Origin of the sequence: Roseomonas sp. CAU 1739 (assembly GCF_039839775.1) — a bacterium.
Taxonomy (GTDB): domain Bacteria; phylum Pseudomonadota; class Alphaproteobacteria; order Acetobacterales; family Acetobacteraceae; genus Neoroseomonas.
Genome location: NZ_JBDOQQ010000019.1, coordinates 1 through 55,853 on the forward strand (window position 1 = coordinate 1; position 55,853 = coordinate 55,853).

54 protein-coding genes and 1 pseudogene (1 of these 55 running past the window's edge) are annotated in these 55,853 nt (G+C 69.8%); 34 read left to right on the forward strand and 21 right to left on the reverse strand.

Annotation, left to right across the window (positions count from 1 at the left end; translation table 11 throughout):
- The 6 genes and pseudogenes from AAFN86_RS24260 to AAFN86_RS24285 form a co-directional block, all read left to right on the forward strand.
- Positions 1-196 (forward strand): annotated as a pseudogene (locus AAFN86_RS24260) (glucose-1-phosphate thymidylyltransferase); the annotation flags it as partial.
- Entirely contained in the window at positions 193-759 is a 567-nt protein-coding gene (gene rfbC, locus AAFN86_RS24265) for a dTDP-4-dehydrorhamnose 3,5-epimerase (RefSeq protein ID WP_347546158.1), read from the forward strand. The pseudogene AAFN86_RS24260 and the gene rfbC, both read left to right, overlap by 4 nt.
- On the forward strand, positions 753-1,634 hold the full coding sequence (rfbD, locus tag AAFN86_RS24270; RefSeq protein ID WP_347546159.1) for a dTDP-4-dehydrorhamnose reductase: 882 nt from the start codon (positions 753-755) through the stop codon (positions 1,632-1,634). Before rfbC ends, rfbD begins: the two co-directional genes overlap by 7 nt.
- 173 nt (positions 1,635-1,807) lie before the next feature.
- A complete protein-coding gene (locus AAFN86_RS24275) occupies positions 1,808-2,563 on the forward strand; it encodes a GDSL-type esterase/lipase family protein (RefSeq protein WP_347546160.1) in 756 nt (251 codons plus the stop codon).
- Between the two features lie 187 nt (positions 2,564-2,750).
- Positions 2,751-4,136, forward strand: a complete 1,386-nt coding sequence (locus AAFN86_RS24280; RefSeq protein ID WP_347546161.1) for a leucyl aminopeptidase family protein — start codon at positions 2,751-2,753, stop codon at positions 4,134-4,136.
- 79 nt (positions 4,137-4,215) lie between these two features.
- Positions 4,216-4,611, forward strand: coding sequence for a MarR family transcriptional regulator (locus AAFN86_RS24285; RefSeq protein WP_347546162.1), 396 nt, complete (start codon positions 4,216-4,218; stop codon positions 4,609-4,611).
- 402 nt (positions 4,612-5,013) lie between these two features.
- On the opposite strand, the gene AAFN86_RS24290 is transcribed toward AAFN86_RS24285, so the two are convergent.
- From AAFN86_RS24290 to AAFN86_RS24325, 8 genes are all read right to left on the reverse strand, one after another.
- The gene (locus AAFN86_RS24290; protein ID WP_347546164.1) at positions 5,014-5,946 is read right to left on the reverse strand and encodes a glyoxylate/hydroxypyruvate reductase A; all 933 of its coding nucleotides are present in this window, start codon (positions 5,944-5,946) and stop codon (positions 5,014-5,016) included.
- Entirely contained in the window at positions 5,946-6,413 is a 468-nt protein-coding gene (locus AAFN86_RS24295; RefSeq protein WP_347546165.1) for a hypothetical protein, read from the reverse strand. Before AAFN86_RS24295 ends, AAFN86_RS24290 begins: the two co-directional genes overlap by 1 nt.
- Positions 6,410-8,041 carry an ABC transporter ATP-binding protein gene (locus AAFN86_RS24300; protein ID WP_408906630.1) on the reverse strand — a complete coding sequence of 544 codons (1,632 nt, stop codon included), beginning with the start codon at positions 8,039-8,041 and terminating at the stop codon, positions 6,410-6,412. Before AAFN86_RS24300 ends, AAFN86_RS24295 begins: the two co-directional genes overlap by 4 nt.
- A gap of 38 nt (positions 8,042-8,079) precedes the next feature.
- Complete coding sequence (locus AAFN86_RS24305) at positions 8,080-9,114, reverse strand: ABC transporter permease (RefSeq protein ID WP_347546167.1); 1,035 nt, start codon at positions 9,112-9,114, stop codon at positions 8,080-8,082.
- 280 nt (positions 9,115-9,394) lie between these two features.
- Positions 9,395-10,519, reverse strand: coding sequence for a microcin C ABC transporter permease YejB (locus AAFN86_RS24310; protein WP_347546168.1), 1,125 nt, complete (start codon positions 10,517-10,519; stop codon positions 9,395-9,397).
- Between the two features lie 12 nt (positions 10,520-10,531).
- A complete protein-coding gene (locus AAFN86_RS24315) occupies positions 10,532-12,406 on the reverse strand; it encodes an extracellular solute-binding protein (protein WP_347546169.1) in 1,875 nt (624 codons plus the stop codon).
- Between the two features lie 46 nt (positions 12,407-12,452).
- Positions 12,453-13,235, reverse strand: a complete 783-nt coding sequence (hisN, locus tag AAFN86_RS24320; RefSeq protein WP_347546170.1) for a histidinol-phosphatase — start codon at positions 13,233-13,235, stop codon at positions 12,453-12,455.
- 274 nt (positions 13,236-13,509) lie between these two features.
- Positions 13,510-14,046 (reverse strand): cytochrome c family protein, encoded by a 537-nt coding sequence (locus tag AAFN86_RS24325; protein ID WP_347546171.1) that lies wholly within the window; start codon positions 14,044-14,046, stop codon positions 13,510-13,512.
- Between the two features lie 137 nt (positions 14,047-14,183).
- Between AAFN86_RS24325 and AAFN86_RS24330 the strand changes: the two genes are divergently transcribed.
- Together AAFN86_RS24330 and AAFN86_RS24335 are read left to right on the forward strand one after the other, a co-directional pair.
- Positions 14,184-14,915, forward strand: coding sequence for a 3-deoxy-manno-octulosonate cytidylyltransferase (locus AAFN86_RS24330; RefSeq protein ID WP_347546172.1), 732 nt, complete (start codon positions 14,184-14,186; stop codon positions 14,913-14,915).
- 14 nt (positions 14,916-14,929) lie between these two features.
- Positions 14,930-15,787 carry a prephenate dehydratase gene (locus tag AAFN86_RS24335; protein ID WP_347546173.1) on the forward strand — a complete coding sequence of 286 codons (858 nt, stop codon included), beginning with the start codon at positions 14,930-14,932 and terminating at the stop codon, positions 15,785-15,787.
- Between the two features lie 198 nt (positions 15,788-15,985).
- On the opposite strand, the gene AAFN86_RS24340 is transcribed toward AAFN86_RS24335, so the two are convergent.
- A complete protein-coding gene (locus tag AAFN86_RS24340; RefSeq protein WP_347546174.1) occupies positions 15,986-16,963 on the reverse strand; it encodes a tripartite tricarboxylate transporter substrate binding protein in 978 nt (325 codons plus the stop codon).
- Between the two features lie 132 nt (positions 16,964-17,095).
- Here AAFN86_RS24340 and AAFN86_RS24345 point away from each other — a divergent pair, with 132 nt between their 5' ends.
- Positions 17,096-18,136 carry an NAD/NADP octopine/nopaline dehydrogenase family protein gene (locus tag AAFN86_RS24345; protein ID WP_347546175.1) on the forward strand — a complete coding sequence of 347 codons (1,041 nt, stop codon included), beginning with the start codon at positions 17,096-17,098 and terminating at the stop codon, positions 18,134-18,136.
- A gap of 159 nt (positions 18,137-18,295) precedes the next feature.
- Here AAFN86_RS24345 and AAFN86_RS24350 read toward each other — a convergent pair whose 3' ends face one another.
- A complete protein-coding gene (locus AAFN86_RS24350; RefSeq protein ID WP_347546176.1) occupies positions 18,296-19,261 on the reverse strand; it encodes a tripartite tricarboxylate transporter substrate binding protein in 966 nt (321 codons plus the stop codon).
- 648 nt (positions 19,262-19,909) lie between these two features.
- On the opposite strand from AAFN86_RS24350, the gene AAFN86_RS24355 reads away from it, so the two are divergent.
- The 8 genes from AAFN86_RS24355 to AAFN86_RS24390 all read left to right on the forward strand — a co-directional run bounded on the left by AAFN86_RS24355 (position 19,910) and on the right by AAFN86_RS24390 (position 28,622).
- Positions 19,910-20,830 carry a lysophospholipid acyltransferase family protein gene (locus AAFN86_RS24355; protein ID WP_347546177.1) on the forward strand — a complete coding sequence of 307 codons (921 nt, stop codon included), beginning with the start codon at positions 19,910-19,912 and terminating at the stop codon, positions 20,828-20,830.
- A 109-nt stretch (positions 20,831-20,939) separates the two neighbouring features.
- Positions 20,940-21,767, forward strand: coding sequence for a DUF1796 family putative cysteine peptidase (locus tag AAFN86_RS24360; RefSeq protein WP_347546178.1), 828 nt, complete (start codon positions 20,940-20,942; stop codon positions 21,765-21,767).
- Positions 21,768-22,048: 281 nt separating this feature from the next.
- A complete protein-coding gene (gene miaB, locus AAFN86_RS24365; RefSeq protein ID WP_347546179.1) occupies positions 22,049-23,428 on the forward strand; it encodes a tRNA (N6-isopentenyl adenosine(37)-C2)-methylthiotransferase MiaB in 1,380 nt (459 codons plus the stop codon).
- Positions 23,425-24,471 carry a PhoH family protein gene (locus AAFN86_RS24370; protein ID WP_347546180.1) on the forward strand — a complete coding sequence of 349 codons (1,047 nt, stop codon included), beginning with the start codon at positions 23,425-23,427 and terminating at the stop codon, positions 24,469-24,471. Before miaB ends, AAFN86_RS24370 begins: the two co-directional genes overlap by 4 nt.
- Before the next feature lie 61 nt (positions 24,472-24,532).
- On the forward strand, positions 24,533-24,982 hold the full coding sequence (gene ybeY / locus AAFN86_RS24375; protein WP_347546181.1) for an rRNA maturation RNase YbeY: 450 nt from the start codon (positions 24,533-24,535) through the stop codon (positions 24,980-24,982).
- Positions 24,983-25,139: 157 nt separating this feature from the next.
- Positions 25,140-26,036, forward strand: coding sequence for a hemolysin family protein (locus tag AAFN86_RS24380; RefSeq protein ID WP_347546183.1), 897 nt, complete (start codon positions 25,140-25,142; stop codon positions 26,034-26,036).
- Between the two features lie 428 nt (positions 26,037-26,464).
- Complete coding sequence (gene lnt, locus AAFN86_RS24385) at positions 26,465-27,988, forward strand: apolipoprotein N-acyltransferase (protein WP_347546184.1); 1,524 nt, start codon at positions 26,465-26,467, stop codon at positions 27,986-27,988.
- 178 nt (positions 27,989-28,166) lie between these two features.
- Positions 28,167-28,622: a helix-turn-helix transcriptional regulator gene (locus AAFN86_RS24390; RefSeq protein ID WP_347546295.1), complete on the forward strand. Its 456-nt coding sequence runs from the start codon at positions 28,167-28,169 to the stop codon at positions 28,620-28,622.
- 341 nt (positions 28,623-28,963) lie between these two features.
- Here AAFN86_RS24390 and AAFN86_RS24395 read toward each other — a convergent pair whose 3' ends face one another.
- Positions 28,964-29,872 (reverse strand): PfkB family carbohydrate kinase, encoded by a 909-nt coding sequence (locus AAFN86_RS24395; RefSeq protein ID WP_347546185.1) that lies wholly within the window; start codon positions 29,870-29,872, stop codon positions 28,964-28,966.
- Between AAFN86_RS24395 and AAFN86_RS24400 the strand changes: the two genes are divergently transcribed.
- The gene (locus tag AAFN86_RS24400) at positions 29,871-30,587 is read left to right on the forward strand and encodes an RNA pseudouridine synthase (protein WP_347546186.1); all 717 of its coding nucleotides are present in this window, start codon (positions 29,871-29,873) and stop codon (positions 30,585-30,587) included. The two genes, AAFN86_RS24395 and AAFN86_RS24400, sit on opposite strands and share 2 nt — an antisense overlap.
- Positions 30,588-30,643: 56 nt before the next feature.
- Here the strand turns inward: AAFN86_RS24400 and AAFN86_RS24405 are convergent, their stop codons facing one another.
- Positions 30,644-31,570, reverse strand: a complete 927-nt coding sequence (locus AAFN86_RS24405; RefSeq protein WP_347546187.1) for a LysR family transcriptional regulator — start codon at positions 31,568-31,570, stop codon at positions 30,644-30,646.
- Between the two features lie 116 nt (positions 31,571-31,686).
- On the opposite strand from AAFN86_RS24405, the gene AAFN86_RS24410 reads away from it, so the two are divergent.
- Positions 31,687-32,232: a carboxymuconolactone decarboxylase family protein gene (locus AAFN86_RS24410; RefSeq protein WP_347546188.1), complete on the forward strand. Its 546-nt coding sequence runs from the start codon at positions 31,687-31,689 to the stop codon at positions 32,230-32,232.
- Between the two features lie 128 nt (positions 32,233-32,360).
- Complete coding sequence (locus tag AAFN86_RS24415) at positions 32,361-32,969, forward strand: pyridoxamine 5'-phosphate oxidase family protein (RefSeq protein ID WP_347546189.1); 609 nt, start codon at positions 32,361-32,363, stop codon at positions 32,967-32,969.
- 329 nt (positions 32,970-33,298) lie between these two features.
- Here the strand turns inward: AAFN86_RS24415 and AAFN86_RS24420 are convergent, their stop codons facing one another.
- Positions 33,299-35,731: a mechanosensitive ion channel domain-containing protein gene (locus AAFN86_RS24420; RefSeq protein WP_347546190.1), complete on the reverse strand. Its 2,433-nt coding sequence runs from the start codon at positions 35,729-35,731 to the stop codon at positions 33,299-33,301.
- A gap of 132 nt (positions 35,732-35,863) precedes the next feature.
- Between AAFN86_RS24420 and AAFN86_RS24425 the strand changes: the two genes are divergently transcribed.
- The 5 genes from AAFN86_RS24425 (at position 35,864) to AAFN86_RS24445 (ending at position 40,034) form a co-directional block, all read left to right on the forward strand.
- On the forward strand, positions 35,864-37,072 hold the full coding sequence (locus AAFN86_RS24425; RefSeq protein WP_347546191.1) for an MFS transporter: 1,209 nt from the start codon (positions 35,864-35,866) through the stop codon (positions 37,070-37,072).
- Positions 37,073-37,093: 21 nt separating this feature from the next.
- Positions 37,094-37,288, forward strand: a complete 195-nt coding sequence (locus tag AAFN86_RS24430; protein ID WP_347546192.1) for a twin transmembrane helix small protein — start codon at positions 37,094-37,096, stop codon at positions 37,286-37,288.
- A gap of 99 nt (positions 37,289-37,387) precedes the next feature.
- Positions 37,388-38,137, forward strand: coding sequence for an electron transfer flavoprotein subunit beta/FixA family protein (locus AAFN86_RS24435; RefSeq protein WP_347546193.1), 750 nt, complete (start codon positions 37,388-37,390; stop codon positions 38,135-38,137).
- Between the two features lie 2 nt (positions 38,138-38,139).
- Entirely contained in the window at positions 38,140-39,063 is a 924-nt protein-coding gene (locus AAFN86_RS24440; protein WP_347546195.1) for an FAD-binding protein, read from the forward strand.
- A gap of 92 nt (positions 39,064-39,155) precedes the next feature.
- Positions 39,156-40,034 (forward strand): 3-hydroxybutyryl-CoA dehydrogenase, encoded by an 879-nt coding sequence (locus AAFN86_RS24445; protein ID WP_347546197.1) that lies wholly within the window; start codon positions 39,156-39,158, stop codon positions 40,032-40,034.
- Positions 40,035-40,340: 306 nt separating this feature from the next.
- Here the strand turns inward: AAFN86_RS24445 and AAFN86_RS24450 are convergent, their stop codons facing one another.
- On the reverse strand, positions 40,341-40,841 hold the full coding sequence (locus AAFN86_RS24450) for a DUF992 domain-containing protein (protein WP_347546198.1): 501 nt from the start codon (positions 40,839-40,841) through the stop codon (positions 40,341-40,343).
- 105 nt (positions 40,842-40,946) lie between these two features.
- On the opposite strand from AAFN86_RS24450, the gene AAFN86_RS24455 reads away from it, so the two are divergent.
- Positions 40,947-41,846 carry an NAD(P)-dependent oxidoreductase gene (locus AAFN86_RS24455; RefSeq protein ID WP_347546199.1) on the forward strand — a complete coding sequence of 300 codons (900 nt, stop codon included), beginning with the start codon at positions 40,947-40,949 and terminating at the stop codon, positions 41,844-41,846.
- On the forward strand, positions 41,847-42,629 hold the full coding sequence (locus tag AAFN86_RS24460) for an ion channel (RefSeq protein WP_347546200.1): 783 nt from the start codon (positions 41,847-41,849) through the stop codon (positions 42,627-42,629). It abuts the gene before it with no gap.
- Here AAFN86_RS24460 and AAFN86_RS24465 read toward each other — a convergent pair whose 3' ends face one another.
- Entirely contained in the window at positions 42,630-43,415 is a 786-nt protein-coding gene (locus AAFN86_RS24465; protein WP_347546201.1) for a helix-turn-helix transcriptional regulator, read from the reverse strand.
- 112 nt (positions 43,416-43,527) lie between these two features.
- On the opposite strand from AAFN86_RS24465, the gene AAFN86_RS24470 reads away from it, so the two are divergent.
- Positions 43,528-43,926: a hypothetical protein gene (locus tag AAFN86_RS24470; protein WP_347546202.1), complete on the forward strand. Its 399-nt coding sequence runs from the start codon at positions 43,528-43,530 to the stop codon at positions 43,924-43,926.
- A gap of 156 nt (positions 43,927-44,082) precedes the next feature.
- Here AAFN86_RS24470 and AAFN86_RS24475 read toward each other — a convergent pair whose 3' ends face one another.
- Positions 44,083-44,847, reverse strand: coding sequence for a 3-ketoacyl-ACP reductase (locus AAFN86_RS24475; RefSeq protein ID WP_347546203.1), 765 nt, complete (start codon positions 44,845-44,847; stop codon positions 44,083-44,085).
- A 205-nt stretch (positions 44,848-45,052) separates the two neighbouring features.
- Between AAFN86_RS24475 and AAFN86_RS24480 the strand changes: the two genes are divergently transcribed.
- The 6 genes from AAFN86_RS24480 to AAFN86_RS24505 all read left to right on the forward strand — a co-directional run bounded on the left by AAFN86_RS24480 (position 45,053) and on the right by AAFN86_RS24505 (position 51,759).
- The gene (locus AAFN86_RS24480; protein ID WP_347546204.1) at positions 45,053-45,781 is read left to right on the forward strand and encodes an aspartate/glutamate racemase family protein; all 729 of its coding nucleotides are present in this window, start codon (positions 45,053-45,055) and stop codon (positions 45,779-45,781) included.
- 64 nt (positions 45,782-45,845) lie between these two features.
- Entirely contained in the window at positions 45,846-46,094 is a 249-nt protein-coding gene (locus AAFN86_RS24485; protein ID WP_347546205.1) for a DUF6111 family protein, read from the forward strand.
- A complete protein-coding gene (locus tag AAFN86_RS24490; protein ID WP_347546206.1) occupies positions 46,091-47,401 on the forward strand; it encodes a CCA tRNA nucleotidyltransferase in 1,311 nt (436 codons plus the stop codon). Before AAFN86_RS24485 ends, AAFN86_RS24490 begins: the two co-directional genes overlap by 4 nt.
- 321 nt (positions 47,402-47,722) lie before the next feature.
- Positions 47,723-49,471, forward strand: a complete 1,749-nt coding sequence (locus tag AAFN86_RS24495; protein ID WP_347546207.1) for an ABC transporter ATP-binding protein — start codon at positions 47,723-47,725, stop codon at positions 49,469-49,471.
- Positions 49,472-49,966: 495 nt separating this feature from the next.
- Positions 49,967-51,118 (forward strand): MFS transporter, encoded by a 1,152-nt coding sequence (locus AAFN86_RS24500; protein WP_347546208.1) that lies wholly within the window; start codon positions 49,967-49,969, stop codon positions 51,116-51,118.
- Positions 51,115-51,759, forward strand: a complete 645-nt coding sequence (locus tag AAFN86_RS24505; protein ID WP_347546209.1) for a CatB-related O-acetyltransferase — start codon at positions 51,115-51,117, stop codon at positions 51,757-51,759. Before AAFN86_RS24500 ends, AAFN86_RS24505 begins: the two co-directional genes overlap by 4 nt.
- On the opposite strand, the gene AAFN86_RS24510 is transcribed toward AAFN86_RS24505, so the two are convergent.
- From AAFN86_RS24510 to AAFN86_RS24530, 5 genes are all read right to left on the reverse strand, one after another.
- Positions 51,746-52,417, reverse strand: a complete 672-nt coding sequence (locus AAFN86_RS24510) for a tyrosine-protein phosphatase (protein WP_347546210.1) — start codon at positions 52,415-52,417, stop codon at positions 51,746-51,748. The two genes, AAFN86_RS24505 and AAFN86_RS24510, sit on opposite strands and share 14 nt — an antisense overlap.
- Positions 52,418-52,876: 459 nt before the next feature.
- On the reverse strand, positions 52,877-53,851 hold the full coding sequence (locus AAFN86_RS24515; RefSeq protein ID WP_347546212.1) for a tripartite tricarboxylate transporter substrate binding protein: 975 nt from the start codon (positions 53,849-53,851) through the stop codon (positions 52,877-52,879).
- 92 nt (positions 53,852-53,943) lie between these two features.
- A complete protein-coding gene (locus tag AAFN86_RS24520) occupies positions 53,944-54,594 on the reverse strand; it encodes a LysE family translocator (protein WP_347546213.1) in 651 nt (216 codons plus the stop codon).
- A 214-nt stretch (positions 54,595-54,808) separates the two neighbouring features.
- Positions 54,809-55,315 carry a hypothetical protein gene (locus AAFN86_RS24525; protein ID WP_347546214.1) on the reverse strand — a complete coding sequence of 169 codons (507 nt, stop codon included), beginning with the start codon at positions 55,313-55,315 and terminating at the stop codon, positions 54,809-54,811.
- A 152-nt stretch (positions 55,316-55,467) separates the two neighbouring features.
- Positions 55,468-55,853, reverse strand: partial view of a CoA pyrophosphatase gene (locus tag AAFN86_RS24530; RefSeq protein WP_347546215.1) — the 3' portion only. 235 nt of this gene lie beyond the right edge of the window; only the last 386 of its 621 coding nucleotides appear in the window; the start codon falls outside the window, past its right edge; the stop codon is at positions 55,468-55,470.

Here is a 55,853-nt window from a genome sequence, read left to right on the forward strand (position 1 = left end):
GGGGTCGCTGCTGCAGGCGGCACTGTTCGTCCAGACCGTGCAGGAACGACAGGGCCTGCAGGTCGGCTGCCCCGAGGAAATCGCATTCCGCATGGGCTTCATCAACGCCGAAGCCCTGGCGCGGCAGGCCGCAGCGCTCGGCAAGACGGCCTATGGCGTCTATCTGCGCGATTTGGCGGCGGGCAAGTTGGCGTGAGAGTCGAACGCCTTGCCATCCCGGACGTTCTGCTGATCGAGCCTGTCCGCCACGGCGATGCACGCGGCTTCTTCTCCGAAGTCTGGTCGTACCGTGTCCTGTCCGCCTACGGCATCGCGCAGGACTTCGTGCAGGACAACCATGCGTCCTCGGCCCCGCAATGGGTCTTGCGCGGCCTGCATTTCCAGCGCCCGCCCTCGGCGCAGGGCAAGCTGATCCGCGTCTCGCGCGGAGCCATCCTGGATGTCGCGGTCGATATCCGCGCTGGCTCCTCCACCTATGGCCGGCATGTAGCGGAGGTGCTGAGCGCCGAGAACTGGCGTCAGATGTGGGTGCCGCGCGGCTTCGCCCATGGCTATTGCACGCTCGAACCCGATACCGAGGTGCAATACAAGACCGACGCCTACTACGACCGCGCCGCCGATGCCGGCATTGCCTGGGACGACGCGGCGCTGGGCATCGCCTGGCCGGTCGATGCCGCGGCGGCCGTGCTGTCCGACAAGGATCGCAACGCGCCGCGCCTCGCAGACATCCCGCCGCCCTTCCCGCCGGGTTCATGGTGATGCGCCGGGTCCTGGTTACCGGCCGGGGCGGCCAGCTCGCAACGGCGCTGGCAACCGCGCTGCCGGCCCAGGGCTTCGAGGCGATCGCCATTGGCCGTCCCGACATCGATTTCGCGGCCCCGGCCAGCATCACCGACGCGTTGTCCGCCGCCCGGCCTGATGCGGTGGTCAACTGCGCCGCCTGGACCGCCGTTGACGCGGCGGAGGACAATGAGGCGGCCGCCTTCCGCGCCAATGCGACCGGACCGGCGCTGATCGCAGCCCGGTGCGCCGTCGCCGGTATCCCGCTGATCCAGGTGTCGACGGACTATGTCTTCGACGGGCGCAAGGGCGCGCCCTATGTCGAGACGGACCTGCCCAACCCGCTCGGTGCCTATGGACGGACCAAGTTGGCGGGGGAATGGGCGGCGCTGGCGAGCAATCCACGCACGGTGGTGCTGCGCACCGCCTGGGTCTTCGCCGCGACCGGCACCAACTTCCTGCGCACCATGCTGCGGCTGGGCGCGGAACGGCCCGCATTGCGCATCGTTGCCGACCAGCAGGGCAGCCCCACCGCCGCGCCAGACCTTGCTGACGCGATCGCGACCGTGCTGTCCTGTATCCGGGCCGATGGCTGGCGGGATGCGCATCGTGGCGTGTTCCACGCGACCGGCACCGGCTTCACGACCTGGCATGGCTTTGCCGAGGCGATCTTCGCCGCCGGCGGGCCCCGGCCGGTGGTGCAGGCCATCACGACGGCCGACTACCCGACCCGAGCCGCCCGCCCGGCGGATGGGCGGCTCGATTGTGGGCGGCTCGCCACGACGTTCGGCGCGCGTCTGCCCCCCTGGCAGGAGGGTCTGATGCGTGTGCTGCGGGACGTGAAGCCGGCATGACCAGCGCCCAGGCTGGAGGGGCCTTGCCCCTCCAGACCACCCCACCAAAGGCCCAAGGCCTTTGGAAACCGATCCTTGGCGCCATCGTCCCGACGCGCGTTCGGGGCACGGATGCGCCCGCCGGCCAGGCGCCAAGAACCCGCATTCCAAAGGCCCGTTGGCCTTTGGTGGGGGTGGCCCGGAAGGGGCAAGGCCCCCTCCGGTTCCTCCACGCCCTGGCCCTGGCCCTCACTCTGCCCCTCGCCCCCGCCTTCGCCGCCTCCTGCCCCACCCAGCCGCAGCCGCCCATCGTCTCGGCGGGCCTGGCCGATGCCCTGCTGCGCCCGGGCGGCGTGCGCATCGTCGCACTCGGCTCCTCCTCGACCGCCGGCTCGGGCGCTTCGGATGCCGCGCACGCCTATCCGGCGCTGCTCGAGGCGCGGCTGCGCGCAGCACTCGGTCCCGGCATCACGGTGTTCAATCGCGGCCAGGGCGGCGAGGATGCCGACAACATGCTCGAACGCATCGGCCGCGATGCGATCGCGGAGCGGCCGGACCTGGTGATCTGGCAGCTCGGCGCCAATGCCGCCATGCGGCAGATGGACCCCGACCGGTTCGCGCGCTTTGTACGCCAGGGTGTCGGCCAGCTCCGCCAGGCCGGAATCGATGTTGTCCTGATGGACAACCAGCGGGCCCCGAGGATCACCGCGCATCCCGGCAATCGCCGCTTCGATGCCATCCTGGCCGAGATCGCCACAAGCACACCCGGGGTGACACTGTTCTCCAGGGGGCGGCTGATGGATGGCTGGGCCGCCGCCGGCGTGCCGGCCGAGGCGCTGCTGGTCTCCGATGGGCTGCACCACAACGACCGCGGATATGCCTGCGTCGCGGACGCCCTGGCCGATGCCTTGCTGGCCGGATTGCCGATCCGTTCCGCGCGGATGCCCTGAAACGCCGGACACGGACCACGGCCTTATTGGTCGACATCCGCCGATAGCAAGCCTATTTGCGCTGCATCGCATGCATATCCCAGTTGCGCAGCAGCAACGTGGATTGCCTTCCCACTCCACTGTATGACCACTCTGTTACGTTGTCGTGATCACAAATCGGCGATCTGTCGCCGCCAGAGAGTGCACCATGCTTGAGGGCCTCACGGCCAGCACCACCGCGTCGTTGCAGCTGCACGCGGTGCGACCGGACGGACTCGCGGGCTTCCTCGCAGGTTTGCAGGATTCCGCCGGGGCGTTCGTGCGCGCCACGGGCTTTGCCGCGAAGGCCGGTGAATGGGCGCTGCTGCCAGGCCCTGATGGGCTTGCCGGGGCGGTGGTCGGCCTTGGCACCGAAACCAGCGCCTGGAGCTATGGCGGGCTTCCCCACGCCCTGCCGGCCGGCAGCGCTTGGCGGCTTGCGCCCGGGGCGGGCGATGCCGGGCTCGCCGCGCTCGGCTGGGCGCTCGGCGCCTATCGTCCCCGCCTGCACAAGGCGGGCGGACGTGCCCCGGCGCTACTGCACCCCCCTGCGGGAACGGCGGCCGCGGTGATGACCGCGGAAGCCATCTGCGCCGCGCGCGACTTGATCAATGCGCCCGCAGCCGATCTCGGGCCCGCGGAACTCGCCGCGGCCGCCGTCGCGCTCGCTGCCCGTCATGGCGGGACCTGCGAGGTGATCGCAGGCGCGGCGCTGGAGCAGGATTTCCCGGCCGTCGCAGCGGTTGGCCGCGGCAGCCCACGTGCGCCCCGCGTCGCCGTGCTGCGCTGGACCGGGGCGGCCGATGGGCCACTGGTCGCCCTGTGCGGCAAGGGCGTCTGCTTCGACACGGGTGGCCTCGACCTCAAGCCGCCATCGTCGATGCTGCGCATGAAGAAGGACATGGGTGGCGCCGCGGCGGTGCTGGCGGTTGCCGAGATGGTGATGCGCTCCGCCCTGCCGGTGCGACTGCTGGTTCTTGTCGGCGCCGTCGAAAACGCCATCTCTGGTGATGCCATGCGCCCGCTGGATGTGCTGCGCACACGCAAGGGGCTGAAGGTCGAGGTCGGTAACACCGACGCCGAAGGCCGGCTCGTGCTGTGCGATCTGCTGACCTATGCGGTGGAACAAGGCCCGGCGGCGCTTGTCGATTGCGCCACCTTGACCGGCGCGGCGCGAGTCGCGCTCGGCCCTGATCTGCCCGCCTTGTTCTGCAACAACGACGCCATGGCCACCCGGCTGCTATCGGCGGCGGATGCCGCGCAGGATCCCATGTGGCGGCTTCCGCTGCACGACGGTTACGAATCGTGGCTCGACAGCCCCTTCGCGGAATTGTCCAACGTGTCCCAGAAACCGATGGCGGGCGCGATCACCGCCGCCTTGTTCCTGCGGCGCTTCGTGCCGCCGGATGTCCCCTGGGCGCATCTGGATATGTATGCCTGGAACGATGCCAACCGACCTGGCCGGCCTGAAGGCGGCGAGGCCCAATGCGCCCGCGCCCTACACGCCATGATTGCAAACATGACTCAAGGCTTCCACCCTGCGACGAGTGCTTGAGATTCTCGTCGCTTTCCCTTGCCGCAAAGGCACCAGACGGACGGCGATGCCGCCCCAAGCGCATATTAAGGAATAAACCATGACCCTCCCTGGAAACCCCGACCAGAACATCGGCATCCTCCGCGAGACCATCGTCGCACTCGTTCGCAGCGACGGACCCGACCTGTCGGCCCGCCAGCTGGCGGTGCTGCTGACGGTCTATCTTGGGGAAGGCCCGCACACGGTGCGCGGCCTGGCCAATGACCTCAACGTCTCGAAGCCGGCCATCACCCGTGCGCTGGACCGCCTGGGCGAACTCGACCTCGCGCGGCGCAAGGTGGACCCGGCCGACCGCCGCAGCGTGCTGGTGCAGCGCACACCGAAGGGCACGACCTTCCTGCACGATCTGCGCAACGTGATGACCGAGGCTGCGAAAGGCACCACGGAGGCGAAGCTGCTGGCGGCGCCGGAACAGCCCGCGCTGCGCGCGGTCTGAGAGCGGGGTCCGGGGATGGGGCTGCCCCTCCCCGGCACCGCCGGGGCGCTGCGTGATCGGCGCCCATGCTGCGTGTTATGGGCTGCGGAGAGGCGCTTTGCCGCCCTCCGGACCCTGCCCCACCAAATGCACAATATCAGCGGCCCATTTCATGGACCGTTGGGCTTCTACCTTTGATGCCCTTGAACGCCGGGCGCAAACCTCCAGCATGCTGGGCTTTCGCTGGACTCCCGGCGTGCCGCATTGGCGGCCTCGTCCCGGGCACCTCGACCTGGCGCCGGGCGCCTCATCACGCTGCACATCCGCCAACCATGATGCGCAGCGCCGAGTCCCCGCGGTCCAGGGGCCCGCAGGCCCCTGGTGGGGTGGCTTGGAGGGGCAAGGCCACTCCATTCCGAATGCTCAATACCCCGCCGAGAAATCCACCAGATTGATCAGTGGCCGGCCGGCCCGCGCCCGGTGGATGTTCTCCACCACCTGCGGCGCGGCGCTGGACGGGATGGTGATGCTCGCCGCATGCGGCGTCAGGATCACCTTCGGATGCGTCCAGAAGGGGCTTTCCTCGGGCAGCGGCTCGGGCTCGAACACATCGAGCGCCGCACCGGCCAGATGGCCTGAATCGAGAGCCGCCAGCACATCCGCCGCGACCATGTGCCCGCCGCGCGCGGAATTCAGCAGATAGCCGCCCGGCTTCATCGCACCGAGCAGCCGCGCATCGATCACGCCACGGGTGTCGGGCGTCAGCGGCAACAGGCAAACCAGCATGTCGGCGCGCGCCGCCATGGCCATCAGCCCATCCGCGCCGTGGAACATCTCGACGCCATCGACCGCCTTCGGCCGGCGCGACCAGCCCATCACCGGGAAGCCGAGGGCGATCAGCGCGCGGGCCGAATCGCCGCCGAGTTCCCCAAGGCCAAGGATGCCGATCCGCCGTGCCGAGGTTTCCGGCGCCGGCAGCTCATGCCAGACCTTGCGCGCCTGCTGGTCGCGGTATTCCAGGTCCTGCCGGTGGAAACGAAGCACGTTCAGCAGCACCCACTCGGTCATGCCCTGGGTCAGCCGCGTATCCAGCAGCCGCGCCACCGGCACACCCGGCGGCGGCCCCGGCGGACGGAACAGATGGTCCACGCCAGCGCCCATGGACACGATCACGCGCAAATTCGGGTAGCGGCGCAGTTCCATCATGTCGTGCGCGGTCCAGACCACCGCGGCCTCGATGTCCTCGGCAGCGCCGATATCGGGGAACAGCCGGACATCGAGCGACGGATCGACGGCCAGCAGCGCGTCCTTCCAGTCCTGCATGGTGTGCGCCTTGGTCGACAGCAGGACGGCCATCAGCCTTGCCCTTTCAATTCGGCATCGATCGCGGTCACGAAATCCCGCCAGGAATCGCGCCGCGTCGCCGCGCGCTCCGTCCCGTCGGGCATCTTCGCGTAGAAACTCAATATGCCCTGCGTCCACAGCGCATCGAAATGCGCCGGCGATTGCAGGGCGAAGGCCGCGGTGCGGTCGAACACGCCGTCCTTCACCTTCGGCATGATCCTGGTGAACCACCACCAGCAGCCGAGGCCGAGCACGGCCGTGCCGGCCCAGGGGCCGCCCTGACGGATGCCGATCGGGTCGAGCAGCAGGCCGCCCCATTTCAGCGCGGCGACCGAGGCCAGCAGCACGAGCCCCGCCGGCCAGACATTCTCCCAGGACCGGTACACCGGCGATCCCGGCGAATTCATCCTGCGGATATGCACGCCGAGCTTGATATGCCCGGCATCCAGCAGCGCCTTCAGCGTCTCGAGTTCGTTCAATTCCGCAGCCCCGGGGCGGCCTCCGCACGCAAATCGAAGGCGGCGGCCATCAGCGCGCGGGTGTAGGCTTCCCGCGGCGCGGCGACAACCTGGGCGGCCTCGCCTTCCTCGACCACCTTGCCGTCCTTCAGCACGATGATGCGGTGGGCCATGGCGCGCACCACGCGCAGGTCGTGGGAGATGAACAGGTAGGCCAGGCGATGCTTCGCCTGCAGGTCGCGCAGCAATTCCACCACCTGCGCCTGCACGCTGACGTCGAGCGCGCTGGTCGGTTCGTCCAGCACCAGGAAGCGCGGCTTGAGCACGAGCGCGCGGGCGATGGCGATGCGCTGGCGCTGGCCACCGGAGAATTCATGCGGGTAGCGTTCGGCCATCTCCGGCGCCAGGCCGACTTCCTCCAGCGCGGTCGCCACCGTCTTCGCGCGCTGCACGCCGGTCAGGCCGGGTTCGTGGACGGCCAGGCCCTCGCCGACGATCTCGCCCACGCTCATGCGCGGGGACAGCGCGCCGAAGGGGTCCTGGAAAACGATCTGCATCCGCCGGCGCAGCGGCCGCAGCGCGCCGCGGTCCAGCGCCTGGATGTCGCGCCCCTCGAAGCGGATCGCGCCCGCGCTCTGTTCCAGCCTCAGCATCGCCAGGCCGAGCGTGGTCTTGCCCGATCCAGATTCACCGACGAGGCCGACCGTCTCGCCTTCGCGGACGCTCAGCGTGACGCCATCGACGGCGCGCACCTCGGCAACCACGCGCCGCATCAGGCCACGGCGGATCGGGAAGACGACCTTCACCTGGTCGCCGTGCATGATCTCCGCCGCGCCGTTCGCGACCGGGGCGGGCTGGCCGCGCGGCTCGGTGGCGATCAGCATGCGGGTGTAGTCGTGCCGCGGGGCGGCGAAGACGGTCGCGACATCGCCCTGCTCGACCGCATGTCCGTCCTTCATCACCACCACGCGGTCGGCATGCTTCTTCACGATGTTCAGATCATGGGTGATCAGCAGCAGCGCCATGCCGAGCTCGCGCTTGAGCTGTTCCAGCAATTCGAGGATCTGCGCCTGGATCGTCACGTCGAGTGCGGTTGTCGGTTCGTCCGCGATCAGCAGCTTCGGATCGTTGGCGAGTGCCGCGGCGATCATTACCCGCTGCCGCTGCCCACCGGAAAGCTGGTGCGGATAGGCGCCGAGCCGGTCCTCCGCCTTGGGGAAGCCGGCACGGCGCAGCAATTCGATGGCGCGAGCGCGCAGCGCCGCGCCGGACAGCGGCTGGTGCAGCGTGATCGCCTCGGCGACCTGGCGTTCCACGGTATGCAGCGGGTTCAGCGAGGTCATCGGTTCCTGGAACACCATCCCCGCGACACCACCGCGCAGGCGCCGCAGGTCGGCTTCGGGAGCGGTCAGCACCTCCGTGCCGTCCAGGATGATGCGCCCTTCCGGATTGGCACCGGCGATCGGCAACAGCCGCAGGCAGGACAGTGCCGTGACCGACTTGCCCGACCCGGATTCGCCGACCAGCGCGACCGTCTCGCCACGCTCGACGCTGAAGGAGACACCCTGAACCACGCGCTTGCCGCGGAAGGCGACCGAGAGGTTGTCCACTGTCAGCAGCGCCGCTTCAGCCTGGCGCGGCCGATCCAGCGCACCGCGCCCTTCGGCGCTCCGATCATCGGACACGCTCATCGCCCACCCCCCGGCAGCTTGCGGGGGTCGAAGGCGTCGCGCACGCCCTCACCCACGAAGATCAGCAGCGTCAGCATCCCGCCCAGCACCACGAAGCCCGTCATCGCCAGCCAGGGTGCAGTCAGGTTGTTCTTGCCCTGGTTCACCAGCTCCCCCAGCGACGGCGAACCCGGCGGCAGTCCGAAGCCGAGGAAATCGAGGCTCGCCAGCACCGTCACCGACCCAGACAGCACGAAGGGCAGGAAGGTCAGCGTCGCGACCATCGCGTTCGGCAGGATGTGGCGGAACATCACCACCGTATCGCCCACGCCCAGCGCCTTGGCCGCGCGGACATAGTCGAAATTGCGCCCGCGCAGGAATTCCGCCCGCACCACGCCGGTCAGCCCCATCCAGGAGAATAGCAGCAGGAAGACCAGCAGCACCCAGAAGGTCGGCTCGATGATGCTGGCCAGGATGATGAGCAGGTACAGCTGCGGCATGCCCGACCAGATCTCGATGAAGCGCTGGAACAGCAGGTCGGTCAGCCCACCATAGAAGCCCTGCACCGCCCCCGCCGCGATGCCGATGACCGATGACACGATGGTCAGTGTGAAGCCGAACAGCACCGAGATGCGGAAGCCGTAGATGACGCGCGCCAGCACATCCCGCGCCTGGTCATCCGTGCCGAGCCAGTTTCTCGCTGAAGGCGGCGATGGCGCAGGCTGGCCAAGGTCCCGCACCACCGTGCGGTAGGAATAGGGCACCAGCGGCCAGACCATCCAGCCGCCCTTGGCGGTGAAATCCTCCTGGAAGCCGCGGTCATGCCAATCGGCCAGCGTCGGCAGGCCATCCTCGATCAGGTCGCTCTCGGCATAGTCGGCGAGCACCGGAACGAACCAACGGCCATCGACCTTCGCGACCAGCGGGCGGTCATTGGCGATGAACTCCGCGAATAGCGTCACGAAGAACAGGAAGCCGAAGATCACCAGCGAGACGTAGCCGCGGCGGTTGGCGCGGAAATTCGCGAGGCGGCGACGGGTGATGGGGGTCATGGTGCGGCTCCCGGGTGCGGGGCTTTGCCCCACACCGGACCCCTCCCCACCAAAGGCCAACGGGCCTTTGGAATGCGGGGAATTGGCGTCGGGCGGCGGCGCCGGGCCGCAAGCGAGGGGCGCGCGCCGGGCATTTGGGGGGGACGGGCACAACGCACCCGCCGACACGCCGGAGCAACCGCCCCGCCCGGCGCCAAGATCGAGGTTTCCAAAGGCCTTAAGCCTTTGGTGGGGGAGGTTTGGAGGGGGCAAAGCCCTCTCCAACTACGCGCGCCGCCCATCACCGACGTGCCTCGAAATCGATCCGCGGATCGACCAGCGTGTAGGTGAAGTCGCCGACGATCTGCATCACCAGCCCGAGCAGCGTGAAGATGTACAGCGTCGCGAACATCACCGGATAATCACGCCGGATCGCGCTCTCGAACCCCAGCAGCCCGAGGCCATCGAGCGAGAACACGATCTCCGTCAGCAACGCGCCGGTGAACAGGATGCCGATGAAGGCCGCCGGAAAACCGGCGATGATCAGCAGCATCGCGTTGCGGAAGATGTGGCCGTACAGGATGCGGTGTTCGGGGTTGCCCTTGGCGCGGGCGGTCACGGTGTATTGCTTGCCGATCTCGTCCATGAAGGCGTTCTTGGTCAGCATGGTCAGCCCGGCGAAGCCGCCGATCACCAGCGTCAACGTCGGCAGCACCATGTGCCAGGCGTAGTCCAGCGCGCGTTGCGCGAAGGGCAGCGTGTCGGCGCCGGGGCTCGATAGTCCTCGCAGCGGGAACCATTGGAAGAACGATCCGCCGGCGAAGAACACCACCAGCAGGATGGCGAACAGAAAGCCCGGGATGGCATATCCCACCAGCACGACACCCGATGTCGCGACGTCGAAGCGCGAGCCGTCCTGCACCGCCTTGCGGATGCCGAGCGGGATCGAGACGAGATAGATGATCAGCGTGGACCACAGGCCGAGGCTGATGGAGACGGGCATCTTCTCGAGGATCAGGTCCACCACCGGCCGGTCGCGGAACAGAGATCGCCCGAAATCGAGCGTGAGGTAGCCTTTCATCATCTCGAAGAAGCGCGTGCTCGCCGGTTTGTCGAAACCGAAGGCGCGCTCGATCTCGGCGACGATGGCGGGATCAAGCCCGCGCGCACCACGGTAATTGCCGACGGGGCCGGACCCGCCACCACCGCCACCCCCGCGCTGTTCGGCCGCATTGGGTCCGCGGATTTCGCCGCCGCCTTCGCCGGTCACGCGCCCGAGCGTCGATTGCCCCTCCCCGCGCAGCTCGGCGAGCATCTGCTCGACCGGGCCGCCCGGGGCGAATTGCACGACGGCGAAGTTGATGATGATGATGCCGAGCAGCGTCGGCACCACCAGCAGCAGTCGCCGGACCAAATAGGCGCCCATCCTAGCCGCGCGTCACAGGCTGCGGCGGGCTTCAGCCAGCGCGCGATCGCGCACCGGATCGATCCACCACGCATTGGGGAAAGCGAGACCGTAGCGCGGATTGCGGTCCGGCCGGCCGAACTTGTCCCAGAAGGCGATGCGGAAGGCCGGCAGGTGCCATTGCGGGATGACGAAATTGTGGTGCAGCAGCACGCGGTCCAGCGCACGGGTGCGCGCGACCAGCTCCTCATAATTCGGCGCGGCGATCACCAATTCGACCAGTTCGTCGATCGCCGGGTCGGCGAAGCCGGCGACGTTCTGGCTGCCGTTCTCGGCGGCCTTGGCGCTGCTGAAATAGTCGCGCTGCTCGTTGCCCGGGGAGAAGCCCTGGCCCATCGAATCGACGGTCATATCGAAGTCGAAGGCGTCGATGCGCACCTGGTACTGCGCGGGATCGACGGTACGCACGCGGGCGGTGATGCCGAGCCGCTCCAGCCACTGCACATAGGGCAGCGCGATGCGTTCGAAGGTCGCGCCCTGCAGCAGGATCTCGAATTCGAAGGGACGGCCCTGCGCATTCACGAGGCGGCGGTCACGCACGGTCCAGCCCGCTTCGCGCAGCAGCGCGAGCGCACGCCGCGCGCCCTCGCGATTGTTGCCGGTGCCGTCGGTGACCGGCAGCTTGTATTCCTCGGTGAAGACGGTGGCCGGGACACGGCCACGGAAGCCTTCCAGGATCGCCTTCTCGCGCTCTTCCGGCAGGCCGCGCGAGGCGAAGTCGGAATTCGAGAAGAAGGACGTGGTCCGCGCATAGGCGCCGTAGAACAGGTTCACGTTCATCCACTCGAAGTCGAAGACCTCGATCAGCGCGCGACGGACGCGGGCATCCTGGAACAGCGGGCGACGGAGATTCACCGCGAAGGACTGCATGCCCGTGGGGATCTCGTGGCGGATCTCCTCCTTCTTCACGAGGCCACGGCGCACGGCAGGGAAGTCGTAGCCGGTCGCCCAGTCGCGCGCGACGTTCTCGCTGCGGAAGTCGATCTGGCCGGCCTTGAAGGCCTCGAAGGCCACGGTCGTGTCGCGGAAATACTCGTAGCGCAGCGTGTCGATGTTGTTCAGGCCGCGGCGCACGCCCAGGTCGCGCCCCCAGTAATCCTCGACGCGGCGATAGACGGCGCTGCGGTTCGGTTCGAAGCGTTCCAGCTTGTACGGCCCCGACCCGAGCGGCACATCGAGCGACGGCCGCGCGAAATCCCGCCCTTCCCAGTAATGCTTCGGCAGCACCGGCAGGTCGCCGAGGATCTGCGCGAGTTCGCGGTTGTCGTTGTCCTTGAAGCGGAAGGTGACGCGCTTCGGGCTTTCAGCCACGACCTCGGCCACATCGGCCCAATAGGCGCGGAAGAACGGCCGGCCCTGGGTGCGCAGGGTGTTGAAGGTGAAGACGACGTCCTCGGCCGTGACCGGGCGGCCATCGTGCCAGCGCGCGGCCTCACGCAGTTCGAACGACACACCTTTGCGGTCGGCGGGCAGTTCCACCGTCTCGGCCAGCAGGCCGTATTCGGCGGTCGCCTCGTCCGGGTTGCCGGCCATCAGCGTGTCGTAGATCGATCCGATGCCGACATCCGGCGTGCCGCGCAGGATGTAGGGGTTGAAGCTGTCGAAGGACCCCAGGCGGGTCAGCACCACCTCCCCGCCCTTCAGCGCGGCCGGATTGGCCCAGGGCCAATGCGGGAAATCGACGGGCAGTGCCGGCGGCGCCAGCAGGGACAGGGCATGGGTGCGCACCACCTCCCCTGGCCTGTCGCCCCCGGCCGGGACCACGGCGCGGGCCGCGCGCGGCAGGGCGGTCAGGCCAGCGGGAAGGGCGGCGGCGGCACCAAGTGCGAGGAGGCTGCGACGATTCATGTCCGCAAGATGCGGGTTCCACCCCCGCGCGGCAACGTCTCCGCGCTTACCGATTGGTGAGGAGGCCCACCGCTTCGTCCAGCAGGGCCGGATCTCCGACCGCGAGGATGCGGCCATCCGACTCGGCGGTCAGGGTCTCCCCGCGCCAGCCGGTGACGCGCCCACCTGCGCCTTCGACGACGGGAACCAGGGCGGCCCAGTCCCATATCTTCATCGTGCACTCCGCCACGATATCCACCAGGCCGAGCGCCAGCAGGCCATAGGAATAGCAATCCCCGCCCCAGGTCACCCGTCGGGCGGCGCCGCGCAGGCGCTCAAAACCCGGCCGGTCGGCGGGGGTGAACATGTCGGGGCTCGTGCAGGACAATTCGGCATCGGCAACGGATGCACAGGGCCGGCATGCCGGGGCGCCGCCGATGGGTGCGCGGAACCGCGTCCTGCGCCCCTTCACGCCGACCCAGCGCTCGCCGGTCACGGGCTGGTCGATGATGCCGAGTACCGGCTCACCGCGATGCAGCAGCCCGATCAGGCTGCCGAACAGCGGCCGCCCGGTGACGAAGGCGCGGGTCCCGTCGATCGGGTCCACCACCCAGACCCACTCCGCATCCGGGCGGTCCGCGCCGTGCTCCTCCCCGATCACGCCATGATCGGGGAAGCGATCGGCGATCAGCGCGCGGATGACCTCCTCGGCTTCCTTGTCGGCCCGGGTGACGGGGCTGGCGTCGCCCTTCGCCTCGACCAGCAGGGACGAACGGAACAGCGGCCGGATCACCGCCCCGGCCGCGTCGGCCGCGTCCTCGGCGGCGGTGATGAAGGGATAGCGGATCATGCGGCGGTCTCCGGTCGATACGGGCATGGCGCGCATGCCAAACGAGTCGAAACCCACACCGCCGGCCGCGACGCTGGGCAGGGCACCATGGGGCCACCTGCCCTGGAACAGCGACGGCCCTATCGGATTGCAGCGGTGCCGCGATCCAGGAACGCATGGCGCGACCGCGCCCGATCCGCCCCTCATGCCCAGCGAGCCAGCGAAGTCCGCGCATGCGGGCGCCGGCGCCTGAAGTCAAGGAAGACCCAACCGGACCATGCGATGGTCCGCCTGATCAGGGTGCCGGCGCGCTCGGCGAGATCGACCGCAGATAGGCGATCAGATTGGCGCGCTGCTGCGTATTGGCGAGCCCCGCGAAGGACATCCGGTTGCCCGCGGCATAGGAGCGCGGGCTGTGGATCCAGGCGTTCAGTTCCTCATAGGTCCAGGGCTTGTCGGCCATGCCGCGCAGCGCCTGCGAGTAGTTGAAGCCTTCCATGTGCGCGTGCTTGGCGCCGACGATCCCGTACAGGTTCGGACCCACCGCGGCGCGCCCGCCCTCATTGAAGCTGTGGCAGGAAGCGCATTGCCGCTGCGCGACCTGCTGGCCCGCCGCGACGTCGGCGCTGGCCAGCAGCGGCGTGATCGGGTCCAGTGCCGGGGCGGCGGCCGGTGCCGCGGCCTCGGTCGCTTCGCCAGGCACCGTCATCGCGGCGTGGTGCGGCATGGTCGGGTGGACCAGCTGCCGCCCGATCACCCCGGCCACCGCGAAGGTGATGCCGGCGGTAAGCACCGCCGCGACGATCTTGTTGCCTTCCAGGTTGGTCGCCATGCCGGTCGGGGCCCTTCGTGTCACATCGCAGAGGGACCGGCGCCGCGGCGCGTTTGCGCCCCTCGCCAGCCTTGCCTAAAACGCGCCGGACCATAGTGCCCGAGTTTCCGCCAGACAAGCCAGCCGGAGCCGCCTTCTTGCGCCCAATCGTCGTGATTCCGGCCCGCATGGCGGCCACCCGCCTGCCGGGCAAGCCGCTGGCCGACATTCTCGGCCGCCCGATGATCGCCCATGTGCTCGATCGGGCGCGCGAAGCGGGCATTGGCCCCGTCGCCGTCGCCGCCGGGGAAGCCGAGATCGCCGAGGCCGCCCGCGCCGCCGGCGCGCAGGCCGTGCTGGTCACCGAGGACGTGCCCTCCGGCACCGATCGCGTCCATCGCGCCATGGCGACCCTGGATCCGGATGGCCATTACGACGTCGTGGTGAACCTGCAGGGCGACTTCCCGACCATCGCGCCCGAGACGCTGCGCGCCGTGCTGGCGCCGCTTGCCGATCCTGCGGTGGATATCGGCACGCTGGTGTGTCCGATCGCGAATGAGGAGGAAGCCAACACCTCTTCCTTCGTCAAATGCGCCTGCGCCTTTGAAGGCGATTCGCGCGTCGCACCCGCGCTGTACTTCTCCCGCCTGCCGATCCCCTGGGGGGACGGGCCGCGCTGGCACCATATCGGCGTCTACGCCTTTCGGCGCGCGGCACTGGACCGCTTCGTGGCACTGCCGGCGAGCCCGCTGGAACTGCGGGAGAAACTGGAACAGTTGCGCGCGCTGGAAGCGGGCATGCGGATCGCCGCGGCCCGCGTGGACCACGGTCCCTTCGGCGTGGATACGCCGCACGACCTCGAACGCGCGCGCGCGCTGCTGACGCCCTGAACGGACCGGATCCCATGACAAGCAAGATCATCGCCTTCCAGGGCCTGCAGGGCGCGTATTCCGACCTGGCGTGCCGCGCCGCCTATCCGGGCTGGGACACCCTGCCCTGCCCGTCCTTCGAGGCCGCGATGGTCGCGCTGCGCGAAGGCCGCTGCGACCTAGCGATGCTGCCCTGCGAGAACTCGCTCGCCGGCCGCGTGCCCGACATCCATCGCCTGCTGCCCGATAGCGGGTTGTTCGTGATCGGCGAGCATTTCCAGCGCGTCGAGCATTGCCTGCTCGCCCCAAAGGGCGCGACTTTGGCCACGCTGAAGCGCGCCCACAGCCACCCGGTGGCCCTCGGCCAGGTGCTGCGCCTGCTGAAGGACATGAAGCTCCAGGCGGTGATCGAGGCCGACACCGCCGGCGCCGCCCACCTGATCGCCGAGCGCGGCGGGGTCGAGGATGCCGCCATCGCTTCGGAGCTCGCGGCCGAGATCTATGGCCTCGAGGTCCTGAAGCGGAACGTCGAGGACGAGGAACACAACACCACGCGCTTCTACGTCATGTCGCGTGAACGGCTGTATCCGCCGGTCAGCGCGCCGGACACCGTCACCACCTTCGTCTTCCGCGTCCGATCGGTGCCCGCCGCGCTGTACAAGGCGCTGGGCGGCTTCGCGACCAACGGCGTCAACATGACAAAGCTGGAATCCTACATGGTCGGTGGGCGCTTCTCCGCGACGCAGTTCCTGTGTGACGTGGACGGCCACCCTGACAGCCCCGCCCTGCAGCACGCCTTCGAGGAACTGGCCTTCTTCACCAAGGAATTCCGTATCCTCGGTGCCTATCCGGCGCATCCGTATCGGCTGGAACAGGCGGCGTCGGGGGACTGACATGGCCGCCCTCAGAGCGTGATTGGTTCACATTCGTTCACCCATCATGCTCTAACCTATTGTTTGATCGCGTGATTCAGACCTTCGGTGCATTCGCACCTGCGGCCATCACGCTCTAAAAGTCGAGGGATCCAAGGGCCTCAAGCCCTTGGCGGGGTGAGGTTCAGAGAGGGACTGGGCCCCTCTCCAGCACTGCCCTCAATCGATCCGCGCCCCGCTCGCCCGCGCGATCTCCGCATGCCGGCGGATCTCCACGGCCAGGAATTCCGCCGCCCGCTGCCGCGTCCCGCCCCACAGGGCAAGCCCTGCCCCTTGCAGCCGCTGCTTGCCTTCGGGATCGGCGATCACCTCGTTCACCAGCGTGTTCAGCCGGTCGATGATCGACCCCGGCGTGCCCTTGGGCGCCATCACCATGAACCAGGTGCCGAAGGTCAGGCCGGGCATGCCGAGTTCGGCCGTGGTCGGCACATCCGGCAGTTGCGGCGACCGCGTCTCGTCCAGCAGCGCGAGCGGGATCACCTCCCCCGCGCGGACCTGCGGCATGGCGCCGGTCACCAGGTTGAACATCGCCTGGATGCGGTTGGACAGCAGGTCGGTCACCGCCGGCGCCGGGCCGGAATACGGCACATGCTGCATGTCGGTGCCGGTCATCTGGCGATACAGCTCACCGGCCAGATGCATCGAGGACCCGTTGCCGGTCGATCCGAAATTGATCTTGCCCGGATTGGCGCGGGCATAGGCGGTGAATTCCGCCAGCGTCCGCGGCCCCAGCGCCCGGTTCACCACCAGGATGTTGGGCACGTTGCCGACCAGCACGACGGGATCGAAGTCGCGCACGGGGTCGAATGGCAGTTCGCGATACAATGCCGGGTTGGTCGCCAAGGTGCCCGCCCAGCCCCACAGGAAGGTGTATCCATCGGCCTGGCTGCGCGCGGCATAGGCCGCGCCGACATTGCCATTGGCGCCGGCGCGGTTCTCGACCACGACGCGCTGCGGCATCCGCTTGTCGAGTTCCTGCGCCAGGAGGCGCGCCACGGTATCCGCGGTGCCGGCGCCACCCAGGGTCGGCACCACCAGGCGCACCGGCTTGTCGGGCCAGGCAGCCGTCTGCGCCCGCGCGGCGGATGGCACGATGGCGGCGAGCGGTGCGGCCAGCAGGGGACGGCGCATGATCATGGCAGTAGGTTCCCGGTTGCGTTGCCGCGAGCCTAGACCGTGATCGGCCGCAACGGAATCGCCGAACGGCGCGGCCTTGCGCCGGCGCGGCCCGCATCGCAGGGTCGGTCGCGTCAGGGAAGGGGTCGAGCGATGCGGGTGGCGATTCTGGGGGCAGGGGCGATCGGCCCGGCCTGTGCGGCGCTTGCCGTCAGCCGCGGCCATGCGGCGAGCCTGTGGTCACCCTCGGGTGCGGGCACGCGCGGACTGGATGGCACGCTGCACGCCGAGGGCATGCTGGAAGGCACCTTCCCCATCACCGTCGCGGCCTCGCTGGAGGAGGCCTTCGCCGGCGCCGATGTCGCGCTGCTGACCGTGCCGGCCTATGCGCTGCCGGACCTGCTGCCTCGCATCGCCGCCGCCATCCCGAAGGCGCTGCCGCTGCTGATCGCCCCGGCCGCGTCGCTTGCGCCTCTGGCCTTCGCGCGGCTGCGCGGCCCGGGCGCGCCGGTGGGTGCGATGGCGACCACGCCGGTGACCGGGCGGCGCACCACGCCCGACCGCGTCCGTGTCGCCGCCATCCGCGCCGAGGCCGAGATCGGCGCGGTCCCCGCTGCGGCCGCCTCGCAGATGGCCGCGCTGGCGGAATCCCTGTTCGGCAATCGCTGGCCGACCGTGCCGGATGCGCTCGCCGCCGCGTTCATCAACACCAACCCCATCGCCCATGCGGCGCTTGCACTGGGCAACGTCACGCGCATCGAGAAGCAGGAATCCTGGGGCCAGTATGGGCTGATGACCCCGGCGGTCTGCCGCCTGATGGAAGCGCTCGGGGCGGAGCGCGACGCGCTTGCCGCACGCTTCGGCCACCATCCGCCGAGCATGGCCGAGGCCCTGCACCGCACCAACGGCGTCCCGCGCGGCCCGCTGCATGAAATGACCGCCGCAATCGAACGCGGCCGCGGCTTCATCGCCGGCCCGACCGAGATGGCCACGCGCTACGTCACCGAGGACGTGCCGTATGGCCTCGCCTTCTACCTCGCCATCGCCGCGGCGATCGGGCAACCCATGCCGGTGACAGAAGGCACCGTCGCCGTGCTCGAGACGATGTGGGGTCAGGGGTTGCGGGACAATCCGCTGCTCGAAGGCCTCGACCTCGCGCAACTGCCGCAGATGCTGGCGCAGCCCGCCGGGTGACGCCCCCTGGCTCGATGCGTGGCATCGGGCCCCGAGTGCACGGCGCGACTGCACCCGGACCGCGCTCAGTCGCCAAGGCGCCGTTGCAGGGCGCCACGCCAAGGCGCGCGGATGCGGGCAGGCCGGCCGCCTTGGGGGCAGGAACGAAGCCCCCCGCCCTCAATCCAGGCTGATGTTGAGCGGCGCGACGACGCGACGCCAGCGCGCCAGGTCCTGCCGCATCATCGCCCCGAAGGCCGCCGGATCGGTCACCGCCGGGGTCACGCCCAGCCCGTCCAGCCTTTCCCGCAGGGCGGCTTCGCCCATCGCACTGGCGAAAGCCTGCCGCCAATGGGCAATGGCCGCCGGCGGCGTGCCGGCGCGCACCGAAAGCCCGGTCCAGATGCTGGCGGTGAAGCCGGGCACCGCGCTTTCGGTCAGCGTCGGCACATCGGGCAGGGAGGGGAAGCGTTCCGCCCCGGTGGTCGCCACGACCTTCAACGCCCCGCCCGAGAAGCCAAGGACCGAGGGCACCGAGACGAACATCAGCGCGATGCGCCCTGCCAGCAGGTCGTTGAAGGCGGCCGCGGCGCCGCGATAGGGGACATGCTCGACCTTCAGGCGTTCGCGCGCCTTCAGGTCCTCCATGATCAGGTGCGTGTTCGTACCGATGCCGGTGGAGGCGTAGGGCAGCGGCGTCGGCGACGACCGCGCCAGCGCCATCAGGGAGGCCGCGTCCGTCACCGGCAGGTTGGGTCCGGCCAGCAGCGCGACCGGACTGTCCAGCAACTGCATCACCGGGGCAAGGTCGGTGTCGGGGTCGTAGGGCATGCGCCGCCCGATCGCCTTGGGGATGGTGGTCTGGCCGGCGGTCGCCAGCAGCAGGGACAGGCCATCCGCCGGTCCCCGCGCCACCGCCTCTCCGCCCAGGATGCCACCGGCGCCGGCCCGGTTCTCGACCACCATCTGCTGGCCGGTCCCGGCCTGGATCGCCTGGGCGAACAGCCGGCCCAGCACGTCCTGCGACCCGCCCGGCGCGAAGGGAACCACAAGCCGGCTCGGCCGGTCAGGGGTCCAGGCGCCCTGGGCGCGGGCAAGGGCGGGCAGGGCAAGGCTGGCAAGCAGCGCGCGGCGAAACATCGGCATCGCGGTGGTCTCCTGTGTTGGGGCCAACCTCCCGCGCCGCAGCGGGAAGGACAAGCCGCCCATCGCGCCGCGATGCACCGGCCGGGAAACGCCGTCCTTCGGCCCAGGGCCCTGCCTCGGGCCGCGAGCGCACGGCGCGACCGCGGCCAACCCGCCCGTCGCCCCCAACACACGAGCTCAGGGCGCGAAGGCAAGCCGCGCGGATGCGCGGCGCCCGCCGCCTGACGAACACACAACGACTCACACGCCGCCATTCGGCCCGAGGCCCGGCCTCGGGCCACGAGCGCACAGCGCACAGCGCACAGCGCGACCGCGCCCAACCCGCCCGTCGCCCCCAACACACGAGCGCATGGCGCGAAGGCAAGCCGCGCGGATGCGGCGCCCGCCGCCTGACGAACAGACAAAGACTCATGCGTCGCCATTCGGCCCGAGGCCTGGCCTCGGGCCGCGAGCGCGCAGCGCGACCGCGCCCAACCCACCCGTCGCCCCCAATGCGCGAGCGCAGGGCGCGAAGGCAAGCCGCGCGGATGCGCGGCGCCCGCCGCCTGAGGGACTTAAAAGACTCAAACTCCGCCGGAACGATGATTCACGTCTTTGCCGCCAAGGCTTCATTGCCCCGCCATCATGGGCGCGCTACCTCGACAGCCCATGGAAGCTGTCGCCCGCGCCCCGGAAGAAGCCCTCAAGCCCCGCCGGCTGATGCGGCGGTCCCCGTTGAACTTCCAGCCATGGATCCCCGGCGCGGCCTGGGGCGACGTGATGGAACCGCGCCCGCTCGGTGGTCGCTTCCGCGCGGTGCGGCGGATCACCACCGCGCTGATCTGGACGATGATCGCGGTGCCGATCCAGATGGTGCTGATCCGCGTGTCGCCGCGTGCCGCGACGTCCTTCGCGCGCAATTACCATGCCGTACTGTGCCGGGTGATCGGGCTGAAGGTGCAGGTGGTCGGTCAGCCCACCGCCTCGACCTCGGTTCTGTACGTGTCGAACCATTCCTCCTGGCTCGATATCCTGGTGCTCGGTTCGGTGCTGCAGGCCGCCTTCGTCTCCAAGGCCGAGGTGGGGCGATGGCCCATCGCCGGCACCATCGCCCGGCTCGGCGGCACCATCTTTGTCAGCCGCACCCGCAACGGGACGGGCAAGGAAGCGCGCGAGATCCAGCAGCGCCTGGCCGCGGGGGACAGCGTCATCCTGTTCCCCGAAGGGACGTCCAACGACGGCACGCGGGTACTGCCGTTCCGCTCCTCCTTCCTGTCGGTGGCGCAGGACGCGAAGCAGGTCCAGCCGGTGTCGCTGGTCTATGATCGGCTTGGCGGGCTGCCGGCCTGCCGGCGCGACCGGCCCTATTTCGCCTGGTACGGGGACATGGACCTTGCGACGCATTTCTGGCGCATCGCGCGCCGGTCCGGCGCCCGCGCGACGGTGCTGCTGCATGATCCGGCCGACCCGGCCGCCTATACCGACCGCAAGGCCCTGACGGCGGCGGCCAGCGAGGTGGTGGCGGACGGCGCCGCGCTGCTGCGGCAGAACCGCCCGGCGGCCCCGATGAAACTGCGGACCCAGGGGTAGCGCCGCCGGCCGGCGGATTGGCCATGGCGGCCTGCCCGCGGGCCACGCCCGGCGCTGAGATCGGCCCATGGCCGCGCCGTCGACCAGGACAGCCCACCGCGCATGAGCCATGTTCGGCGCCACTCTTGATCGCCTGCCGATGGCTTGCCTATGGTTTGGATGCGAAATTGTTGCGAACTGCTTCGCGGCTGCCTTTTGCCGGGAGACGAATCGAGCCATGCCCGGGGCGGACGCGCCGAACATCATATCGCCTCTGTGGTTGTCACTCGGAGAAAACTGCCTGCCTGACGATATACTGTCACGGCATGGGAAGAAGGCGTTTTCCTCTCCCTATATTTCCGGGCGGTCCAATATAGACCATGCGATTGAACTCGAGAAACGCGATAACGCCGGACTGCTCGACGCCCCGAATCTGATGCACATGAATTATCTGAATGCGAAGGTTGTTCGATCCAAAACCATCGTACATTATGACGATATTTTCGAAGAAACAGTATCGAATGGATTCGAATTCACGCACCATGACCCACTGAGCCGCAAACCGCACCGCGAGGCAATTGAGCGACGCATACAAAGATTGCTGGCCGCTCGCGGCAGGGACAACATCGTATTCCTGTATCACCATCGCATATCCGACAATTCGGATATTTCCAGACTGCGGTGCAAGATCAGGGAATTTCGTGAATTCTATCAATCCGATACCGCATCGGCAATCGTTGCAATATTCTATCAGAATATCATTCCAAAGAACGACGAAAATCGGTTGGAAATCAAAATTCCAGACGATGGCATTCTTGAATATGTGTTCCACACTCACGCGATCTGGTCGGGGAACAACCCGGCCATATTCTGGGTACGTTGCGACGACGACCTGATCCGGTCGATGATCGATGACATCGCGGCCTACGCACAGCCGGCCCCGGCGCTGATCGCGTGATGGCAGCCCGTCCCCCCCGGCCGGCACGGTGCCAGCGCCACCGCAAGGCGAGGTTCGGCCATCGGTCAGCGCGCATCGGTGGCTCGGGGACGTACCGGCCATCCCACCACTCCAATCGTCACGCGGGAATCCTTGACCCGACGCGCAACGGCCGTTCAGGCTGGATGGCATGACGATCCGCTTCGGGCTCCTGGTCGCTTGACCCGCGCCGCCGTGGTGCGCATCTCCCCCGCCAGCCTTCGCCGCGACCCGCGCGGCGAGGCCGGCGGAGCCTGACCTGAATGACCGACAGCACCACCCCACGGAAGCGCCTTCTGATCCGCACCTGGGGCTGCCAGATGAACGTCTATGACAGCGCCCGCATGGCGGATGTGCTGGCGCCGCTTGGCTACGCGCCGACCGAGGTGGCGGAGGAGGCCGACATGGTCATCCTCAACACCTGCCACATCCGGGAAAAGGCGACGGAGAAGGTGTTCTCCGACCTCGGCCGGCTGCGCGACGCCAAGCAGGCCCGCGGCGGCGACATGGTCATCGCGGTGGCCGGCTGCGTCGCCCAGGCCGAGGGCAAGGAGATCACCACCCGCGCCCCTTGGGTGGACATCGTGCTCGGTCCGCAATCCTACCATCGCCTGCCGGAGATGGTCGCCCGTGCCTCGCGCGCCGCCGGCGCCGTGATCGAGACGGAATTCCCGCCCGAGGACAAGTTCGACCACCTGCCGGAAACGACCGCTCCGCAGGGCGCCACCGCATTCCTGACCGTGCAGGAAGGCTGCGACAAATTCTGTTCCTTCTGCGTCGTGCCCTACACGCGCGGGTCGGAATATTCCCGCCCCGCCGAAGCGGTGATCGCCGAGGCCAAGCGTCTGGTGTCGCTGGGCGCTCGGGAGATCACGCTGCTCGGCCAGAACGTGAATGCCTGGCATGGCGAAGGTCCGGATGGCCGCGCCTGGACGCTCGGGCGCCTGTTGCGCGCACTGGCCGGGATCGAGGGCCTCGCCCGCCTGCGCTACACCACGTCGCATCCGCGCGACATGGATGACGACCTGATCGCCGCGCATGGCGACACGCCGGCGATCATGCCGTTCCTGCATCTGCCGGTGCAGTCGGGGTCGGACCGCATCCTGAAGATGATGAATCGCGGCCATACGGCGGATGACTACCGCCGGCTGGTGGATCGCCTTCGCGCCGCACGGCCGGACCTCGCGCTGTCCACCGACATCATCGCCGGCCATCCCGGGGAAACCGATGCCGACCACGCCGCTACCCTTGCGCTGATCCGCGATACCGGCTTCGCCCAGGCCTTCTCCTTCAAGTATTCGGCGCGCCCCGGCACGCCGGCCTCGACCATGGCCGGGCAGGTGGCCGAGGATGTGAAGGACGCGCGGCTGGCCGAAATCCAGGCCCTGCTGCGCAATCAGCAAGCCGAGTTCAACCGCTCCCGCGCCGGCCTGCTCGCCGAGGTGCTGGTCACCGGCCCCGGCCGCCATCCCGGCCAGATGGCCGGCCGCACGCCGTGGCTCAATCCGGTGCATTTCGACGGGCCTGCGAGCCTCGCCGGGCAAGTCGTGCCGGTGCGAATCCTCGCCGGGCACCCCAATTCCCTCACCGGGGCGCTTCCCGCGTCCCACCATGCCGAACCCAGGGAGAGACCAGCCGCTTGACCGCATCACCCAGCCTCGCCCTCCGCGCCACGGACCCCCGCAGCCCGATCGAGCAACGCTCCGTCACGCTGCAATTCGACGACAACGTCCTGCTGCCGCTCCTGCATGGGGAGCATGACCGGCACCTGGCGCGGATCGAGCAGGTGCTCGGCGTCCGCGTCGCCTCCCGCGGCAACCGCATCGCCATCTCCGGCGGGTCGGACAGGACGGAAATGGCGGAGGCGGCGCTACTCGCGCTGTGGAAACGATTGGAGCAGGGGCAGCATGTGGGAACTGGCGAAGTGGAGGCGGCGCTGAGGCTGGCCGAGGGCAGCGCTGACGGTGAGCCCCGCCTGCCGTTGCGCGACCTGCCGGCGATCCGCACCCGCAAGGGCGCGATCGCCCCGCGTTCCCCCGCCCAGGCCGCCTATATCGAGATGCTGGCCAAGCGCGAAATGGTGTTCGGCGTCGGGCCCGCGGGCACCGGCAAGACCTATCTGGCGGTGGCGCAGGGCGTGGCCTTGCTGCAATCCGGCCAGGTCGACCGCATCGTGCTGTCGCGTCCCGCAGTCGAGGCCGGCGAGCGTCTCGGCTTCCTGCCCGGCGACATGAAGGAGAAGGTCGATCCCTATCTCCGCCCTCTCTACGACGCGCTGCACGACATGCTGCCCGGCGAGCAGGTGGCGCGGCGCATCGCCGCCGGGGAGATCGAGATCGCGCCGCTCGCCTTTATGCGCGGCCGCACGCTGGCGCATGCCTACTGCATCCTCGATGAAGCGCAGAACACCACGCCGGCGCAGATCAAGATGTTCCTCACCCGGATGGGTGAGGGATCGCGCATGGTCATCACCGGCGACCCGACCCAGGTGGACCTGCCGAACGGCCAGCCCTCGGGCCTTGCCGAGGCCTTGCGGATTCTTGAAGGCGTCGAGGGCATCGGCGTGGCGAGATTTGCCGAGCGGGATGTGGTAAGGCATCCGCTGGTGGCCCGGATCGTCGCCGCCTATGGGCGGATGGACGAGCAGTCCCGGGCGAAGAAGGAGAGGTATGGAACCGGGAAGTAGCCGTCCCGGCCGCGGTCGCAATTCGGGCGATCAGGCTGGGCTTCGGAACGGATCATCGGAGATGCTCGACATCTCCGTGGTCCTGGCGGCGCCAGGCTGGCGCGCCGCCGTCAAGCGGCCGGAAGCGCTTGCGCGCCGCGCTGCGGAGGTTGCCCTGCGCGAAGCGGGGGCGAGCGGCGCCGTCACGGTGCTGCTGACCGACGATACCGCGGTCAAGCGCCTGAACAGCCTCCATCGCGCCAAGGTCAAGCCGACCAATGTGCTGTCGTTTCCCGCTTGCATGCCCGGTCAGTTGGGTGATGTCGCGCTCGCGCTCGGCGTGGTGCGGCGTGAAGCGCGCGAGGCCGGGCGCAAAACCAGTGCACACCTGGCCCATCTGGTCGCCCATGGCGCGCTGCACCTGGCCGGCCACGACCACCTGGAAGCCGGCGAGGCCCGCCGCATGGAACGCGCCGAAGCGCGCGTGATGCGCCGCCTCGGCCTGCCCAACCCGTGGCGAGGCATCACGTGATGCCCCCGAACGCACCCGCTTCGGATCGTGCCTTGCACGATCCGCGAGCGCACAGCGCGACCGCGCCCAGACCACCAGCCGCCGCCAGCGCAACAGCACATGGCGCGAAGCCAAGCCGCGCGGATGCGCGGCGCCCGGCGTCTGAGGGTCAAAGAACGTGAGCGACCTCTCCAACAAGCCGGGGCTGTTCTGGAAGCTGCAGGGCCTGCTCCGCCGCAAGGAGGCGGAATCCGTCCGCGACCGCGTCGGCGAACTGATCGAACGCGGCGAGGAGAAGCACGCCGCCGACGAACCGGACGAAAGCGACCTCGACACCCACGAACGCGCGCTGCTGTCCAACGTGCTGCGCCTGCAGGGCACCACCGCCTATGACGTGATGGTGCCGCGCGCCGACATCATGGCGATGCCCGAGGATCTGACGCTCGAGCAGGCGATCGCGATGATCCAGAAGGATGGCCACAGCCGCTATCCGATCTACCGCGAGAGCCTCGACGACATCGCCGGCATGATCCACATCAAGGATGTCTTCGCCGCCGTCGGCAAGGACGCGCCGTTCGACATAAAGGCGATCATGCGCAAGCCGCTGTTCGTCGTCCCCTCGATCCCGGTGCTGGACCTGCTGCTGCAGATGCGCCAGTCGCGCATCCACATGGCACTGGTGGTCGACGAATACGGCGGCATCGACGGCCTCATCACCATCGAGGATCTCGTCGAGACCATCGTCGGCGACATCTCCGACGAGCATGACGAGGACGCCGCCCCGCACATGACGGAACGGCCGGATGGGACGATCGAACTCGATGCCCGCACCCCGGTCGAGACCTTCGAGGCGAAGCTCGGCCAGGTGCTGACCGATGAGGAACGCGCCGCCGACATCGATACGGTGGGCGGGCTGGTTCTCACCCTGGCGGGGCGCGTGCCAGCCAAGGGGGAACTGATCTCGCACCCCTCGGGGCTGGAATTCCGCATCCTCGACGCCGACCCGCGGCGCATCCGGCGCCTGCGCGTGCGCCGGCCGGGCACCGAACCCCAGCAGCGCGCGGCTGCCGAGTAGGTCGTGGGCGGCCGAATGACGGGACGGTTTGGCCGCGGCGGGGTGCTGCCCGAACGGGACGGGCCAGAGAGGGACTTTGCCCCTCTCCGGACCTCACCCCACCAAAGGCCCAAGGGCCTCTGGACACCCCCGACCGGTGCCGCGCGCCACGGCCCGAGCCCATCGCCCGAAATCCCGCGGTCCAGGGACCCGCTGGTCCCTGGCGGGGTGGCTTGGAGGGGCAGCGCCCCTCCAATCCTCGCGCGTCCGAGGCAGCGTCCCTTTCGCCGGGGCAACGCGCACTCCGCTTCGTCGCCACCCCTCCCCGACCAGAGCATGATTGGTGCACATTCGTTCACCCATCACGCTCCAACCTATTGTTTGAACGCGTGATTCAGACCTCCGGTGCATTCGCACCTGCGGACATCACGCTCTAGGACCGCTTGCGCATGTGGGATCGTTTCCTGGGTCATCTCGCGTCGCGGCGGGGCTGGCGGTTGTGGGTCACTGCGGTGGGGCTGGGGGCCTTGGCGGCACTCGCCCTGCCGCCGATCCATGCGGTGCCGGCGTTGCTGGTGGCGATCCCCGGCCTGCTCGCCCTGCTGGGCGCGGCGGAAAACGGGAAGCGCGCCTTCTGGGTCGGCTTCGCCTGGGGTTGGGGTTTCTTCGCCGCGGGGCTGTACTGGATCACCCACGCGATCCTGACGGATGTCGCGCAATTCTGGTGGCTGGTGCCGATTGCGGTGCCGGCGCTGGCCTTGCCTTTGGCGGTGTTCATCGCCGTGCCAGCGGTGCTCGCCTGGCGCACACGGCCCGGCTGGCCACGGGTCCTGGTGTTTGCCGGCGCCTGGGTGCTGTTCGAACTGCTGCGCGGCTGGGCCTTCACCGGTTTCCCCTGGAACCTGCTGGGTACCGTCTGGGCCTTCGGCGCGCTGCCGGTACAGGCGGCGGCCTGGGTGGGCGTGCACGGGCTGTCGCTTGCGACGGTGTTGATCGCGGCGACGCCCTTGCTGGGACGGCGGGCGATGCTGGGGGGCGTGGCGGGGCTGGCCGGCTTTGCCCTGTTCGGTGCCGTGCGGCTGTGGCCGGCGGAACCGCCGCCGCGCCCGGTTGGCCTGCTGATCGTCCAGGGCAATGTCGCGCAGGAGGTAAAGTGGCGGGAGGACCAGCGGGTGCCGATCCTGCGCCGCTACGTCGAAGGCACGCGCGAGGCAGCGCTGGCAGCCCTGCGCGACTTGCCCGAGGACCAGACGCTGGTGGTGATCTGGCCGGAGACCGCGGTGCCTTTCCTGGTCGCCGATGATCCCGATGTGCGCCAGGTCATAGCGGGCGCTCTGCCGCAGCGTGCCATCCTGCTGACCGGGACGGTGCGGGCCGAATATGGTCCCGACCGGCGGTTGCGGCGGGTCTTCAACAGCCTGGTCGTGGTCGACCCGGCCGGGCAGGTGCGCGGCGTGGCCGACAAGAACCATCTTGTGCCGTTCGGGGAGTACATGCCGCTATCGGGATTGTTACCGATCCGGCTGGTTCAGGGGGGTATGGATTTCACACCGGGCGAGTCTCTGCAACCGATACGCGTAGATCGGGTGCCGCCTTTCGGCTCGTTAATATGTTACGAGGTCATTTTTCCCGCACAGGTTGTGCCTGCTGACCGACCGGACTGGCTGGTCAATGTGACCAACGACGCCTGGTTCGGGATTTCGGCCGGGCCTTGGCAGCACTTGGCCGCTGCGCGGCTGCGGACTGTGGAGGAAGGGCTGCCACTCGCGCGGGCGGCGCAGACAGGCGTGTCCGCCGTGTTCGATGCGCGAGGCCGGGAGGTCGCCCGCACCGGGTTGGGGGAGACGGGGGTGTTGTTGGCGCCATTGCCCGCGCCACGGGAACCGACGCCCTTTGCGCGTTTCGGTTTGCTGATTCCGGCGATTCTCGCGGCCGGCATGTTCGCGTCGGGGTGGTGGAAAGGCCGGACATAGGTCAGCCATGCGTTCACATCGCATGGGTTGCGGCCGTTTTTTTCGTCTCAATTATTGAGAATAAGAAAAAGAGTTGACGAAAAGTGAATGCCGGCCTACTGCTGCGACGGGGCGAGGCTGCAATCGTCGCAATCGCGGCGGGAGATATCGAATGGCTGGCGCAGCGGCGGAGGTGCGGATGTCGAACAATGAGACGGTAGAACGGGTAGAACGCGAGCATCGCGCGAGCCCGATCGACGTCCATGTCGGCACGCGTGTGCGGTTGCGCCGCACACTCCTTGGAATGAGCCAGGAAAAGCTCGGCGAGGCGCTCGGCCTGACCTTCCAGCAGATCCAGAAGTATGAGCGCGGCGTAAACCGCATCGGCGCCAGCCGGCTGTTCGACCTGGCGCGCGTGCTGGACGTGCCGATCGGCTTCTTCTTCGACGACATGTCGCCCGAACTCGGCGGCAATGCCGCCACCCGTTCGCGCGGCGCCGCCTTCGGCTTCGCCGAGGGCCAGGAAGGCTTCGAGGACGATACCCTGCACCGTCGCGAGACGTTGGAACTGGTGCGCGCCTATTACCGCATCACCGATGCCTCGGTGCGCAAGCGCGTCTTCGACCTGATCAAGACGCTGTCACCGACCGATTAGATCGGCCGGTCACCATGGGCGAAGGGCACTTCGCCTTTCGCCGGCCTCCTTGCGCGCCAACAACCCGAGCCCGGTCAGGATGCGCCGTGTCGCACCGCCGTCCGGGGTGATCCGGACGCGGTCGCCGGGGCGGCCCGCGTGATGTTGGCTGGCGGGCATATCGACGCCGCACGACGACGGCCAAACCGGGTCACAAGACGTCAAGGCGACGGCGGTCCAGCCGCCTGCCCGCCACTGTGGGACAACCGGTCCGCTGCAGGACAATGCCCAGGGGAAACCCATGGCGGCGTGGCCTGGCAGGACAGCGCCGTCGCGACGCCTGTCATCCCGCCCCTTGCCCGTTACGCCACCAAGGCATCCACCATGCGCCGATCCGGCGTCGCGCCGTCGCGCGCCCGCAGTGCCCCGGCCGCCGAGGCGAAGCGCATCGCCGCCGCTACCGGCATCCCCTCGGCCATGGCCAGCGCATAGGCGCCGTGGAAGACGTCCCCCGCGCCCGTGGTATTGGTCGCCTCCACGGCAAAGGCCGGCGTGCGCTCGGCCCTTGCCGCGCCGGGCACCATCCAGACCACGCCCTTTTCCCCCTGCGTCACCGCCGCGACCTTCAACGGGCCGCAGGCCAGCGCCCGGCGCAATCCTTCCTCCGGCGAACAGCCCGGCGCGAAATTGGCCAGGCCGGTGACGGAGAAGATCGCGTGATCCACGCGCGGCACCAGGTCGATCAGGATGCGCGTCTCGCTGCGCTCCCCGTCCAGCACAACCGGCACGCCCGCCGCGCGCGCGGCGGCGGCGGCGGTGGCCACCCCTTCCTGCCAGCGCGGGTCGCAGCAGAGCGCCCCGGCCTCCCGTAGCCGGTCGAGCGGCAGCCAGGACGGGTCGGTGCCAAGCCCCGCGCCGCGGAAGGAGATGATGGTCCGCTCCCCCCTCGGGTCCACCAGCACGGCGCCGACCGGCGTGCGCCCGCCCGGCAAGCGTCGCAGGCCGGCCACGTCCACGCCCTCGGCGGCGAGCGCGGCGGCCAGGGGTTCGCCGTTCAGGTCATCGCCCACCCGGCCCCAGAAGGCGGCGCGGCCGCCCAGGCGGGCCGCCGCGATCGCTGCATTGGCGGCCATGCCGCCGGGGCCGATGCTGTAGGACCGCGCCGCGATCTTCGCCGGCGGCTGGGGTATGTCCTCGACCCGGAAGGTGTGGTCCGCCACGACGTTGCCGAGGCAGATGACGAGAGGGGCGGTGGCAGGTGATGCAGACATGATGCGCGGCAGGCTCCCACGCCCGGCCGCCCCGCGCCAAGCACCGCCGCCGGCGATCGCCGCGCGCATCCTGCTGCTGCGCGACGATGTGCTGGTGCTCGACAAGCCGGCGGGGCTGGCCGTGCATCGCGGCCCGCGCGGCGGCGCGTCGATCGAGGATTGGCTGCCGGCCCTGCAGATGGGCAAGCGGCACCTGCCGCAGCCGGCGCATCGGCTGGACACCGATACGGCGGGCTGCCTGGTGCTGGGGCGGACCAAGCCGGCGCTGGCGGCCCTGGGGCGCATCTTCGCAGCAGGCCAGGCCGACAAAACCTATTGGGCCGTGCTGCGCGGCGTGCCGGACGCGGATGAAGGGATGATCGACGCGCCTCTGCGCAAGGTGAGCAGCGCGGCGCGGGGCTGGCGGATGGAGGTGCATCCCGGCGGGCAGCCCGCCGTCACGCGGTGGCGCGTGCTGGGTCGCGCCGCCGGCATGGCCTGGGTCGAATTGCGGCCGGAGACGGGACGCACCCACCAGCTGCGCGTGCATTGCGCGGCACAGGGCTGGCCGATCCTGGGCGACCCCTTCTATGGGCAGGCGGCGCCGGGCGGGCTTCACCTGCTGGCACGGGCGATCGCCCTGCCGCTCGACCCACCCGTCGCGGCGGTCGCGCCGGTGCCACAGGCCATGGCTGCTGCGTTCGGCGCCTGCGGCTGGGATGCGGCGCGACCGTAACGCGGCGGGCCGGGTGACCGCGTCCCGCGCTGCCACGACGTGGCCGGCCGGGGTCATCAGGTCCCGCGCCGCGTCACGCCGTCCAGCGCCGTGAACCGCCAATCCCGCGTGCTGCGCGCCAGTTCCACCAGCGCGCGCACCTTGGCCGACAGCAGCCGCGCCGACGGATAGACGAACTGGATCGGCAGCGGCGGCGGCTCGAAGGCTTCCAGGACCGGCACCAGCCGCCCAGCGCGCACCGCGTCCTGCACCTGGTAGGACAGCGCGGTCGCCACGCCACCACCCTGGGCGGCATGCCACAGCGCGGCATCGACGCTGTTGGTGACGTAGCGCGGAGTGATCGCCACCGTCTCCACCGCCTCCCCGCGATGGAATCGCCAGGCGCGTTCGACGCCCAGAGCGGTGCAATGGATGATGCGATGACGTGCGAGATCGTCCGGCCCGCTCGGCATGCCGGCCTTGGCCAGGTAGTCCGGTGCCGCCACCCAGACGCGCCGCGTCTCCCCCACGCGCCGCGCCACCAGCGTGCTGTCCTGTAGCGTGCCGATGCGCAGCGCGACGTCGATGCCGTCCTCCAACAGGTCGATGTAGCGGTCGGACAAGGTGAGTTCCCCGGTCACCTCCAGGTGCCGGGAGAGGAATTCGCAGACCAGCGGCCCGACATGCAGGCGGCCGAACATCACTGGCGCGGCCACCACCAGATGGCCGGCGGGCGCGGCGCGTTCGGCCGCCGCGCTGTCCTCGGCCTCCCGCAGGTCGGAAAGGATGCGCCGGGCGCGCAGCAGGAAGCGCCCGCCCGCATCGGTCAGCGCCACGCGCCGCGTGGTCCGTTGCAGCAGGCGCAGGCCGAGCCGGTCCTCAAGCCCCGCCACCAGGCGGGTAACGGCCGAAGGCGACAGGCCCAGCCGCCGGGCGGCAGGCGCGAACCCTTCGGCATCGGCCACGGCGACGAAGGCGGCCATGGCGTCGAAGCGATCGGTCATTATTGCAATCCTTGCAGTGATCCAGTGCTGCGATGCCTGATTATCCCAAAAGATGCCGCGATGCATCTTTCGGCCACAGGGACGGATCACCCGCCCCCGCAACCGGAGACCACCCCATGTCCCGCATCCCCACCCCCGCCACCGTCGAAGCCGCCCCGGAAGCCGCCCGCCCGCTGCTGAACGGCGTGAAGGCGCAGCTCGGCTCGGTGCCGAACCTGTTCCGCGTGCTGGCCAACAGCCCCGCCGCGCTGGGCGGCTATCTCGGCCTCAACGGCGCGCTGGCGAAGGGCGCGCTCGATGCCCGCACGCGTGAGCGCATCGCGCTGGCCGTGGCCGAGGTGAATGGCTGCGGCTATTGCCTGGCCGCGCACACCTTCATCGGCACCAACCTGGCCAAGCTCGACGCCTCCGAAATCGCGGCCAACCGCGCCGGCGGTTCCAACGACGCCAAGGCGGCTGCCGCCGTTCGCTTCGCCGTGGCGGTGACCGAGGCGCGCGGCCATGTCGGCGACGATGCGCTGGCCGCCGTGCGCGCCGCCGGCTGGACCGATGCGGAGATCCTCGAGATCACCGTCCATGTCGCGCTCAACACGCTGACCAACTACGTCAACGAGGTGGCCGGCACCGAGGTGGACTTCCCGACCGTCGCGCGCGCCGCGTGACCGGCGGCGGCTGGCGCCCGGCCCGCCGCCGGGGCCAGCCGGGCGCCTTCCCTATCGCCAGGTCCGTCGACCTGGCGCGACACTGCACAGGCTTGGACGGCGCATCGACGCCGTCCCGGAGACCGATCATGGACAACGCCCCTTCCAGTGACGTCGCCTTCTCCCCGGCCGTGAAGGCCATCCAGACCGCGCGCGGATCGCGTGAGGGCTATGCCCGCATGGAGCGCCGCGGCGGGTGGAAGTCCGAGCTCACCCCCGACATCGCCGGCTTCATCGCAGCCCAGCGCAGCTTCTACCTGGCGACGGCCAGCGCTGACGGCCAACCCTATATCCAGCATCGCGGCGGGCCGCCGGGCTTCCTGAAGGTGCTGGATGCGGAGACCCTCGCCTTCGCGGATCTGGCGGGAAACCGGCAGTACGTCAGCCTCGGCAACCTGTCGGAGAACCCGCGCGTGCAGCTGTTCCTGATGGACTACGCGCAGCGGCGGCGGGTGAAGATCTGGGGCACGGCGCGGGTGGTGGCCGACGACCCCGCCCTGCTGCAGATGCTGACGCCCGAGGGCAGCGAAGGGCGCGCCGAACAGGCCATCGTCATCCGTGTGGCCGCCTGGGACGCGAATTGCCACCAGCACATCCCCCAGCGCTTCGAGGCGGAGGAGGTGCTGCGCGCGATCACCGACCGCGATGAACGCATCGCCGCGCTGGAGGTGGAGGTTGCGCGGCTGCGCGGCGGGTGACGCGGCGGAGAGCGACGCCGTCCCATCGGCGCGGATAGGGTGGCGCGACGTTGAGGCGGCGTGGCACCTCGGAGAGGGGCTTTGTCCCTCTCCGGACCTCACCCCACCAAAGGCTTAAGGCCTTTGGAAACCTCAGTTTTGGCGCTGAGTGCCGCAGCTCGATGCGAGGGCCATGGTGCTATTCATGGCACCGATTCATCGTCGCGCTGTCCGCTGTGCGCAGCGCCCAATTCCCGCGGTCCAGGAGCCCGTTGGCTCCTGGCGGGGTGGTTTGGAGGGGCAGCGCCCCTCCAACTTTCTGAATATGGGGCGTTGCCCCTCTCCGAATCTCACTCCGCCACCGCGCGTGGTTCATCCGCCCGTTCCAGCACCAGCCGCTGCTGCTGCGGGTTCGGGATCACGATGCCCAGCTCGTCGAAGCGCCGCTTGATGCGCCGGTTCAGCTCGCGCGCCACCGCCCAGCGCTGGGACGGGTCGGTCTTGAGCCGGATGCGCATCACCACGGCGGCATCGCCCAGCCGTTCGACGCCGAGGATGTCGAGGTCGTCGCGGATCACCGGGCGCCACTTCACATCCTCCCGGATCTCGGCGGCGACGCCGCGCAGCACCTCGGCGATGCGGTCCGTGTCCTCGCCATAGCCGATCGACACGTCGAGCACGGCGAAGGCGAAGTCGCGCGTCATGTTGGTCACGGTCGTCACGGCGCTGAACGGGATGATGTGCAGGCTGCCATCCTGAGCGCGCAGCTTAATCGACCGGATCGACAGTTGCTCGACGACGCCGGACAGACCGCCGACCTGCACCACGTCGCCGACCGCCACCGCATCCTCGAACAGCAGGAAGACACCGGTGATGACATCGCGCACCAGCGTCTGCGACCCGAAGCCAATGGCGATGCCGACGACACCGGCACCGGCGATCAGCGGCGCGACGTTCACGCCGATCTCGGTGAGGAAGATGAAGGCGACGACGACCAGGATGGTGATCATCAGCGCCGTGCGCAGCATCGGCAGCAACGTGCGCACCCGCGCGCTGCGGGCCGCCTTGGCATCGCGCGACAGCTGCGTCAGGTGACGCTCGATCGCGGCGTTCGCGGCCTCCCACGCCGCCATGGCGACCAGGATGGTGAAGCCCATCGAGGCGAGCGAGCCGACCAGCCGGCTGCCGAGCTTGCCCTGGCCGAACCAGGAGAACGCCTCGAGACCCCAGACCTCGAGCAGCAGGAGCAACGCGATGCCACCGATGAAAAAGGAGAAGACGCCCTTGAGCACCGGCAGATAGCGGTTCGCCCGCGCTTCCAGCCCCTGGTAGCGCCTGGCGAGATCAGGCGTGATGCGGAAGGCGCGCTGGATGGCGCGACGCATCGCCAGGTCCACCAGCCGCGCGCCGCCCAGCACCAGCAAGGTGAACAAGGATACGCGGATCAGCCGCCAGAAGCCGCCCTGCACCTCGAGCGCCCAGACGCCCCAGGCGGCGACTAGCCAGGCGATGGCGATGAAGTGCCAGATCTCCGCCGCGCGGTCGCGCATCACGCGCAGCATGCGGCGCGTCGGCTCCGGCTCCACGCCGTCTGGCAGGTCCGGCGCGCGCAGCACATCCGAAACGGCCGAGCGGTTCTGCAGGATGACGATGACCAGGAACAGCGTCACCAGCAGCATGCACATCCGCAGGATCGAATCGTAGGCGGTCCAGGGCAGGCCGAACTGCAACCCGGCCTCGGCGACCGCGTAGCCGACCACCATCACCACGGTGATGCGGCGCAGCCAGATAGTGATGTAGGCCGCGGTCTCATCCGCCACCGGCAGCAGCCGCAGCATCGGCGAGGCGGGGGAGAGCAGCATGCGCGACGCCACCATCACGGCGCGCGACGCCATGTAGGCGTTGTTGACCGTCAGCATCACGAGTTCGGTCGTGGGCAGTGGCTGCACCGCGCCGATCAACCCGTAGGAGACGATCGCGAAGGCGCCGATCGGCAGCAGGTCGAGCCCGAGCCGGCCCACCACCAGCGGCACGCGGCGCAGGCGGGAGTAGGCCTCGCCCTCGGCCGGGGCGCGCGAATCGAGCGCGTCGCGCGACCGCGCCAGGGCACGCGCGGTTGCCCATTCCGCGAACAGGCCGAGGCCGAGCACCAGCACCAGCTTCCAGGCGGCGTCGATGACCCGGAACTGCGTCACCGGGTCGCGCGCCATGGAGGACAGCCAGGCGAACAGGGATGGCAGGTCGGCGATCGCCTGCACCGTCCCCACCAGCTGTTCCGACAGCGCGGTCAGCCGCTGCGACGCCCCCTGCAGCAGCTGCGCGCCCAGGGTATTGGGGGCGAGCAGCGCCTCGGCGGCCGGGGCGGCGGGCGGCGGTGCCTCGGCGGCGGTCGGGGGCGCGGTGGAGGCGGGCGGCGTCGCGGTCGCTGCGGGGACGGCCGCGCCGGCGGCGGCGGACAGTCCCTGCAGGGTGCGGATCAGCTCGGCACGCCGCGCATCGTCCTGGAGCAGGCGGAGCAGCCGCTCGGCCTCGCTGCCGGTCGGCGCGGCGGCTGCGGCCGGGGCGTGCACGACCGGGGCGGGCGCGGCCGGCGCGGCGGCGGCGTTGCGCGGCGGGGTCGGCTGGCGCTGCGGCGCGCGCGGGGTGCGCGGGGCGGCCGGGGCCTCGGCGGCCGGAAGCGGGTCGGGTTCCTCGACCGGCACGGTCTGGGCCGCCGGCCAACCGGCGGGCAGCACGACAAGGACACACAGGATCGCGAGAAGATGTCGCCGGAGGCCGTTCATGCCGGCAGGGACCCCATACCGGCGCCCGCGGTCAAGTCATCGCACCTTGGCCGCACCCAGGCGCGGTGCGATGCGAAACCCGCCATGCCCGGTTGCGAAGCCGCCGCCCCCGGTCCAGCATTGCAGCGCAGCATGATACATTCCCCTTCCGTCTGGACCGTGATGCTCGCCTTGCTCGGCGTGCACCTCGCGGGCATGGGCGTGTTCCTCGCCGTTCCCGTCCTGGCGCCCGCGATAGCCGCGGAAGCGGGCATTCCTGCGGCACTGGCCGGCGTCCATACCGCGCTGGTCTATGGCGGGGCGCTGGTGTCCGGGCCGCTGACCGGGGCCTTCATCCATCGTTTCGGCGGCATTCGGGTGCTCCAGGCCGGGCTCGTGGTCTGCGGTGCGGCGCTGTCGATCTCGATCCTGGCGCATCCGGCGGCGCTGGCGGTCTCGGCGCTGGCCTGCGGCATGGGGCACGGGCCGGTGACCCCGGCAGGGAGCCACCTACTGGCCCAGAAGGCGCCGGCCAACCGGCGCTCGCTGATCTTCAGCCTGAAGCAATGCGGGGTGCCCGCCGGGTCCATGCTGATCGCCGCCGTCACGCCGCTGATCGCCGCCGCCTTCGGCTGGCGGGCCGGCATCCTGGCCGTGGCGGTGCTGCTGATATCCATGGCGGTGGCATTGCAGCCGCTGCGCCGGCCGCTCGATGCCGAACGCGACCGGTCCGCCCGGCTGGGCAACCTTCGCACCGCCTGGGCCACCGCCTTGAGCAGCCTGGCCATCCTGCGGGAGGTGCCGGTGCTGCGCCGGGTCACGCTGATGTCGGCGCTCTACGGCGTGTCGCAATTCTGCTTTTCCTCCTTTTTCGTGGTGTTCCAGGTCGAGGCGCTGGGCGTGCCGCTCACCGAGGCCGGGTTCCGCCTGGCCCTGGCCCAGGGGGCCGGGGTGGTCGGGCGCATCGGCTGGGGGCTGCTGGCCGACCGGGCCGGGGCGCGGCCCGTGCTGACCGGGCTGGGGCTGGCCACCGCCGCCTCGGGCCTCGCCCTTCTGCTGTCGGGCCCGGACTGGCCGGGGCTGGTGGTGACGCTGGCGGGCATGGCCATGGGGGCGACGGCGATCGGCTGGAACGGGGTGTTCCTGGCCGAGACGGCGCGCCTGGCCCCGCCGGGCCGGGTCGGGGCGACCACCGCGGCGGCCGGCTTCGTCTTCGGCGCCTGCATGCTGGTCGGCCCGCCGGCCTTCTCGGCGCTGGTGCAGGCCTCGGGCGGCTATGCGCTGGGGTTCGGGCTGTGTGCCGCCACCGCCCTGGTCGGCGCGACGCTGATCCATGGCGCCAGGACTGTTGCGAAGACCTGAAACGGGTCTAGGTAGGGGACCATGATCACCTTCCTCACGATCCTGGTCGGGTTGTCCATGCTGGCGACGCTGGGCGTGTTGCTGGCCGGCGTGCTGGGCATGGCCGGCGGGCAGGGCAATTCCCAAAGGTCGAACCGCTTGATGCGATGGCGCATCGGTTTGCAGTTCCTGACCCTGGTCCTGTTCGCCATACTCCTGCTGATGATGAAGCGGTAAGTCGCCGAACCTTGCCCTGGCGGTGCTCGCCCCGTAGTTTCCGGCCCAACCGCACGGTCGGTTTTCCTGTTCCAATCCAAGAAGGCACACGGTCAAACGATGAAGGTCCTCGTCCCCGTCAAGCGGGTGGTCGATTACAACGTGAAGGTCCGCGTCAAGGCGGACGGCACGGGCGTCGAGACCGCCAACGTCAAGATGTCCATGAACCCCTTTGACGAGATCGCGGTGGAAGAAGCCGTGCGCCTCAAGGAAAAGGGCGTCGCGACCGAGATCATCGCCGTGTCCGCCGGCCCGAGCGCCGCGCAGGAACAGATCCGCACCGCGCTCGCAATGGGCGCGGACCGCGGCATCCTGGTCGAGCATGATGGCGTGCTGGAGCCGCTCGCGGTGGCCAAGCTGCTCAAGGCGATCGCCGACAAGGAAGGCCCGACGCTGGTCATCCTCGGCAAGCAGGCGATCGACGACGACATGAACGCCACCGGCCAGATGCTGGCTGCGCTGCTTGGCTGGGCGCAGGGCACCTTCGCCTCCAAGATCGAGAAGGACGGCGAGACCCTGAAGGTCACGCGCGAGGTCGATGGCGGGCTTGAGACCGTCTCGCTCAAGCTGCCGGCGATCGTGACGACGGACCTGCGGCTGAACGAGCCGCGCTACGCGTCGCTGCCGAACATCATGAAGGCGCGCAAGAAGCCGATCGAGACGGTGAAGCCGGCCGATCTCGGCGTCGATGTCACGCCGCGCCTGACGGTGCTGAAGGTCGAGGAACCGCCCAAGCGCGTGGCGGGCAAGAAGGTGGCCTCGGTCGCCGAACTCGTCGAGAAGCTGCGCACCGAAGCGAAGGTGATCTGACCATGGCCGTGCTCGTTCTCGCCGACCACAAGGATGGCGGCATCACCCAGCCCACGCGCAGCACCGTCGCGGCCGCCGCGCCGCTCGGTGAGGTTCATGTGCTGCTGGTCGGCGAAGGTGCGGCCGCAGCCGCACCCGCCGCCGCGAAGATCGCCGGCGTGGCCAAGGTGCTGACCGGTGCGGAAGCGCCGGTGCTGGCCGAGCCGCTCGCCGCGCTGCTGGTGTCGATGGCGCCGGGCTATTCGCACCTGCTCGCGCCGGCGTCGGCATCCGGCAAGAACGTGATGCCGCGTGTCGCCGCGTTGCTCGACGTGCAGATCCTGTCCGACATCTCCGGCGTGGTCGATGCCGATACCTTCGTGCGCCCGATCTATGCGGGCAATGCAATGGCGACGGTGAAGTCGGCCGATGCGAAGAAGGTCATCACGGTGCGCGCGGCGTCCTTCGACCCCGCGCCGGCCGAGGGTGGCGCCGCTTCGGTGGAAGCCGCGCCGTCCGCCGCCGATCCCGGGCTGTCCACCTTCCTGGGCGCGGAGATCGTGAAGTCCGAGCGGCCGGAACTGACCGCCGCGCGGATCGTGATTTCCGGCGGCCGTGCCATGGCCTCCTCCGAGAACTTCCACATCATCGAGAAGGTGGCAGACATTCTCGGTGCCGCCGTCGGTGCGTCGCGCGCCGCGGTCGATGCCGGCTATGCGCCGAACGACATGCAGGTCGGCCAGACCGGCAAGATCGTCGCACCGGAACTGTACATCGCCGTCGGCATCTCGGGCGCCATCCAGCACCTGGCGGGGATGAAGGACAGCAAGGTCATCGTCGCCATCAACAAGGACGAGGAGGCGCCGATCTTCCAGGTCGCCGACTACGGCCTGGTGGCGGATCTGTTCAAGGCGGTGCCGGAACTGGAAGCCGAACTGTCCAAGTGATGTCGCGGCCGCCGGGCTTTCCGCGCGGCGCACAATCGGTCCATCGGGGGGAGAAGTTCGCTTCTCCCCCTTTGTCGTTCTGAGGAGGTCCCATGGCTGAAATCGCGAAGGTCGGTGTCATCGGCGCCGGTCTGATGGGCAACGGCATCGCCCATGTCGCCGCACTTGCCGGCCTGCCGGTGGTGCTGATGGATGTGCAGCAGGCCGCGCTCGACAAGGCGCTCACCACCATGTCCGGCAACATGGACCGGCAGGTGAAGAAGTCGATCATCACCGCCGACGACAAGACGGCAGCGCTTGGCCGCATCACCACGGTCACCACCAACGACGCCTTCGGCGATTGCGACATCGTCATCGAGGCCGCGACCGAGAATGAGGGCTTGAAGCGCAAGATCTACGACGCGCTGCTGCCGAAGCTGAAGGCGAATGCGATCCTGGCGTCGAATACATCGTCGATCCCGATCACGCGCCTGGCTGCCGCGACCGACCGTCCGGGCCGTTTCATCGGCATGCATTTCTTCAACCCCGTGCCAATGATGAAGCTGGTCGAGATCATCCGTGGCCTCGCCACCGATGATGCGACCTACGCCGAGGTCGAGGCGCTGGCGGTGAAGCTCGGCAAGACGCCGGTGCTCGCGCAGGATTGGCCGGGCTTCGTGGTCAACCGCGTGCTCTGCCCCATGCTGAACGAGGCGATCCAGGCGCTGATGGAAGGCGTCGGCGACGTCCGTGCCATCGATGACGGCATGAAGCTCGGCGCGAACCACCCGATGGGGCCGCTGGAGCTGGCCGATTTCGTGGGTCTCGACACGCTGCTGAGCGTGATGAAGGTGCTGCATGAAGGGATCGGCGATCCGAAGTACCGGCCGTCTCCGCTGCTGGCGAAGTATGTCGAGGCAGGCTGGCTCGGGCGGAAGTCGGGGCGCGGATTCTACGATTACTCGACCAAACCGCCGACGCCGACGCGGTAGCAGGTCGGGTCGGTTCGCTGCACGAGGAGGGGAGTTTCCCCGACGCGCTTGGATTGAAGGTTGGAGGGGCGCTGCCCCTCCAAGCCACCCCGCCAAAGGCCAGTGGGCCTTTGGAAACCATTACCTGGCATGGGGCATCAGCGGTGCAAGCAGTGCCCGAAAGCGCTCCCGTGCCCAGAGCGAATAGCAGCTACGGGACAGGCCCATCCGCCCAGTGCCAAGTGACGGTTTCCAAAGGCCCACTGGCCTTTGGTGGGGGAGGTCCGGAGGGAGCAAAGCCCTCTCCGGTCCCTTCGGCCCGCCCCGTCAGCGCGCCGCGACTAGCTTCAACTCGCCCACGCCGAGCGCGATGTTCAGCCCGGTATTGCCTTCCACGCTGACCGGCTGCAGGGCGATGCCGCGATTGGAACCGCCCACCAGCACGTTCGCCGCGCCGCCGACGCCGGCCGTCACGGCTGCCGAAACACCGCCGAAGGTGCCGGCCAGCGAACCCGGGGCGACGTCGCCCGTGCTCGCCATCACGCCCCACAGCATGACGGCCGCGCCGGTGAAGCCGACATCGACGCCGTAGCGGCTGATCTCGCCGGTGTAGCGCTCGGTCCTGCCGCCCTGGCCGGTGAAGATGCACTGCACCTCGCGGGTCGAACCGAAGATGAAGCTGGTGCCGGCGGCGACGTCGCAGCGCAGCGTGCCGACGCGGACATGGCCGGTCAGGTCCGGCGGCTGTTGGGTCTGCGCGAAGGCCGGGGTCGCGGCCAGAATGCCGAGACCGAGCAGGGCGCCGAGCCGGGTGCCGATGTGACGCATGATGATGTTGCCTCTCTCGATGATCGCGGGCCGATGCCCTGCCTTGGCGCAACGCCGCAGGCACGCCATGGTTTCACCCATCATCGCTGGGAAGGACCGACGCCCATGATCCCGATCACCCCGCCGGCCCGGATCGCCTTCATCGGCATGGGTGTGATGGGCGCCGCAATGGCCGCGAACATCATGAAGGCCGGCTTCCCGGTGACCGTCAGCAACCGCAGCAAGGCCAAGGCCGAACCGCTGATCGCCGCCGGCGCGGAATGGGCGCCGACCGCGCAGGACGCCGCCGATGGCGCGGGCTGCGTCTGCCTGTGCGTGCCCGATACGCCGGATGTCGAAACCGTGCTGTTCGGCGATGACGGCGTCGTGCATGGCGCGGCCCCGGGCACCGTGGTGATCGACTTCTCGACCATCGCTGCCGCGTCATCCGCCGCCTTTGCCGCACGCATGGCCGAACGCGGCGTCATCCTGCTCGACAGCCCGGTTTCCGGCGGCCCGCAAGGCGCGATCGACGGCACGCTGACCTGCATGGTCGGCGGTGCGGATGCCGGGTTTTCCGCCGCGCGGGCGGTGTTCGACGCGGTCGGCAAGACCATCACGCTGCTCGGCCCGGCGGGGTCGGGGCAGATCTGCAAATCCGGCAACCAGCTCATCATCGTCGCGGCGATGCAGGCGGTGGCCGAGGCCCTGACCATGGGCCGCAAGGCCGGGCTCGACCCAGCGCTGATGCGCCAGGCGCTGCTGGGCGGCTCCGCGCGGTCCTTCGTGATGGAGAACCACGCCAAGCGCATGCTCGACCGCAACTTCAAGCCGGGTTTCCGGGCGGAGCTTATGCGCAAGGACATCCGCCTCGCACTCGGCGCGGTACGCGACAACGGCGTCTTCGCGCCATCGACCGCGCTCGCCGCGCAGATGATGGAAGCGGTGGTGAATTCGGGGCGCGGCGGGGATGATTGCGCCTCGCTCGGCGCGCTGGTGGCGGAGCTCTCGGGGCTGAAGGACTGAATGCCTTCGCGGGCCACCCAGCTGCGGGCGCGGCTGCACCATTTCTACAATGGCTTCGCGCCGGAATGCCGCCGGTTCCGCTACGCGGTGCTGGGGCTCGACTTCGCGACGATCCTCTTTGTCATCGTGACGTCCTTCGTCGAGCGCAACATGGCGATCGTCGTCATCGACATCCTGATCGGCATCGTGCTGGCAGTGGAATTCGCAGCACGGGTGGCCAGCAGCCGCCGACCGTGGCGGGAGGCGCTGCGCCTCGCCTCGCTGGCCGACATGATCGCCATCGCCTCCTTCCTCGCTCCACTCGCCGGGGAGGGGCTGGGTTTCCTGCGGGTGATGCGCACGCTGAGGCTGCTCCATTCCTACCGGATGCTGGGCACGCTGCGTGAGGACTTCGCCTTCTTCCGACGCAATGAGGAAGCAATCCTCGCGGCGACGCATCTCGGCGTCTTCATCTTCATCATGACCGCGCTGGTCTATGAAACGCAGCACGCCCACAACCCGCACATCGCGCACTATGCCGATGCGCTGTATTTCACCGTCACGGCGCTGACGACGACGGGGTTCGGCGACATCACACTGCCGGGCACGACGGGGCGGCTGCTGTCGGTCATCATCATGCTGGCAGGCGTCACGCTGTTCCTGCGCCTGGCGCAGGCGCTGTTCCGTCCGGCCAAGGTGCGCTTCACCTGCACATCCTGCGGCTTGCAACGGCACGAACCCGATGCCGTGCACTGCAAGGCCTGCGGCGCGCTGCTGAACATCCCGGACGAAGGGCTCGACTGATCACGCCGCCGCCATGGCGCGCAGCGCTGCCGCGGTCTCCCCATCGGCCGGGAAGAAGGATTCCAACGTGATCTCGGCGAGTGTCACATCGGTCGCCGTGCCGAACACCGTGGTGGTGCTGATCAAGGCGAGTTCTCCGCCCGCCACGCGAAGCCGCAACGGCGTGGCGATCAGCCCGCGCTCACGTTCCGCCGAGGTCGGCGCGGCGTCCGGCCCAGCCGGATAGCGTGCAATCTCCGCCAGCAGCGCATCCAGCCCCGGATCGGCCGAGGCATCGGCATCGCGCTTCAGCCGGTCCATCACATGCGTCTTCCAGGCACGCAGATTGGCGATGCGCGGCGCGAGGCCGGCGGGATGCAGGCTGACCCGCAGCACATTCGCCGGTGGGCCGAACAGCGCCGCATCGACACCATCCATGAGCCGCATCGCCATGCCGTTCGCCGCCAGCAGGTTCCAGTGCCGATCGACGGCCAAGGCGGGCCAGGGTTCATGCCCCGACAGGATCATCCGCACCGCCTCCATCGCCGGCCCCAACGCCGGGTCGTCGATGCCGCGTTCGGCGTATTCCGGTGCGTGGCCGGCGGCAACGAGCAACGCGTTGCGCGCGCGCAGCGGCACGGTCAGGCGCTCGGCGAGGCGCAGCACCATCTCCCGGCTCGGCCGCGCGCGGCCCGATTCCACGAAGGAGAGATGGCGCTGGGAGATCTCGGCATCGAGTGCCAGGTCGAGTTGGCTGAGGCGCCGGCGCTGGCGCCATTCCTTCAGCAGGGGTCCGATGGTCGTCATGCTCGGCATCCTATCCCTGCGTGATGCGCCGTTCCGATGACCTCCGAGGTAATCGCATCGCCGCGCCGCATCGGCGATCACGCTCGGCATCGGAGCCGAAGGAGACAGACCGATGCCGATGCTTCCCCAGACCCCTTTCCTGTTTCTCGCCCTGACCGCGGATGCGGTGGCGAGCGGCGCGATAGGCCTCGCCTTCGTCGCAGCACCTGCGGCGATCGGGTCGTTCACAGCCCTGCCCGAGGGGCTGTTGCAGGCCGCTGGGCTGTTCCTGCTGGCCTATGCGGCGGTGATCGCCTGGCTGGCCGCACGCTGCACCGTGCCGCGCCCCATGCTGTGGCTGCTGGTGACCGGCAACCTGCTCTGGGCGGTGGAATGCGCCGCCTTGCCGATGCTCGGCTTCATCGCGCCGAATGGCTGGGGCATCGCGCTGCTGGCCGTGCAGGCGGTGGCCGTGGGGGTGTTCGCGGAACTGTACATCGTTGCGCTGCGGCGTGCGCCAGGCGCAGCGTAGCGCATGTCGGCAGGGACACCGCGCCATGCACACTGGTTCATGGCTGCAGGTTGGAGGGGCCTTGCCCCTCCAGGCCACCCCGCCAAAGGCCTGAAGTGAGTCGGGCAACGTCCCTGCCCGCTCGCCCGTCTCAATGCAGATGGACCGTGCCCGCCTTCAGAAGCGCGGCACCAGCATCCCGCCATCGACCGGGAAGGAATGCCCCGTCGAATACGGGATCGCGCCCGAGGCCAGCGTCGCCACCGCGCCGCCGATATCCTCGGCCTCACCCCAGCGGCGGATCGGGGTCAGCCCGGCCTCGATCTGCGCGCCATACTTGTCCCAGACGCCGCGCGTCATGTCGGTGCGGATCACGCCCGGCTGGATGTCGTAGGTGTTGATGCCGTGGGGTGCCAGGCGCATGGCGAACAGTTTCGCCAGCATCGTCACCCCCGCCTTGGACACGCAGTATTCGGCCCGGTTCAACGACGCCATCACCGAATTGATCGAGGAGATGAACACCAGCGAGCGATGCCCGCGCACCGGCGCGCCTTCGGCGATCATTCGCTTCGCCATGCCCTGGCTGAGGAAGAACACGCCGCGGGTGTTCACATCCAGCAACCGGTCCCAGGATTCGGGTGTCGTCTCCAGCATGTCCTGGCGGGTCTGCACCTGCACGCCGGCGACATTGGCGAGACATTCCAGCCCGCCATAGGCAGCCCAGGCGGCGTCCAGCAGCGCGCCATGCGCGGCGGTGTCGCCGACATCGGCGGGGATGAAGGTGAAGCGGCCGCCGGCGGCCTCGACGGCGGCGCGGGTATCCTCCGCACCTTCGGCGGAGATATCGGCGCCGACGATGTCGAACCCCTTCTGCGCCAGGGCGACGCAGCTGGCGCGCCCAATCCCGCGCCGCGCGCCGGTGACGAGTGCGGCTGGCTTCATCGATTTCCCCCTTGATGCGACGGCGCGGGGCGATGCGCCCCCCGGTCAACACAAGGCCCGCTCCACCTTTCGGCGGAGCGGGCCTGTCACCGTTGACCGGCGCCGTTTCCTGGACGTTGCCCCGAACTAAGCAAACGCATGACACTATCCACGACCACTCCGGGTCAACGGGGTAGGTGTGCGGTGCAACAAGGCGGAACCTGCAATGCGGATCCTCGTCGTCAACTCGAATACAACGCCGTCAGTAACTGATCGCATTGGCGCAGCGGCGCGCGCGGTGGCTTCGCCGGGTACCGAAATTACCGCCGTCAGCGCCCCCTTCGGCCTGCCGCTGATTGTCACGCGTGCGGATTGGTTGGTTGCGGGGCCGGCGACGCTCGCCGCGCTGGCGGCCCATCGCGGCGACTACGATGCCGCCGTGATCGCCTGCTTCGGCGATCCGGGGCTGGATGCAGCGAAGGAATTGCTCGAGGTGCCGGTGCTCGGCATCAGCGAGGCCGCCTTCCATGCCGCGGCGATGCTTGGCCGGCGCTTCGGTGTCGTGTCCTTCACCGCCGCGCTGCGGCCGATGTTCGGGGAATGCCTGGCCCATCACGGCCTCGCGGCGCGCTGTGCCGGCTTCCGCATGGGCCCGGCCTTCAGCGGCGACCCCGGCACGGTGGCGGAGGACCGGCTGGAACTGCTCGCCGGGCTATGCGCCGAGAGCGTGGACCAGGATGGGGCGGAGGCCATCATCCTCGCCGGCGGACCGCTCGCGGGCCTGGCGCCGCAGTTGCAGCCGCGCGTGGCCGTGCCGCTGGTCGATGGCACCCAGGCGGCCGTGCGGCTGGCCGAGGCCATGGCGGGCCTGATGCCGCGCCATCCGCGCCCGCATCGCCCGCGCGCCCTGACCGGCTTCGCGCCGGGGGTCGCCGCATTGTACGCGGCGCGCTGACGCGCCATCCGCGCTACGCTTACGGCACCGGGGACCGGAGCCCCGGCGCGCACCACGGAGTCGCATGCCCTATCTGGTCGAAACGCTGCTGTTCCTGCTGCCCTTCGCCGCCTATGGCCTGTGGCGACGGATGAACCCGCAAACGGAACCGAGCACCATCCTGCTGGTCCTCGCGGCGATGGGGGTCGTGCTGACGATCGGTGGCGGCCTTTGGTACGGCGAGTCGCGCAGCATCGCGCCCGGCAGCACCTATGTGCCCGCGCATCTGGAAGGCGATCGCATCGAACCTGGCCACGCAGAGCCGCATCGGTGAAGGATCGGCCGCACTTCCTTGACCTGCCGGCGGTCGCCGCGGTGCTGGCCGCGCTGCCCGGCGCGCGGGCGGTGGGCGGCTGCGTGCGGGATGCGCTGGCCGGGCGGGAATCGGCCGATGTCGATGTCGCAGCCCCCTTCCCGCCGGAGGAAATCGTCGAGCGCCTGCGCGCTGCCGGGCTGAAGGTTTTCGAGACCGGCCTCGCCCACGGCACGGTGACGGCGGTGAAGGACCACCTGCCGGTCGAGGTGACCGCGCTGCGCCACGACGTGATCACCGATGGCCGCCACGCGGTGGTGGAATGGACCACGGATTGGCGGGAAGACGCGGCGCGGCGCGACTTCACCATCAACGCCATGTCGATGGCACCGGATGGCGCGCTGTTCGACTATTTCGGCGGCCGGGCGGATCTCGCCGCCGGGCTGGTGCGCTTCGTCGGCGATGCCGATACGCGGCTTGCCGAGGACTACCTGCGCGCGCTGCGCTTCTTCCGCTTCCAGGCACGGTATGGCCGGGGCGCGCCGGATGCGGCGGCGGTGGCGGCGATCCGCCGGGCCGTGCCAGGGCTTGCGCGGTTGTCCGTCGAGCGGGTGTGGATGGAGTTAAAGCGCATCCTGGCGGTGCCTGATCCGCTGGAGGCGATGGCGTTGATGGCTCGGACCGGGGTCCTCGGCGCCGTGCTGCCGGAGGCGCGGCCGCCGGGCCTCCTGCCGCGGCTCGTCACGATCGGCGCGCCGGCGGAGCCATTGCTGCGGCTGGCCGGGATGCTGATCCACACCGACCAGGCCGCGATGGCGCGGGCCGGCGGGCTACTGTCTCGCCGCCTGCGCTTCTCCGGCACGGAGATCGCGCTGCTAGAGGCGCTTCTTGGCGGCTTCGAGGGCGAGGCGCCCAACATGTTCCGGGTCGCGCCCAATCTGCCGGGCCCGGCCTTGCGGCGCGTGCTGGCACAGGCGGATCGGCAGTGGCGCGGCACCTACGCCAAGGCGCTGCTGCGCGACCGATCCTGGCTCGCCCAGGCGCTGCCGCGAGAGGACTGGTTTGTGCCGGATGCCTGGTCGGGTGACGCGGATGCCTGGTCGGCGCTGCGCCGGCGCATCGACGCCGAACCCGTGCCGGAATTCCCGATCGCGGGGCGCGATGCCCTCGCACTGGGCCTGCCGCCCGGACCGGCGATCGGCGAGGTGCTTGAGCAGGTGCGATCCTGGTGGATTGCCCGCGGCTGCGATGATGACCGCGACGCCTGCCTCGCCGAACTGCGCCGGCGCCTGCCGGAAGTCGGCGGCGGGGCCGCACTCGGGGGATGAGTGGGGGATCCGGCCCCGCCGCCTTCACCGGAACGAAACGAGAACTAGCATGACGGCTCGGAAGGTTTCAAGACCCTATCCGTGACCATCCGGCGTCGGCCGGTGCAGCCGCCATCCGCATTGCGGCCGCGCGGGCAGGAAGGCGGGGGAGGAACACCTCCCCCGAATCCCCCTCCGTTTTTTGGCCCTTGGCGCCGGCCCCGGCGGTCAGTCTCCATTGGACAGAAAAAGGAGGGGGATCGGGGGAGTTCTCTCCCCCGACCTGCCGTCGCCTCCCGCGGGGTGATTTCGCCCGAACGGGATCTGCTCTATCCCGCGACCATGGCCAAAGCCCTGGACACCTCTGCCCGCGCCCTGCTGCTCCGACTCTGGCGCGACCATGTGGCGGGGCATCGGCGCGGCATCCTCATCGCGCTGGCCTGCACCCTGGGCGTGGCGGCCACCACGGCGCTGTATCCGGTGGTCATCCAGCAATCCTTCGACCGCTACACCGAAGGCCGGCACGATTGGCTATGGCTGGTGCCGATCGTCATCATCGCCGTCACCTCGCTGAAGGCGATCGCCCAGTTCGGCCAGTCGGTGGCGATCCAGGCGGCGGTACTGCGGGTGATCGAAGGGTTGCAGAACGACCTGTTCCGCGCCCTGACCCGCGCCGACCTCGCCGCCGTGGCGCGTGAGGCGCCGGCGCGCCACGCCGCCCGCTTCACCACCGATGCCGCGCTGATCCGCGAGGCGCTGACCAAATCCATCAACGCCGTCGCCGATGCGCTGACGCTGATCGGGCTGGTTGCGTCCATGGTGTGGCTCGACTGGCAGATGTCGCTGGTGGGTGGGCTGCTGTACCCGATCGCGGTGCTGCCGATCCTCAAGCTCGGCAAGCGCATCCGGCGCGCCTCGGGCGGCATGCAGGAACGGGTCGGCGAGGCGGCCGCGGCACTCACTGAATCCTTCGGCGCGGCGCGTGTCGTGCGCGCCTATCGCCTGGAAGCGGCCGAGGAGGCCCGCGCCGCCGGCCTGTTCGCCCGGCTGCGGGAGAGCCTCTACGCCATCGCCCGCACCCGCGCCTCTCTCGACCCGATGCTGGAAGCGCTGGGCGGCTTCGCCGTCGCGGCCGTGCTCGTCTTCGTCGGCTGGCGGGTGGCATCCGGCGCGGGGACGGTGGGCGAGTTCACCGGCTTCGTCGCCGCGCTGCTGATCGCCTCGCGCCCCGCCCGCGCGCTGGGCTCGCTGAATTCGGCCCTGCAGGAAGGCCTGGCCGGGCTGTCGCGCGTCTATGGCGTGGTCGATATCCCGCGGCACATCACCGATGCACCCGGTGCCGTGCCACTGCCCGCCGGGCACGGGCGCATCGCCTTCGCCGGCGTGGGCTTCACCTATGACGGCGTGCCCGATGCGGCGCTGTCGGGCCTGACCTTCACCGCCGAGCCAGGGCAGACCGTCGCGCTGGTCGGCCCCTCGGGTGCGGGGAAATCCACCGCCATCGCCCTGGTGCCGCGGCTGTACGACGCGACCGAGGGCTGGGTGCTGATCGACGGTGCCGACACCCGCCAGGTCACGCTCGCCTCCCTGCGCGACGCCATCGCCTATGTCGGACAGGACGCGACGATCTTCGACGACACCGCCTTCTCCAACATCGCCTGCGGCCACCCCGGCGCAACGCGCGAGCAGGTCGAGGAGGCCGCCCGCGCCGCCGCCGCCCACGACTTCATCGCTGCGCTGGCGGATGGCTACGACACGCCGCTGGGCCCGGGTGGGTCGCGGCTGTCGGGTGGGCAGCGGCAGCGCATCGCCCTCGCCCGCGCGCTGCTGCGCAACCCGCGCATCCTGCTGCTGGACGAAGCGACCAGCGCGCTGGATGCGGAAAACGAGGCGCTGGTCCAGCAGGCCCTGGCGCGGTTGCGCGCCGGGCGCACCACGCTGGTGATCGCCCATCGCCTGGCAACGGTGCGCGACGCCGACCGCATCGTGGTGATGGACAAGGGGCGCGCGGTCGAACAGGGCGACCATGCGGCGCTGATGGAACAGGACGGGCTGTATGCCCGGCTGGTGCGGACGCAGGCGTTTGGGTGACGCGGCTGGACGGATGCGCCCGGATGATCGGACAGGGGCGCCGCCTCTCTCCGAACCTCACCCCGCCAAAGGCTCAAGGCCTTTGGGAGCCCGATTTTGGCGCTGGGCCATGGAGGAGAGCTCTGCACTCGCGACTCCTGCTAGCGCCCACGCGCTGCGGCCCTTGGGATGCCGTCGGCCATCGGGCGCGAAGCGCCGGTTTGCAGCGGACTCCCAGCGGGCTGCATGCGCGGCCTCGTGCCACTCGTGTCGGGCCAGGCTTCCAGAGGCGCCGGACCTGACCGCCACACCCGCGCCAAGGAGTCCGTCCGAGGCACGGCAGGGCCAGATCCTGCACCGCCCCTTGGGCACAAAGCCGCCGCCACCCTGTCATCCTGCCAACCGCGCCAGACGCCAGGCGATGGCATTCCAAAGGCCCCAGGCCTTTGGCGGGGTGGCTTGGAGGGGCGGCGCCCCTCCAACCTCCGCACCACGCCGCGGGGCCTGACGACCGCCATGCGCAACCGCTGGGCCGAACTCGCCATCCTCGCCGCATCCCGTGCCGCCATGGGCGCGCAGTTCCAGGTCGTGGGTGCGCTGGGGCCGCTGCTGATCGGTTCCCTGGCGGCTGACTGGGCGCAACTCGGCACGCTGATCGGCGCCTATTCGGCCTCGGGCGTGCTGATCGCGCTGCCCGCGGGCATCGTCATGGCGCGACTGGGCGACCGGGCGGTGCTGCTGCTGGGCGTCGGGCTGATGGCATTGGGGGGTGTCGCGCTGGCGCTGGCGGGCGGCTTCGGCATGGCGATGGCCGGGCGGCTGGTCTCGGGTGCCGGCGGCGCGCTGCTGGCGATCGCCTGCGCGAAGATGGTGCTGGATCGGTTCTCGGGGGCAGCCTTGTCGCCCGCGCTGGGGCTGATGCTGGTGGCCTGGCCGTGTGGCATCGGGATTTCGCTGGTGGTGCTGCCGCTGCTCGGGGCCGATTGGCGTGCCGGGCTATGGCTGTCGGCGGCCGTCTGCGCGGCGTCCTTCGTGCCGCTGTGGTTCGCCCTGCCGAAGGGGGATGGCGCCGGCGCCGCGACGGCTCGTCGCGGCGGGCTGCTGCGCAGCGAATGGGGCCCGCTGCTGTCGGCAGGCGCGATCTGGGGATTCTACAACGCGGCCTTCGTTGTGGCACTCGGCTTCACGCCGGCGCTGCTGGTGTCGCGCGGCTGGACGACGGAGGCGGCCGGCGGCGTCACCGCCCTGGTCAGCTTCGGCATCCTGCCGCTGCTGCCGCTGGGCGGCGCGTTGGCGGAACGGATGGGCCGGCCGATCCTGATCACCGTCGCCTGCATGGTCGGTATGGCGGGCTGCCTGCTGGCGGTGGTGGCGGGGTTGGCGCCCTGGCCCTGGCTGCTGGCCTTCGGGATGCTGGCCGCGCCGCCGGCGTCGCTGGTGATGGCTATGGTGGGCCGCGCGCTGTCGGCACCCAGCCGGGCCTTCGGCATGGGCGTACACTACACGCTGTTCTACGGTTCCCTTGCGGCGCTGCCGCCGCTGGCGGGTTTGGCGCGCGACGTCAGCCAGGCGCCGGCGGCGCCGCTGCTGGCGGGGGTGGGGTTCCTGGGCATCGCGCTCGCGGCGGTGCCGGCGTATCTGCATATGGCCTCGAGGAAGATGGCATGACCGCCCCGCCCGATCCCGACACGCTGTATCCGGTGCCGGGCGATGTCAGCACGGTGCTGCTGCGGCCGCTGCTCACGCTGTATCCCGACGTCACCAACGTCTCGGCCGGGGCCTATTCCTACTATCACGACCATGAGGACCCGCTGCGCTTCCTCGAACGCTGCGTGCGCTACAATTTCGGCTTCGGGTCGCTGTCGATCGGGTCGTATTGCGCCATCGCGCATCGCGCCACCTTCCTGATGCCCGGGGCGAACCACGCCATCGCCGGGCCATCGACCTTCCCCTTCGGCATCCTCGGCGGTTCCTTCGCCGAGGCCTTGCCGCTCGACGACTATCCCTGGCGCGGCGGCGGACCGACCACGGTCGGCCACGATGTCTGGCTCGGCACCGAATGCCTGGTGATGCCGGGGGTGACGATCGGCCATGGCGCCATCATCGGCGCACGCGCCGTCGTCACGCGCGACGTGCCGCCCTATGCCGTCGTCGCGGGCAATCCGGCGCAGGTGATGAAGATGCGCTTCTCCGCGCTCGACATCGACCGCCTGCTGGAAATCGCCTGGTGGGACTGGCCCGCGGAACGCGTCGCCCGCGCCGTTCCCGCCTTGGCGACCGGCGGGGTCGCAGCACTCATTCGCGCCTGAGCACGCCGTCCACCAGCCGGTCAGCCCAGGCGGTGCTCTGGAACGATGCCCGCAGGGCGTCCTCCGAATAATCCTCACGCAACCAGTCGAGGAAGGCCTTCGGGCCCTGCGCCTTCTGGAAGGCGGCATAGGCGAGGAAGAAGGCATCCAGGATGCCGGTCCGCGCCGCCGCCACATGGCCGAAGCGCAGTGACAGCTGATCGAGCGCCTGTTCGACCGGCCGCCCCTGCGCCAGCAGCCAGATTCCGGCCGCCAGGCCGGTGCGGTCGGCGCCGGACTTGCAATGGATCAGCGCCGGTTCGGTCATGCGGGCAAAGATGCCGGCCAGGCGCAGCACGCGGTCCTTGTGCGGCGCGCCTCGGGATTCCAGCGGCGCGTCAATGTGGTCCAACCCAAGCGCCGCCGCCGCCTGGCGTCCAAGAGCATCCGAGCCGCAAGCCTCCCTATGCCCGCGCAGGTTGACGACCGTGCGGATGCCGTGCCGGCGCACCGCCTGTTCCAGTTGCCAGGGCGTGGGGTGGTTCGAACGATACAGCCGGCCGCTTTCGACCACGCCCCAATTGCGCCAGCCGAGGCGCAACAGGGCGTGGTCGATGAACAGCGAATTGAGCCAGGCGGCGCGGCGGGCGCCGGGCAGGGTGAGGTCGCGGCTGGACATTGCCTGGGCTTATGGCGCCTTCGACGGCGTTTGTTGAGGGGGCGGGCCGAGGGGGGGGACGAGAGGACCGGTGGTGGCTTTGTCCCTCCGGACCGCCCCCATCAAAGGCCAGCGGACCTTTGGTGGGTGTATTGGAGGCGCCTTGATCCATAAGCGCGCAGATTGGAGGGGCGCTGCCCCTCCAAGCCACCCCGCCAGGAGCCAGCGGGCTCCTGGACCGCGGGATTTTGGTGCTTTGCGTGGGGGACTACGTCTGGGTGGAGCAGCGCCAGGGATGGCCCCAAATTCCCCGCACCGAGCCGCGGTGTTCAGCGCCAATACTGAGGTTTCCAAAGGCCTTAAGCCTTTGGTGGGGTGAGGTTCGGAGAGGGGCAAAGCCCCTCTCCGAGGCGCGATGGCGCCCAAACTTCGCACCAATGGGGCAAGGCCCCTCCATCCTTCGTCGCGCGCCGGCGCTGCCTACTCGACGCGCGCGCCGGAAATCCGCACCGCTTCCACCCAGGCCGGCCGGTCGCGATCGGCGCGTTCGGTCATCTGGGCCGGCGTCGACCATTCGGCCAGGGCGCCGACGCGCAGGAAGCGGTCCTTCACCTCCTGCTGCGCGACGATCTGCCGCAGGGCGCCGCTCAGCCGTTCGATGGTCGCCGGCGGCGTGCCGGTGGGGAACACGAAGCCCTGCCAGGAGGTCAGCACGAAGTCCGGCAGCCCGGCCTCGGCCATGGTCGGGATGTCCTGCATGGTCGGCCAGCGCGCGGGCGTGGTGACGCCGAAGGCGCGCATCTGCCCGCCGGTGATGACCGGGACATAGGAGGCGAGGTTGTCCAGCGCGAAATCCACGTCGCCCGACAGCATCGCCGGGACGGTCTGCGCGGCGCCGCGGAACGGCACGTGGGTGCCCTCGATGCCGGTGCGCGCGCAGAACAGCGCGCCCGACAGATGCGGCGTGGTGCCAACGCCGGGCGAGCCATAGGTGATGCCGCCGCGCTTGGCCTTCGCCCAGGTGATGAATTCCTGGAGCGTGCGGGCCGGGTTCTTCTCGGCGGCGACGACCGCGACGTTGGGCAGGTCCCAGGCGACGCCGACCGGCGCGAGGTCCTTCACCGGGTCATAAGGCAGCCGCGCATACAGCGTCGGGTTGATGCACAGGTGGCCGACCGAGGCGATGCCGAGCGTGTAGCCGTCTGGCGCTGCCTTCGCGACAGCGTCGAGGCCGATGTTGCCGCCCGCGCCGGCGCGGTTCTCCACCACGAAGGGCTGGCCGAGAATCGGCGAAAGCTGTTCGGCATACAGGCGCACCAGCACATCGGTGGACCCGCCCGGCGGCCAGGGCACGATCACGCGGACGGGGCGGTTCGGCCAGGCGCCCTGGGCATGGACGGCGGGCGCGGCGAACACGCCGGCGCTGACTGCCAGAAGGGTGCGGCGGGTGGTCATGCGTTGGTTTCTCCCGGTCTATGGTTGCGCCGGGCAATATCCCGCAATGGCCTTCAACGCCAGATGAAGCACACTTTGCCGCGGTCCGGCGATCAGGTCGCCGGGCGCTTCGCCAGGGCCAGGCCGATGCCCAACGCCATCATCGCGGCGCCCGACGCCTCCCGCAGGCGGCGGACCAGGCCGGGGCGTGCGGCGGCGCCGTCGCGGATGCCGCTTGCCGCGACGGCGACCACGATGTCGGCGAGGGTATTGAGCCCGACCGAGACGAAGCCCAGCACCACGAATTGCAGCGCCACGGGGCCTTGGGCGGGGTCCACGAATTGCGGGACGAAGGCCAGGAAGAAGGCGGCAGTCTTGGGGTTCAGCGCCTCGACCAGCACGCCTTCTTGAAAGGCGCGCCGTGACCCGACCGGCGGTGCCGCCGGCCCGCCCTGCAGCACGGTCGCGGCGTCCCGGCGGGCGGATTGGATGGTGCGCAAGCCGATCCAGACGAGGTAGGCGGCCCCGATCAGCTTCAGCGCCGCGAAGAGTTCCGCACTGGCGAGCACGATCGCCGAAACGCCCAGGCCGCCCGCAAGGACGTGGACCAGGCCGCCCAGCCCGGTGCCGAAGCTGGAGGCGACGCCTTCCGCGCGGCCGCCGGCCAGCGTGCGCGCCGCGACGTAGAAGATGCCCGGACCGGGCGTGATCGCGAGCAGCAGGGCTGCCGCGAAGAAGAAGGCGAATTGGGTCGGTTCTGGCATGGCCGTGGGGCTCTACAGGGATTCACCGGCCATACCCAGCGCTGGAATGGCCACCCGTGCCGCCTGCGTAGGGCGGCAGGCCACGCGTTTCCCGCCATGGCCGCTGCCGCGCGGGGCGCCAGCGGATGGCGCCCCGACTGGCCTTGCCGTGATGCATCCCATCGACACGACGCGGCAGCGCCGATGGGATGCCGGAGGGACAGCGTCCCGGCGATCAGCGGTCCCGCTTCGCCTGCGCGTTGCGCACGAATTGGGCGACGCGGCCAATCTCGCGCGGGTCGGTGCGAACGGTGCGCTTGCGGCTCGGCTTGGCATGCATGCCCTGCCCCGCCGCATCCCCCGCGCCAGGATGCGGGGCGACAGCGGCGCGCTTGCGCGCCAGCACCTCGCGCAGCGCCGCGGCGTGCCAGGCGCGGCGTGCCTGGCCGTGCAACGCATCGAGCCGATGGTTCACCCGCTTCAGCGCAGCGGCATAGACCTGCTTGCGGCGCGCGAGGGCCGTGTCGTTGCCGGCGGTGGCGCGCGCCTCGCCCTTGCCCCGGCGCGCACGGCGATTGCCATGCACCATGCCGCGCAGCCGGTTGCGCTGCTCGCGCAGGGTGCGGGCGAGCGCCAGCACCTCCTCCGCCGGAAGTTCGGACAAGGCAGGGTAGTGGCTCGGGGCAACGGTCGCGAAGTCGTCGCCCAGCAGGCGGCGTTCGGCGGCGATGCTGGTGGCCATTGGGGCGTCCTCCGTTCCTGTCCCGCAAAGTTAGTGCGCGGGGGCGCATGCTGGAAGGGGCGCCGGCCGAGGCTGGGACGCGCGGCACGAAAACCGCACGGTCGGCCATGCCCCGCCGGACGGAGGATCGGCCCGCCTGGATGGCGAGCGCGCTATGCCTGTTCGCGCAACACCGCCGAGAGCGTCACCAGCATCGAGGCGGTGGCCCCCCAGATGTAGTGGCGATCATGCGGCCAGACCCAGAACTCCCGCATCCGGCCGCGGAATTCCTGCTGCCGCCGTTCCGGGGCCGCGGGGTCGAGCAGATGCGTGAGCGGATATTCGAACGCCTCGGCGACCTCCCCCGGATCGCTGAGCAGGGCGAAGGGCGGGCGCAACAGGGCGACCACCGGCGTGACCAGGTAGCCGGTGCCGGTCAGCAGCGTCGGCAGGCGGCCAAGGATCTCGGGCATGGCTGGATCGAGGCCGACTTCCTCCTGCGCCTCGCGCAGCGCGGTCTGTTCCGGCGTCTCGCCGGGCTCCATGCGGCCGCCGGGAA

Bases quoted from the DNA above. Each gene is read 5' to 3' on its own strand.
- AAFN86_RS24355 (WP_347546177.1), top strand. From the start codon at position 19,910: ATGGAAGCTGTCGCCCGCGCCCCGGAAGAAGCCCTCAAGCCCCGCCGG.
- AAFN86_RS24460 (WP_347546200.1), top strand. From the start codon at position 41,847: ATGCCTTCGCGGGCCACCCAGCTGCGGGCGCGGCTGCACCATTTCTAC.
- AAFN86_RS24495 (WP_347546207.1), top strand. From the start codon at position 47,723: ATGGCCAAAGCCCTGGACACCTCTGCCCGCGCCCTGCTGCTCCGACTC.
- AAFN86_RS24340 (WP_347546174.1), bottom strand. From the start codon at position 16,963: ATGATCATGCGCCGTCCCCTGCTGGCCGCACCGCTCGCCGCCATCGTG.
- AAFN86_RS24440 (WP_347546195.1), top strand. From the start codon at position 38,140: ATGGCCGTGCTCGTTCTCGCCGACCACAAGGATGGCGGCATCACCCAG.
- AAFN86_RS24280 (WP_347546161.1), top strand. From the start codon at position 2,751: ATGCTTGAGGGCCTCACGGCCAGCACCACCGCGTCGTTGCAGCTGCAC.
- AAFN86_RS24515 (WP_347546212.1), bottom strand. From the start codon at position 53,851: ATGACCACCCGCCGCACCCTTCTGGCAGTCAGCGCCGGCGTGTTCGCC.
- AAFN86_RS24425 (WP_347546191.1), top strand. From the start codon at position 35,864: ATGATACATTCCCCTTCCGTCTGGACCGTGATGCTCGCCTTGCTCGGC.
- AAFN86_RS24285 (WP_347546162.1), top strand. From the start codon at position 4,216: ATGACCCTCCCTGGAAACCCCGACCAGAACATCGGCATCCTCCGCGAG.
- AAFN86_RS24415 (WP_347546189.1), top strand. From the start codon at position 32,361: ATGGACAACGCCCCTTCCAGTGACGTCGCCTTCTCCCCGGCCGTGAAG.
- AAFN86_RS24390 (WP_347546295.1), top strand. From the start codon at position 28,167: ATGTCGAACAATGAGACGGTAGAACGGGTAGAACGCGAGCATCGCGCG.
- AAFN86_RS24465 (WP_347546201.1), bottom strand. From the start codon at position 43,415: ATGACGACCATCGGACCCCTGCTGAAGGAATGGCGCCAGCGCCGGCGC.
- AAFN86_RS24525 (WP_347546214.1), bottom strand. From the start codon at position 55,315: ATGGCCACCAGCATCGCCGCCGAACGCCGCCTGCTGGGCGACGACTTC.
- AAFN86_RS24315 (WP_347546169.1), bottom strand. From the start codon at position 12,406: ATGAATCGTCGCAGCCTCCTCGCACTTGGTGCCGCCGCCGCCCTTCCC.
- AAFN86_RS24420 (WP_347546190.1), bottom strand. From the start codon at position 35,731: ATGAACGGCCTCCGGCGACATCTTCTCGCGATCCTGTGTGTCCTTGTC.
- AAFN86_RS24410 (WP_347546188.1), top strand. From the start codon at position 31,687: ATGTCCCGCATCCCCACCCCCGCCACCGTCGAAGCCGCCCCGGAAGCC.
- AAFN86_RS24350 (WP_347546176.1), bottom strand. From the start codon at position 19,261: ATGCCGATGTTTCGCCGCGCGCTGCTTGCCAGCCTTGCCCTGCCCGCC.
- AAFN86_RS24430 (WP_347546192.1), top strand. From the start codon at position 37,094: ATGATCACCTTCCTCACGATCCTGGTCGGGTTGTCCATGCTGGCGACG.
- AAFN86_RS24345 (WP_347546175.1), top strand. From the start codon at position 17,096: ATGCGGGTGGCGATTCTGGGGGCAGGGGCGATCGGCCCGGCCTGTGCG.
- AAFN86_RS24360 (WP_347546178.1), top strand. From the start codon at position 20,940: ATGTTCGGCGCCACTCTTGATCGCCTGCCGATGGCTTGCCTATGGTTT.
- AAFN86_RS24435 (WP_347546193.1), top strand. From the start codon at position 37,388: ATGAAGGTCCTCGTCCCCGTCAAGCGGGTGGTCGATTACAACGTGAAG.
- AAFN86_RS24445 (WP_347546197.1), top strand. From the start codon at position 39,156: ATGGCTGAAATCGCGAAGGTCGGTGTCATCGGCGCCGGTCTGATGGGC.
- AAFN86_RS24480 (WP_347546204.1), top strand. From the start codon at position 45,053: ATGCGGATCCTCGTCGTCAACTCGAATACAACGCCGTCAGTAACTGAT.
- AAFN86_RS24470 (WP_347546202.1), top strand. From the start codon at position 43,528: ATGCCGATGCTTCCCCAGACCCCTTTCCTGTTTCTCGCCCTGACCGCG.
- AAFN86_RS24310 (WP_347546168.1), bottom strand. From the start codon at position 10,519: ATGGGCGCCTATTTGGTCCGGCGACTGCTGCTGGTGGTGCCGACGCTG.
- lnt (WP_347546184.1), top strand. From the start codon at position 26,465: ATGTGGGATCGTTTCCTGGGTCATCTCGCGTCGCGGCGGGGCTGGCGG.
- AAFN86_RS24325 (WP_347546171.1), bottom strand. From the start codon at position 14,046: ATGGCGACCAACCTGGAAGGCAACAAGATCGTCGCGGCGGTGCTTACC.
- AAFN86_RS24505 (WP_347546209.1), top strand. From the start codon at position 51,115: ATGACCGCCCCGCCCGATCCCGACACGCTGTATCCGGTGCCGGGCGAT.
- AAFN86_RS24290 (WP_347546164.1), bottom strand. From the start codon at position 5,946: ATGGCCGTCCTGCTGTCGACCAAGGCGCACACCATGCAGGACTGGAAG.
- AAFN86_RS24450 (WP_347546198.1), bottom strand. From the start codon at position 40,841: ATGCGTCACATCGGCACCCGGCTCGGCGCCCTGCTCGGTCTCGGCATT.
- AAFN86_RS24510 (WP_347546210.1), bottom strand. From the start codon at position 52,417: ATGTCCAGCCGCGACCTCACCCTGCCCGGCGCCCGCCGCGCCGCCTGG.
- AAFN86_RS24400 (WP_347546186.1), top strand. From the start codon at position 29,871: ATGATGCGCGGCAGGCTCCCACGCCCGGCCGCCCCGCGCCAAGCACCG.
- AAFN86_RS24405 (WP_347546187.1), bottom strand. From the start codon at position 31,570: ATGACCGATCGCTTCGACGCCATGGCCGCCTTCGTCGCCGTGGCCGAT.
- ybeY (WP_347546181.1), top strand. From the start codon at position 24,533: ATGCTCGACATCTCCGTGGTCCTGGCGGCGCCAGGCTGGCGCGCCGCC.
- AAFN86_RS24455 (WP_347546199.1), top strand. From the start codon at position 40,947: ATGATCCCGATCACCCCGCCGGCCCGGATCGCCTTCATCGGCATGGGT.
- AAFN86_RS24500 (WP_347546208.1), top strand. From the start codon at position 49,967: ATGCGCAACCGCTGGGCCGAACTCGCCATCCTCGCCGCATCCCGTGCC.
- miaB (WP_347546179.1), top strand. From the start codon at position 22,049: ATGACCGACAGCACCACCCCACGGAAGCGCCTTCTGATCCGCACCTGG.
- AAFN86_RS24475 (WP_347546203.1), bottom strand. From the start codon at position 44,847: ATGAAGCCAGCCGCACTCGTCACCGGCGCGCGGCGCGGGATTGGGCGC.
- AAFN86_RS24305 (WP_347546167.1), bottom strand. From the start codon at position 9,114: ATGACCCCCATCACCCGTCGCCGCCTCGCGAATTTCCGCGCCAACCGC.
- AAFN86_RS24520 (WP_347546213.1), bottom strand. From the start codon at position 54,594: ATGCCAGAACCGACCCAATTCGCCTTCTTCTTCGCGGCAGCCCTGCTG.
- AAFN86_RS24395 (WP_347546185.1), bottom strand. From the start codon at position 29,872: ATGTCTGCATCACCTGCCACCGCCCCTCTCGTCATCTGCCTCGGCAAC.
- AAFN86_RS24335 (WP_347546173.1), top strand. From the start codon at position 14,930: ATGACAAGCAAGATCATCGCCTTCCAGGGCCTGCAGGGCGCGTATTCC.
- AAFN86_RS24485 (WP_347546205.1), top strand. From the start codon at position 45,846: ATGCCCTATCTGGTCGAAACGCTGCTGTTCCTGCTGCCCTTCGCCGCC.
- rfbD (WP_347546159.1), top strand. From the start codon at position 753: ATGGTGATGCGCCGGGTCCTGGTTACCGGCCGGGGCGGCCAGCTCGCA.
- hisN (WP_347546170.1), bottom strand. From the start codon at position 13,235: ATGATCCGCTATCCCTTCATCACCGCCGCCGAGGACGCGGCCGACGCG.